This is a genomic window from Faecalibacterium sp. i25-0019-C1 (assembly GCF_042854225.1).
Taxonomy (GTDB): domain Bacteria; phylum Bacillota; class Clostridia; order Oscillospirales; family Ruminococcaceae; genus Faecalibacterium; species Faecalibacterium taiwanense.
Genome location: NZ_AP031428.1, coordinates 1,591,143 through 1,648,813, shown reverse-complemented (window position 1 = coordinate 1,648,813; position 57,671 = coordinate 1,591,143). Strand labels below are relative to the sequence as shown.

Here is a 57,671-nt window from a genome sequence, read left to right as displayed (position 1 = left end):
CTGGATGTGAGCAAGGTGCGCCGTATCTGGCCCTGTCAGGGCGGCGAGGGCCACTTTATGGCCCGGCTCGTCAAAGCTGGCACTCCGCGCGTTCTGCCCGCAGAGGGCGAGTACACTGCCGAAGAACAGCTCTGGCTGGCAGCAGCGGAAGCTGCGGGCAAAAAGGCCAAGGGGAAGGGCGGCAAGCCTGCCAAGGCTGCGGATGCCCGCAGTGCCCGCCGCGAGAATGCCCGTGCCTGCCGGGAAGCGGTGCAGGGTGAAAAGCGCAGCCGCGAAGCACAGGCAGGGGAGACAAGTCCTGCCCAGAGCCTTGCAGCATGGCACGCGTTTGCCGGGCAGTATTTCCCGGCGCTGGTTGACCGCCCGGCTGTGGTGCACGGCGGCGGTGTGCTGCTGCCGGTGCCGTTCCCGCAGACGAACCTGCATGTGCTGCGGGCGGGCGTATTTGTGGGCAGCGTGCAGAAAGGCCGCTTTGTGCCGGAGCACCATCTGTTCACGGCATTTGGCGCACAGTGCGTAAACCGCGAAGAACTCACCCTTGATGACCCGCGCTGCGTGGAGTATCTTTCCGGCCGTGAGGTGGAAGCCCGCATCGCTGCTGACGGCTGGTGCTGCGTGACGGTGGACGGCTGGCCGCTGGGTGGCGGCAAGGTGTCCGGCGGGCGGGTGAAAAACCATTATCCCAAGGCGCTGCGGCTGCTGTGAACGGGCAGAAAAAGCGCATTTTTCCGCGCAGAATGCTGAAAACCGGGCGGATAAGGCTTGAACGCTCTGCCCGGTTGTGCTACAATAATAGAGTTAGATTTTGTGTGCTGCCACAATGCGGGCGACCACAGCCCGTCTGCCCGCAGGCGGAGATTTGAGAATATACAGGAGGCTCTTTCCCATGTCTGGACATAGCAAATGGAACAATATTAAGCGCAAGAAGGAAAAGACCGATGGCGCAAAGGCAAAGGTCTTTACCAAGATCGGCCGCGAGATCAGCGTTGCCGTGCGTACCGGCGGCCCGAACCCTGCTTCCAACAGCAAGCTGGCTGACCTGATCGCCAAGGCAAAGCGCATGAGCGTGCCCAACGATAACATCCAGCGCATCATCAAGAAGGCTGAGGGCGGCGATAAGACCGAGTATGAAGCAATCACCTACGAAGGCTACGGCCCCGGCGGCGTTGCTGTCATGGTGGAGACCCTGACCGACAACCGCAACCGTACCGCTGCCGACCTGCGCCACTACTTCGACAAGAACGGCGGCAATCTGGGTGCTATGGGCTGCGTGGGCTTCCTGTTCAGCCAGAAGGGTGTCATTGACATCTCTCTGGAAGATAAGGATGCCGACGAGGCTATGATGGATGCTCTGGATGCTGGTGCTGAGGACTTCGATGCCAGCGAGGATGCAGCCGAGATCACCACCGATCCCGAGAACTATTCTGCTGTGGTCAAGGCCATGGAGGAGAAGGGCTACGAGATCCTCTCCGACGATCTGGCCATGGTGCCCATGACCACCACCCGCCTGACCGACCCCGACCAGCTGAAGCTGATGGGCAAGCTGCTGGATGCGCTGGAAGACAATGATGATGTCCAGAACGTCTGGCACAGCCTGGAGAACGAAGAGGATCTGCCGGAATAACCTTCCGCAAGGCTCTTTGCTCCTGAAATAAGACGATAAAAAGCCGCTTTTTGTGCTAATTGGCACGAAAGGCGGCTTTTTTGTGCTGTGTTACGGGACTGAAAACGTCTTGGGACCTCCACTGAACAATAAAAATCCCCCGTCGGCAAGGCATACCGGCGGGGGAAAGGGGGAGAGCGTTTTTTAATAGATTATTGCACGCTTGCAAGGAACCGCACAAAGCCTGCGCGGCCAGCCTCGTCCATTTTATAGACACCGGCATCGGCCAATACCTGAGCGAACACATGGCCCACCTCGTCCTGCAGAATGAGGTGCACGGTGTCGCCGTTCAGTTCCGGGTGGCGGGCAAGAATATCCTCGGCCCACTCGGCGTGCTTCTGCAGTTCTTCCGGGTACTGGCTCACCGGGGTGCGGGCCACCAGTGCATCGGCCAGCTCAAACAGCTCCTTTTTCAAGCGGCTGGGCAGCACGGCAAGGCCCATGACCTCAATCAGGCCGATGTTTTCCTTTTTGATGTGATGCAGCTTTGCATGGGGATGGAACACGCCCAGCGGATGCTCCGGGGTGGTGATATTGTTGCGCAGCACCAGATCCAGCTGATACTTGCCGTCCCGCATCCGGGCAATGGGGGTGATGGTGTTATGTGGCTCGCCGTCGGTCTCGGCAAAGATGAAGCATTTTTCGTCCGAGTAGCCGCGCCATGCGGTCAGAATTTTATCGGCCAGCTCCACAAGACGGGCATCATCCTCGCTGGTCAGGCGGATGCAGCTCATGGGCCAGTGCACGATACCGGCATCCACATCCTCAAAACCGGGGAAGACCCACTTCTTCTCGACGGGAGCCTTTGCCATAGCGAATTCATAGTGGCCGCCCTGGAAATGGTCGTGGCTGAGAATGCTGCCGCCCACGATGGGCAGGTCGGCGTTGCTGCCCACGAAATAGTGGGGGAACAGGCCCACGAAATCCAGCAGCTTGCGGAAGGTAGCACGCTCGATCTTCATGGGAGTGTGCTGGTTGTTGAACACGATGCAGTGCTCGTTGTAGTAGACGTAGGGGCTGTACTGCAGGTTCCAAGCGCTGTCGTTGATGGTGAGAGGGATGATGCGGTGATTCTCGCGGGCAGGGTGGTTCATGCGGCCTGCATAGCCTTCGTTCTCGGCGCAGAGCTGGCACTTGGGGTAGGCGCTCTGGGGAGCCAGTTTGGCGGCGGCAATGGCCTTGGGGTCTTTTTCGGGCTTCGAGAGGTTGATGGTGATATCCAGATCGCCGTAGGGGGTCTTGGTGACCCATTTCAGGTCGCGTTTGATGCGGTAGCGGCGGATATAATCGGTGTCCTGACTGAATTTATAGAACCAGTCGGTGGCGGCCTGCGGGCCTTCGCTTTCGTAGCGTTCCTCGAAATTGGCGCGCACGATGCTGGGCCGCGGGGTCAATACGCCCATGAGCTTTGTGTCGAACAGGTCGCGGGCGGTGGAGTTGTCCTCGCACACACCGCGGGCAACGGCATCATCTACCAGCGTTTTGAGGATGCTTTCCAGATCGGTATAGCACACCTCGCCCTCCGGCGCGGTAAAGTCGTCCAGCTGCATGGTCATAAGCAGCTGGTTGCGGATGTAAATTTCATCATCGGGCAGGATAAGGCCGGTGTCCAGCCCGTAATTCACGAGCTGCTGGATGGCGGTAGAGATCACAGGACTGCGCCTCCTTCCGGGCGGATGCTCAGCACATGGCAGCGGCCCTCACCAAGGATGGCTTCCATGTGGGCCTTGAAGTCGGCCAGCATTTCCACCGGCACAAAGGCCTGAGCCGTACCGGCAAAGCCGCCGCCGTGCACGCGCACAGCGCCCTTGCCGTTCAGATAATGCTTGGCAGCTGCAATGGTCACGCCCATCTCCTGATGCTCCTTGTAACCGGCGGGGATCACGTTCTGCAGGTATTCCCAGCTGCTGTGGCCGGACTCGTTGACCAGACGCAGGAAAGTGCCAAAATCGCCCTCGCGCAGGGCAGCTACCTGTTTTGCCACGCGGTCGTTATCGGCATAGATATGGAAAGCGCGCAGCACGGCACGGTCGCCGCACTGCTTGCGACACTCCGGAAGCTTTGCAAGGAAAGTCTCAAACGGCACATCCCGCAGCACTTCGCCGCCGCACACAGCAGCCACAGCGCGGCACTCGGCGGGCACAGCGGCATATTCATCGGTCAGGTCGGCATGATCTGCGCAGGAATCCAGAATGCACAGGGCAAGACCTGCCTTGGAGAAATCCACGGCCACCGGCTCCACATCCGGGTGGGCAGGGTCCGCAAAATCAATGGTAATAATGTTGCCAACGCTGGAAGCCATCTGATCCATCAGGCCGCAGGGCTTGCCAAAGTAGACGTTCTCTGCCCACTGGCCGATCTGCGCGATCTCGATGGGGGAGACTTTATCGGTCATGAAGCAGTCATTCAGGATCACACCGATCAGCACTTCAAAGGCGGCGGAGGAAGAAACGCCGCTGCCCTTGGGCACGTTGGAGGAAATGTACACATCCAGACCGGCCAGCTTTGCGCCGCGCTGACGGAAGGCTTCGCATTCGCCGCGCAGCAGAGAGAGGGTAGTGTTTTCCTCTTCCTTGCGGGCAGCAAGGTCATCAAGGCCGATCACACACAGGTCGTAGCCTTCGCTCTGCACGCGCAGCTGGTTCAGGGTGTTGGGCGCGGCGGCAGCGATCATATCAATATTCACGCTGCCGGCCAGCACGCGGCCATGCTGGTGGTCGGTGTGGTTGCCGCCGATCTCGGTGCGGCCGGGGGCACTGTAAAGACCAGCTTCAGCATGGGGGCCAAAGGTGGCATCCAGACCATTCAGAACAGCTTCGTAGCGGGCAGCCTGTGCAGGAGTTTCGTCGGGCGCACAGCAGTAAAGTGCTGCCAGCCGGGCAGCGTGAGCGCCGCTGGAAAGCTCCTGCTTCCATGCGGAAACAGATTTCATCATAGGATAATCCTCCTTTTGAGCGGGTTGGAACTGCAGTGCAGGGCCGCATACAGGATGCTCTGCACACTTCTGTCCTTATCATATAAAATCCGGACAGAAAAAACCATGTGTTATTGTTGCATCTGGATGAAAAGATGCAAAAAGACTGAAATTGGCGCACAGAGTGGAATTTGACGGTTGAAATAAAATTAGATATAAAACGGAAAAACCATTGGCAAAAATGCCTGCAAATCCACGGCTTTGCGCGGGACGGACAAGAGCTGCACAACATGGAGATTTGCGCTTTGAAAAAACAGGGAAAAAGCTCATGGGCCTTTTCCCTGTTTCCCAAAATATTATTTTGTAAACTCGTTTCCGGTCAGGCCGTCCATGTTCAGCATCCCTTCCAGTGCGGCCACATCTGCCGAAACGTCCAGTGCGTCGGACTGGAACAGCTTGTCCAGCTGATTTTCAAAGGCGGTCACCAGCAGGTCCATGCTGCGCTCGATGTTCTTTTTGGCATCGGCGATGTTTTCCCCCTGCACATCCTGCGCAGGAAGGCTGGCGTAGGTGTTCAGCAGCTTGAGGGCGGTGGGCAGATAGTAGTCCATGAATTTCTGCAGCTGAGCCTTTTTGCCGGGGTCCTGCTTTGCCAGCTCAAAGATGCGGGCACTGACCGCTTCCAGACGGCTGATCTTGATGGTCATCACGGGGTCCGGGATGGCATCGTTGACCTGCCGCAGCTGTTGCAGAATTGCGGTATATTGGTCCGCTGGTGCAGGTTCTGGGGCGGGCGCAGGCTTCGGCTTCCGGGGCGGCTGGGGAGCCGCGCCGCGCACTACCAGAGTATTGGTGCGGTTATCAATGTAAGCATCTGCACCGAAGTAACCGTGGGAAATAGCACTTTCCACCACGGTGCGGCCCTTTGCGGCATCGATGCCCGCGGCAGCAAACAGCTCGTCCAGCGGAATATTGTCGCGGTCGCCTGCGATCTTGTCCAACAGGCGTTCCAGCTTGCGGGTACGATCCATGCGCAGGCCGGTTAGCAGAGCAGCGCCGCCGCCCAGCATCTGGGCAATGGCGGTAAACGCCTCCATCATGCTGTCAGCGCCATCCATGAACAGGGTGCTGAAGCCCGCGAACAGAAAGACAGCACCGCCGATGGTGCACAGGGTGGTAAGGAGTTTATGACGCTCCTTAGCGTCCTTCTGCTCTTTGGTGGGAACATCGTGGCCGTAGGCTGGCTCGTTTTCCTGCCGGGGGGCCGTCTGCGCAGGTACGGGGCCGAGGTCGGAACGATAGTCTGCCTGCGCCTGCGCAGCAGCCGTTTCCTCTTTTTCGGCGTTTTTATCGATGCTTTTTAAGATGAACAGCAGCACGCCCAGCGGTGCCGACATGGCAAACACAATAAAGATGGCAATGGTGGGGATGTGGGCAAAATAATGTTTTTTGGGCTGCATGAGCAAAAACCTCTCAATTTATCCTGACTGTCCGGCAAAAGAACAGAAAAAGACCGCGTTCCACTCTATTATAGCGGAGCACGGCCTTTTTGTTAAGGGGGAAATATTGATGTGCGTGGAAGCGGCAGGGGAGTAAGTCTGCTGCCTGCCGGAAAAAGTTACTTCATCAGGCTGCAGACGGCCTCGGCGTAGGCGGCGGGATCATCCACCGGCAGGCCTTCGATCAGCTGAGCCTGTGCGTACAGCAGAGCACTGTACTTCTTGAGCTTGTCGGTGTCACCGGCCTCCTGTGCGGCCTTGAGCACGGCAAACACGGGGTGGTTGACATTCAGTTCCAGAACCTTATCGCTCTTTACGCCTTCGCTGCCGGGCTGCTTGGACAGCACTTTTTCCATCTCAATGGACAGCGGGCCGTCAGCACTCAGGCACACAGGGTGATCCTTCAGGCGGGTAGAGACCTTGACCTCTTTCACCTTGCCGTCCAGTGCGTCCTTCATGGCATCGAACAGGCTCTTGTTCTCAGCGGTAGCGTCCTCGGCGGCCTTCTTCTCTTCCTCGGTCTCAAGGCCCAGATCACCGCTGTTGACATTCTTGAACTCCACGGTGCCGTCCTTGCCTTCGGCATCCTTGCGGGGATAGGTGCGCAGGATCTGCAGGCAGAACTCATCCACGTCTTCGGTCAGCAGCAGGACGTCATAGCCCTTATCCATGACCAGCTCAGCAGCGGGCAGCTTTGCCAGACGGTCGGTAGAATCACCGGCAGCAAAGTAGATATACTTCTGCTCAGCGGGCATCTTGTCCACATACTCCTGCAGAGTGACCATCTTCTGCTCCTTGGCAGACCAGAACAGCAGCAGGTCGCGCAGCAGCTCGGCGTGCATGCCGTAGTCGGAGTAAGCACCGAACTTGATCTGACGGCCGAACTCTTTCCAGAATTCCTCGTACTTCTCGCGGTCATTGGCCAGCATGGCGTGCAGCTCGTTCTTGATCTTTTTCTCCAGAGCGTTGTGGATCAGCTTGAGCTGGTTGTCCTTCTGCAGCATCTCGCGGCTGATGTTCAGGCTCAGATCCTGACTGTCCACAATGCCCTTGACGAAGCTGAAGTAATCGGGCAGCAGGTCGGCGCACTTCTCCATAATGAGCACGCCGGATGCGTACAGGGCCAGACCCTTTTCATAATCCTTGGTGTAGAAGTCGTAGGGACGGTGGCTGGGCACGAACAGCAGGGCATTATAATTTGCAGTGCCCTCGGTGCGGCTGACGATGACGCGGGCGGGGTCGGTATAATCACCAAACTTTTCCTTATAGAAGTTCGCGTACTCCTCGTCGGTCACTTCGCTCTTCTGCTTTTTCCAGATGGGCACCATGCTGTTCAGAGTTTCCAGCTCGGTGTAAGTCTCCCATTCGGGCTTATAATCCTCCGGCTTGGGATCGGGTTCCGGCTTCTGGCGCTCGTGCTGGCGCTCCATCTGGATGGGATAGCGCACATAGTCGCTGTACTTCTTCACGATGGCCACGATGCCGTACTCATCGAGGAAGTTGTCGTAGTGGTCCGTCTCAGTATCCGGCTTGATGTGCAGGATGATCTGGGTGCCTGCGGTGTCCTTCTGAGCGGGGGTCATTTCGTAGCCGTCCACACCGGAGGACTCCCACTGCCATGCTTCATCCGAGCCATAAGCCTTGGAAATGACGGTGACTTTATCGGCTACCATGAAGGAAGAGTAGAAGCCGACACCAAACTGACCGATGATATCGATGTTCTCGTCCTTGTTGTCCTTCTTGAAATCCAGAGAACCGGAGTGAGCAATGGTGCCCAGATTCTGCTCAAGTTCCTCTTTGGTCATGCCGATGCCGTTATCCTCAATGGTCAGGATGCGGTTCTCCTTATCGCGGGTGATGAGGATGCGGAAATCGCCCTTGTTCATGCCCACAGAAGGATCGGTCAGGCTCTTATAATAGAGCTTATCGATGGCATCCGATGCGTTGGAGATCAGCTCGCGCAGGAAAATTTCCTTATTGGTGTAGATGGAGTTGATCATCATATCCATCAGCTTTTTGCTTTCAGCCTGAAATTCTTTCTTAGCCATAATGCAAAACCTCTTTTTATCTGTATTCGGCACCAAGCACTCGGAATAGGATATTACTTTTGAATACTTAGCACTCGTAACTTTCGAGTGCTAATATACACCGACAAAAAGCAAAAATCAAGGGCTTTCATAAAAAGTTTAAAAAATGGTTCGTTTTGTGCTATAATGAACCGCAAAGGATGCTGTAAAAGGAGGAAATATCATGCAGCTGAAACAGCTGGAACTGGCCGGCGGTGGGACACTGACCGTTTATCTGCGTGATTGCTGTGAGCGGATGCCGAATGTGCTTGACCGGCCATTGGTGCTGGTGGTGCCCGGCGGCGGCTATACCCATGTGAGTGCCCGTGAGGGCGACCCGGTGGCGCTGCAGTTTGCGGCGGCGGGGTACCACACCGCTGTGCTGGACTACGCCATCTGCGAAAAGGCAAAGGACTACATGCCGCTGCGCCAGCTGGCCGAGGCTATTGGTCTTGTGCGGCAGCACGCGGCCCAGTGGCATATCCTGCCGGAAAAAATTGCCGTGTGCGGCTTTTCAGCGGGCGGCCACCTGGCCCTTTCCGGTGCTGTGCTGGACATTCCCGGCGAAGCGGCCCAGCCCCGGCCCAATGCAGTCATTCTGGGCTATCCGGTGGTCACGGCAGGGCAGTATGCCCACCGCGGCAGCTTTGTGCAGCTGGCGGGCAGCGCCGACCCAGCGGCACAGCAGGTGTTCGGGCTGGAGGATAAGATCACGCCGCAGACGCCGCCGGTGTTCGTATGGACCACCATGGAGGATGCCACCGTTCCGGTGGAGAACACCCTGATGCTGGTGAACGCTCTGCACCGGGCGGGCGTGCCCTGCGAGGCGCATCTGTTTGAAAAGGGGGTGCACGGTACCAGCATCAGCACGGCAGAGGTGGACCAGCCCAGCCGCCACCGGCATCACTGGGTGGAACTGGCAGTGGAATGGCTGGGAGACACTTTTGCCTTTTCCGTCTGTTAAGTCTGGATATATTTGAACGAACCTACAAAAAATTCACAATTAAACTGTTGACTTGCATAAGCCTTTGACGTATACTGGTCAGCAGGGACAAACTAAAGGAAGAAGGAAATACCTATGGTTATGGACCCGACCCTGCCGCGCATCTCTGTGCGCGACCTGATGATGCAGGCTTTTCTCACCGGATGGGAGCTTTCGGACAAGACGGTCTCGCAGGACGAATACCTGCAAAGCTCCATTCAGGTGATCGAAATGCTGCAGGTGGAACCGGAAAACCTTTATGCCGAAGAAGGCCTTGGACTGCCGGACGGCGAAGAAGTGGATCATCTGGACGACTGGCTGCGTGCCGACGGCCAGTGGCTGTACTACGGTGTAGAGGAAGAAAATTTCTTCCTGATCCAGTGGTACCCAGACGAAGCCGCCGCAAAGGCAAAACTGGCCCAGCTGGAAGAACTGGGCGACGGCAAGCAGTATCTGGTAGATTTTTCCCTCAAGCGGGAGAACCCTTCCAGTGCAGAGAACTTCGGCAATTCCAATCCGGTCCAGCTCCGCTCCTGAAAACATCACCTTAAAGCGAAAGGAAATTTTGCAGCATGCAGCTTTCTGAGATCGAGCGCGAACAGCTTTATGCCATCGTTGAAAAATACGATCATCACCCGGATGTGCAGCGGATGCGGGAGTACATCCAGCACGGCTCTGTCACCACCTACCAGCATTGCAAGAATGTGGCGCTGGTGAGCTTCTGGCTCAACCGCCGTCTGCATCTGCACGCTGACGAGACCTCGCTGGCAGTGGGTGCCCTGCTGCATGATTTTTATCTGTACGACTGGCACACCACCGGTACCTTTCACGGCCTGCGCCGCCTGTTTGAGATGCACGGCTTCTCCCATCCGGGTTATGCCTGCGTCAATGCAAAGCGGGTGTTCAGCATTACCAGAAAGGAACAGAGCATCATTGCAAGCCACATGTGGCCGCTGACCTTCCGTCATGTGCCCACCTGCCGCGAAGCAGTCATCGTCTGTCTGGCCGATAAGTACTGCGCCGTGGTGGAAAGCATGTTCCAGCGTTCCCGCGCCGGTGCCGTGGTGGACGGCAGCGTGGACATCGACGGCGAAGAGTGGTAAGCCTGTTTTTACCTTTATCATTTTATCAATGGACAAAAAAGAACTCCGCACCTCACAGGGCGCGGAGTTCTTTTGCATCTTACAGCTTTTTATAGCCTTCCGGTTCATTGGCGGCAGCGCGGTATTCCATTAAGAATGTGTCCAGCCAGCGGCCGTGACAGTCGCGGGCAATGCGTTCCCGGCGGCCCACTAAGCGAAAGCCGCATTTTGTGTGCAGGGCGCGGCTGGCAGCGTTGTCCTGCAGCACGGTGGACTGCAGTGTCCAGTAGCCGGCCTTTTCTGCCTGATGGCACAGCTCGGTCAGCAGGTGATAGCCAAGGCCATGGCCCCGGAACTGCTCACCCACGTAAATACTCACCTCGGCAACGCCGCGGTAGCACCAGCGCGGGTCCACCCGGCGCAACGCCGTCCACCCGGCGATCACGCCGTCGGCCAGCAGTACCAGTCGGCATTCTTTTGCGTGGGAAGCATCCCACGCAGAATACGGCGGACAGGTGGTCTGAAAAGTGGCATGTTCTGTAGCAATGCCCTCCAAATAAATTCTGGAAACAGCGCTCCAGTCTTCCGGCTCCATGGGCCGGATCTCGATTTTGCTCATATTTCGATCCCGGCGGAAAGTGCATAGCTTTCCGCGCCCTCAACTCTCAAAAATATCCGGCTCCAGTATAGCAGAATTTGCGGTGCGGTACAAGCGCCGTACTGCACAGAAATTTCTTTGACAAGCGGAAGGTTTGTGATACAATAAATCATAACAAAGAAAAGCACGGCAGGATACGCCGCTGCAGAATGGAGGATGTCCCAAAATGAAGTGGATCAGAACGATGGTGTGTGCGCTGGGAATGCTGGCGTGCGTATCGCTTTCGGCATTTGCTGCAGAGTACGGCGAGCCGAACATCACAACAAAGACGACCATGAAAGAGCTGCGGGAGAACCCCAGCATCAAAGGCTCCGGCTACTATACCTACTGCAACGAATGGATCGAGGGCAGCACGCAGTACGATGATACGCCCATTGAGGGCTATGTAAGCTACGCGGCTGCCGAGGATGCCGCCGAAGGCATGAACCTTGTGATCGAAAACTACAACAGGGGCGTACAGATCACATGGCAGGTGTATACCCCGGAAGAAATTGCGGAAAATCCTTCTCTGGGCATGGTGCAGTTGTATTATTTCCCGGCTAAAACAGCCAACGCAAAGTACGCCATCGTGGTGCCCGGCAACGGCGGCAACACTACCGCAGAGCTGAACGAGGGTGCATCCATTGCCAACCAGCTGCACGAGCTGGGCTATGCGGCTTTTGTGCTGCGGTACCGCTCTTTCCTGAATGCATCCGACAATGCGCCACTGTACGATATTGCCAATGCCGTAAAGTACCTGACCGAAAATGCAGATCAGTTTGGCGTTCAGCGCGAAAACTATGCGCTGATGGGCTTTTCTTCCGGCGGACACATCGTGGGCCTGATCGGCTCAGACAACGAAAAGTTCGGCTATAAGGCATTTGGCCTCCCACAGCCTGCAGCGCTGCTGCTGGGTTACCCCATCAACGATTTCTTTGAGGTGAAGCCGCTATATCAGCTGGCCATTGACCCGCTGGTGCTTGGCTGGCGTTACTACTGGACCGATATTTCGGATGTGGTGAACGAAAACTTTACCCCTACCTATTTCTTCTACGGCAAAAATGATCTTTATATGCAGCGCATGTGCTACTCCCAGCAGGGGCCGCTGCTGGAGCGCAAGCTCCGGGAGAGCGGGGCTGTTTATGAGTGCCATGTGTACGAGAACGCACCCCACGCCATTGGCCCGGGCCGCCACACCGATGCGGACGGCTGGATCCGGCAGGCAACGGCATTCTGGGAAAAACAGTGCAAATAAAGAGATAAACGGGGGATTGCTGTGAGAAATCGATTGCGCACGGTGATGTTTGGTATTGGCCTGATGATCCTGCTGGCACAGCCGGCGTTTGCGGAGGAGCTTGGTCAGGCCAACATCACACCGCGCACCAAAATGGCAGAGATCCGCTCCAACCCCAGCGTTGTGGGTGCGGGCATCTACACCTACTCGCTGGATCAGGACCGTGTGCTGGACCGGATGTACTGGGACGCGCAGCCGCTGAGCTGCCTTTCCAATCACTGGACGGCACAGGATGCGGCGGATGGACTGAACTATCTGATCCGCACCTATAACGCTGGGCAGCGGGTGACCTTCCCGCTTTATACGGCGGAGGAGATCGCGCAGGATACCAGCCGGGACGGTGTGGAACTGTATTATCTGCCGGCAGAAGGGGCGCAGGCAAACCAGAAATATGCGCTGGTGATCGGCGGTAATGCGATCGTGGTCAGTGCGGAGATCCGCGAGGGCATTTCCACTGCATGGAACCTGCACGAAATGGGCTACCCGGTGTTCGTGCTGCGCTACCGCATCGGCATGAAGGCTTCCAACAATGCGCCGCTGCAGGATGTGGTCCGCGCGGTGCAATACATCACGGAACATGCAGGACAGTTTGGCGTGCAGGCGGAGGATTATGCCATTGTAAGTTATTCCTCAGGCGGGCAGATCGCCGGACTGTTCGGCACCGACGCGGTGGGCTACAAAAATTACGGCCTGCCAAAGCCCGGTGCCATGCTGCTGGGCTACCCGGTAAACACCTTCCTGGAGTTCAAACCGGTCTATAATATCCTGCTGGACCCCGGCGTGTGCAAGCAGCGGTATTATAAAATGACATTGTCTGATTACATCACACCGGATTACCCGCCTACCTATCACTGGTACGGCAAAAACGACATGACCCTTATGACCATGTGCTGGTCGGCGCAGGGGCCTGTGCTGGAAAAGGCACTGGCCCGCAACCATGTGACGCATATCTACCATGTGTATGATGATGCTCCCCATGCAGTGGCCGCAGGCAAGGGCACCGATGCGGAGGGCTGGCTGAATGAAGCAGTTGCCTTCTGGGAGGAACAGGTCGGCTGAAAAGGAGATGTTGAGTTGAAACACAGGATATGCACCGCAGCAGCCTGTATCTGTCTGCTGCTGATGATGGCGCTGCCCGCATTTGCAGCAGAGTATGGCGAGCCGGATATCACGCCGCAGACCACCATGGGCGAGATCCGCTCGAACCCCAGCATCCTTGGCGCAGGCGTTTGGACCTATTCCAAGGAGCAGAACCTGCCCGGCACCGAGGACTGGTGCAATGACCAGACGCTGGAAAAATATGTGAGCAGCCATGTGGCACAGGATTGTGCCGATGGTCTGAACCTGCTCATCCGCAATTACAATGCGGGCGTGCAGATCACCTATAAGCTCTACTCGGAGCAGGAGATCGCCGAGGACAGCTCCCGCAACAATGCGGAGTTCTATTACTACCCGGCCAGCACGCCGGATGCAAAGTATGCGCTGGTGCTCTCCGGCAACATCCTAAACCGCACGGCAGAGTTAAAGGAGTGCATCTCCACAGCTTACCAGCTGCACCAGAAAGGCTATGCGGTGTTCGTGATGCGCTACCGCGCCTACCCGGATAACGACAACAACGGACCCATAGAGGACATTGCACGGGCGGTGAAGTACATCATCGGCCACGCACAGCAGTTCGGCGTGCAGACGGAAAGCTACGCCCTGATCGGCTATTCTTCCGGCGGACATCTGGCGGGCCTGTTTGCATCGGACGCTCTGGGCTATAAAAACTATGGCCTGCCCAAGCCCGGCGCAGTGATCCTGGCGTATCCCATCGTGCAGTTTTCCGAGATCACACCGATCTACCGTGTGGGCATCGACCCCTTTGTGTGCGGCCGGTTCTACTATGAATACAGCCTTGCCGACCTGATCACAGAGGACTATCCGCCGGTGTACTTCTGGTATGGCAGGGATGACCTGACCTTGAACCTGCTGTGCTGGCCGCTGCAGGGGCCGGCCCTCAGCAAGGCAATGGCCGCGCATGGCGTACCTTACAAAGAAGTGGTATATGACCACGCAGCCCATGGCATCGGCCTTGGCCGCGGCACGGCTGCGGATGGCTGGCTGGACGAAGCCGCTGCCTTCTGGGAAGAACAGACAAAATAATATAAAGTACGCAGATCCGGGCTTTGCAGCTGCACAGCCCGGATTTTGCAATAGGAGACATTATGGAATTTTTAGCGTTTCTTTACACGGTGCTTCTGGTGGCCATCTGCCTGATGATGGCCCTGCTGCTGTACCGCTCGGCAAAGCCTGCCGCAAACCGGGACGATGCAGAACGGAAGGAATGGCTGCGTCAGCAGCTGGAAGCGCAGAACCGCCAGATGGACGCGAAGCTGGCAGAGATGGCGCAGCAGAACCTTGCCGCTATGGGCCACATCAGTGAAACGCTGCAGGCTTCGGTGCAGAGTATGAGCACCGCCCTTGCCGCAGGGCAGGGCACCCAGCAGCAGACCATGGAGCAGCGCCTGCAGGGGCTGGAAGCCTCCAACGCCCGCAAGCTGGAAGAGATGCGCCGCACCCTTGCCGAGGGCATGACTGCCCTGCAGGCCCAGAACGCCCAGAAGCTGGACGAGATCCGCCATACGGTGGACGAACAGCTGCAGGATGCATTGCAGAAGCGGGTGACCGAAAGCTTCAAGGCGGTGAACGACCAGCTGGAACAGGTGTACAAGGGTCTTGGCGAAATGCAGAACCTTGCCGCTGATGTGGGCGGGCTGAAACAGGTGCTTTCCGGTGTGAAGACCCGCGGCATCCTGGGTGAGATCCAGCTGGGAGCCATTCTGGAAGAGATCCTTGCCCCGGAACAGTACGACACCAACGTGGCCACCATTCCGGGCAGCACCCAGCGGGTGGAGTACGCCATCCGGATGCCCGGCGCGGACGGCGGCACGGTGTGGCTGCCCATCGACTCCAAGTTCCCCGGCGACACCTATGCCCATTTACAGGATGCGCAGGCATCCGGCGACGCACAGGCCGTGGAGAACGCCCGCCACGCACTGGAGCTGGTGCTGCGGGCCGAGGCCAAGGACATCCGGGAAAAATATGTGGAGCCGCCCTACACCACGGCGTTCGGCATCCTGTTCCTGCCCTTCGAGGGTTTGTATGCCGAGGTGGTGAACGCGGGCCTGCTGGAAGTGCTGCAGCGGGACTATCAGGTGAACATTGCAGGCCCCAGCACCATGGCAGCGCTGCTCAACAGCCTGCAGATGGGCTTCAAGACCCTTGCCATCCAGAAGCGCTCCGGTGAGGTATGGCAGCTGCTGGGTGCGGTGAAGACCGAATTTGACAAGTTCGGGCAGGGGCTTTCCAAGATGCAGCAGCGCCTGCGTCAGACCGACGAAGAGCTGGATAATCTCATTGGCGTGCGCAGCCGTGCCATCAGCCGCAAGCTGCGCGCGGTGCAGACCATGGACGAAAGCGCTGCCGCCGCGCTGCTGGAGCTGGATGCTGAGCCGGGCAAACCGGTGGCGGCACGTCTGCCGGAGAATGGGGAAGAGCTCTGATGTGCAGAATATTCCCACGTTATCCCTTGCGATTTTTCTGACGATGTGGTATGATAGGAACTGTTCTCAGAAACAACCGCCGCAGAAACGCGGCACTGCATAAAAATATAAATAAGGAGACCGAGCATTATGAGCGTAAACAAGATCAGTGAAGCCATTTTGGGCGTTGGCGTGGATGATACCACCATCGACCTCTTCGAGAGCCAGTATCCGGTGCCCACCGGCGTGAGCTATAATTCCTATGTCATTCTGGACGAAAAGACCGCCGTTCTGGACACGGTGGATGCCCGCGCTACCGAGCCGTGGCTGGAAAACCTGACCGAAGCTCTGGCAGGCCGTAAGCCGGATTATCTGGTGGTCTCCCACATGGAGCCGGACCACGGTGCCAACATTGCAAAGCTGGCGGCACTCTATCCTGAGATGCAGGTGGTGGGCAACGCCAAGACTTTCCTGTATATGGATCAGTTCTTTGGTGCTGATGCTGTGGCAAAGGAGCGCCGCGTGGTGGTGAAGGACGGCGAGAGCCTGAGCCTTGGCACCCACACCCTGACCTTTGTGTTTGCCCCCATGGTGCACTGGCCGGAGGTCATGGTCAGCTATGAATCCACCGAAAAGGTGCTGTTCTCCGCGGATGGCTTCGGTCGCTTTGGCGCTGTGGCAAAGTTTGACGAAAAGGCCGACTGGGCCAGCGAAGCCCGCCGCTACTACCTGAACATCGTGGGGAAATACGGCCCGCAGGTGCAGGCGCTGCTGAAAAAGGCCGCGGCTCTGGACATCCAGACCATTTGCCCGCTGCACGGCCCGGTGCTGACCGGAGATCTGGGCAAGTACCTGAACTACTACGACATCTGGTCCAGCTACAAGCCCGAGGAGCCGGAAAAGATCCTTGTGGCAAGTGCTTCCATCCACGGCCACACCCGTGCAGCAGCCCACCTCATGGCAGAAAAGCTGCGTGCAAAGGGCGCAAAGGTCGTGGAGATGGACCTGACCCGCACGGATGTGTCCTATGCCGTCACCGAAGCCTTCCGCTGCGGAAAGATCGTGCTGGCCTGCGCCACCTACGACGGCTTCCTCTTCCCGCCGATGGAAAATCTGCTGACCCACCTCAAGACCAAGAACTTCCAGAACCGCACGGTGGGTCTGATGGAGAATGGCACATGGGCACCCATGGCCGCAAAGCTCATGCGCGCCGAGCTGGAAAGCATGAAGAACATCGCCGTCTGCGAGAATGTGGTCACCATCCGTTCTGCCGCCAATGCCGCTGCAGAAGCCCAGATGGATGCTCTGGCTGCAGAAATCGTGGCAAAATAAAGCACTCTGGAAAAATACGCAAGATCCTCTGCCGACTGCCCGGCAGGGGATTTTTTTATTGAACCATGTGGAAGAGTTTGATATACTGAAAAGCAGAAGTTTATGGATGGAGGAATATCATGTCTGTAAAAATAAAAGCGGATATCAGACACTGGCTGCGGGAGTTGGATAAGAAATATTTCTTTGTGATGCTGGGCTTTGCGGTGATGGTCTATTTTCCGCTGATCAGCTTGAAGCTGACGAACACAGTGGATGGTCTGTGGACAACGGCTGAGTACATGGCGGGAGCATGGGAGCTTTCCAATGGGCGATGGTTCTGGCTGGTGACCAGTTTTCTGCGTTTCAGTCTGCAGCTAGAACCCATCAATGCGGTGGTATGCTTGGTGCTGGTTTCTCTTGGAGTCACCAGGCTTCATATGCTCTTCAAACCGGCATGGATGAGAACATCCTGCATTGACTGGCTCGCAGGTTTATGCTATGTTTCCAATGTTGTGGTCGGGTGCTATCTTTCGTTTCACTTCATTGCACCGGAGTACGGATTTTCGTTTTTCTTTGCAATGCTGGCTACAGAGCACGTGATCCGGGGAAAATCAGCCGTAAGCAGCATTGTGCCGGCAGCGGTGCTTTTGGCACTGAGCCTTGGCCTGTACCAGACGAACCTTGCCTGTTTCTGTCTGGTGCTGCTGGCCTATTTTCTCCTACTACTTTTCCAGAATGGAGAAAAACAAAAGATTCGGGAATATATTTGCAAAAGCCTGGCAAGTGCTGCATCCGGCGCAGTGCTGTATCTGCTGATCTTAAAGATTACACTGTGGGCGACGGGAACGGCGATGGCCGATTACCAGGGTGGTGCAGATATTTCAGTGTCTGGAATTCTGAAAAATCTTCCTTCCAGCGTTGAAAAGTGCTATGAGCTTTTTTATCGGTATTTCTTTGGTACCCTTGTAAAACACAATATGCTGCAGGAAACTGCAGTTGTATTTGCTTTGATTTTTTGTGTGGTGGGTGCCGCGCTTGCGTGCAGACTGGTTCGGCTCATACGCCGGAAAGATTGGGAAAACACTTTCTATGGCACAGCAGCGCTGCTGGTGCTGCCCATGATGTGCACGGTATTTATGGTGGCAACCTCGCAGGCGTCGTTTTATATTCCCATGTCCGGAGGTCTGGCCTTGTTCCTGCCGGTCTGTTTCTGGCTATTGGACAGCAGCCGGGAGGGAAAAACAGCCTGTGATGCGTTCCGCAAATGCTGGAATAAAGCAGAAAAAGCACTGATCCTGCTTACGGCGGCTGCTGTCGTTTACGGGAGCGTATTCATGTCGGCGGTCGATCAGCAGGCGATGTATGAGGGACGCAAGGCAACAAAACAAATCGCGGACCTTGTGGCCGATGAGCTGGTGGCAGAGGGCTATTATGATTTGCCGGAAAAACTGCCAGTGATGCTGGTAGGCCGCCCCAGTGCAAGCCCACTGTTCCGGACACACATCATCTATTGGGATGCAAACGACTACGCACAGGTGGGCCTTTTCGAAAAAGAAAATGCCGCCACAATGCGCTACTCATGGAATGCGGTGTTTCGTGACCTCACACCGATGCAGCTGGAGCTGTGCAGTGATGAGGTATATGACGAACTGATCCGGACAGAAGAAATCAAACGAATGCCGACATTCCCTGAGAAAGGCTCCATGCAGGAAATGGACGGCGTATATGTGATCAAAATTTCAGAGGATTATCTGATCGATGAATAACAAATGAGCCTGAGAACATAAAACGGGACAGATGGAGAAAATAACGATGAAAGAAAAAATCGATGTACAGAAACCGGACGACCTTGGGCTGGATATATCGGATCTAAGATATTTTCTGGTGATGCTGCTGTTTTCGGCGGTAGTGTTTTTCCTGCTGATCAGCCAGCGGCTGACCAATACATTTGACGGATTGTGGAACAATACATGGTTCTTCGGCGGCTATTGGCAGGTAGTCACGGGCCGATGGCTCTGGCCGGTGATCGATGCGCTGCGGTTTGGCATCCAGACGGAACCTTTCAATTCATTGCTGATGCTTTCCATGTCGGCGCTGGCTGTTACCCTGCTTCGGAAGTTTTTTACAGAGAAGGATTCTGTCGTGACCTATCTGGCGGGTATGGCTGTTCTGGCCAGCACGGTCACTGGAATACAGCTGTCATATCGGTTTCAGTCGCCGGTGTTTGGCTGCTCATTTTTGTTTTCCGTTCTGGCGGCAGAGCGTGTGGTTCGTGCCGCAGATTTTAGAAAAGCGGTCGTACAGGGAGCACTGCTTCTGGTCATGAGCCTTGCGTGCTATCAGACGAGCCTTGATAACTTTTGTCTGCTCCTGCTGACATATCTTCTGCTGCTTCTGTTCCGCAATGTGGACAGAGAAAAGGTCCATGCCCACATTGGAAGAAGTCTTTGCAGCGCAGCTGCAGGAATGGTTTTGTATTTCCTGCTCACAAAGCTGATCGTATGGGCATGTGGATGGCAGATGGCAAGTTATAATGGAGGAGCGGATGTTTCGGTACTTTCTATACTGAAAAATCTGCCCAATGCCATTGCAGAGACCTACCAACTGTTTGGAGCTTACTTTTTTCAGAATTACTATCGGCATAACATTCTGCAGCCGGTGGGCTTTTTCGTTTTGGTATTTCTGGCGCTGAGCATCGGACTGCTGAACCGCTTCAGAAAAATGCTTCACCGGAAAAATTGGGAATATATCCTTCTGGGAGTGGCAGCGCTGATCGTTTTGCCCATCATGTGCAATGCCATCATGCTGATCACAAGCGAGGCGGTCTGGCTTTTGCAGATGGGCGAAGGATTGAATCTGTTCGTGCCGGTATGTCTGCTGCTGCTTGAAGGGACGCGCACAAATCAGCCTATGGTAAAAAAGTATGTACGTGCTGCCCGGACAGGGGCTGTAGTACTTGCGGTTTTGGTCGTCTATGGCAATGTCTGCTCTGCCGTGATCGATCAGGAAGCTATGTATGAGGGAAGAAAAACACTCAAGAGCATGTCGGATCACATCGCGGACGACCTGATGAGCAGCGGATATTTTGACGATAACGAGCAGCTGCCGGTGCTGTTTGTGGGCAGACCCAGCTCGAACTCCAGTTTTATGAAGAGGGAGTATTACCTCTATGCAAATCCGTATGCGCAGATGGGCCGCTTCTGGCTGAACGATTACTCGGCCAGAGCGTCTTGGAAAGCGGTTTTCAGGGATATTACTCCGGCAAAACTCAAGCATTGCTCGGTGGAACAGTATGGGGAACTGTACAGCAGAACAGAGCTGGAACAGATGCCAGTCTATCCGCAGGAAGGATATATCCAGCAGATCGACGGTGTGGTCGTGGTAAAAATTTCAGATGATTACAAAGTTGATAAAGAGTTTGCGCCACTAATCGACCTGAGAGAATTGTTTCAGCTCATAATGGATGACATAAACGATTCATAATGGCTGCGGCTTTGTGAAAAAACCTCCAACGAACGCGACTTTTGCGGAAAGTGACTGCACAGCCCTTGCAAACTGTCCCGAAATGTGGTAACATAGCTCTTGGTTATAAAACCTGAATACTCCCAAACGCAGCGACGGAGAGAGTAGGCATGGCGTACACGGCAAAGAGAGAAGCTTCACCGGCTGAGAGGGCTTCCGGGTGTATCTGTGCTGAAGTTCGCTCCTGAGCGGTCTGTGCGAAACAGCAGTAGTACAGAACGGCCACGCCCCGTTACGGCGTTCTGAGAGCCGCCCGGCATCTGTGCACGGGTGGAAACCGGGTGGTACCGCGGAGCTAAGAATCAACAGCTTCGTCCCTTTTGCCTGAGAAATCGGGCAGGGGACGGAGCTTTTTTGTTGCACTCCGCTCATCAACACGAAGAATAAAGGAGAGAACATCCATGCAAGCAATGATCGACGAGCTGGCAAAACAGGCCGCTGAAAGCCTTGGTCAGGTGTCCGGCAAGGAAACGCTGGCCTCCTTCTGGCAGGAGTACCTCAGCAAAAACGGCAAGATCCCTGCCCTGATGAAGAACCTGCGCACCGTTGCGCCGGAAGAGCGCCCCGCTATGGGCAAGATCATCAATGAACTCAAGGCAAAGGTTCAGGCAGATTACGACGCTGCTGCAGAACAGGTGAAGCAGGCAGAGCTTGCTGCCCGCAATGCTGCGGAGACGGTGGATATCACCCTGCCCGCCAAGACCCGCTCTGTGGGCGGTCTGCACCCGCTGACCCTGATCACCAACCAGATCATCGACGTGTTCTCCGGCATGGGCTTTTCGGTGGGTACCTTCCCGGAGATCGAGGACGATGACCACAACTTTACCCGCCTGAACGTGCCCAAAGATCACCCGGCACGCGACATGCAGGACACCTTCTACCTGTCGGAGGAGTTCCTGCTGCGTACCCAGACTTCCGGCGGCCAGATCCGCACCATGGACGTTCAGAAGCCGCCCATCAAGATCCTGATGCCCGGCCGTGTGTTCCGCTCCGACTCGGACGCTACCCACAGCCCCATGTTCCACCAGATGGAAGGTCTGGTCGTGGACAAGGGCATCACCCTGGGCGACCTGCAGGGCGCACTGAATACCTTCGTGCAGAAGCTGTTCGGCGCTGACACCCGCACCCGCCTGCGTCCCTCCTACTTCCCGTTCACCGAGCCCAGCGTGGAGGTGGACGTGAGCTGCTTCGAGTGCCACGGCAAGGGCTGCCCGCTGTGCAAGCACACCGGCTGGATCGAGGTGCTGGGCGGCGGCGTTGTCAACCGCAAGGTGCTGGAGAACTGCAATATCGACCCGGACGAGTATTCCGGTTTCGCCTTCGGCATTGGCATCGAGCGTATCGCTATGCTGAAGTATGGCATCAACAACATCGGCCTGATGTTCGAGAACAACCTGCAGTTCCTCAAGCAGTTCCACGAATAAGAGGGGAGAGAAGAGACAATGAAAGTACCTTTCAGCTGGTTAAAAGAATTTGTAGATATCGACGTTACTGCGCAGGAACTGGAGGAAAAGCTCTTCTCCTGCGGCTTTGAGGTCGAAGAGCTGATCCCGCTGGATGCCGGCATCAGCAAGGTGGTTGTCGGCAAGATCGTGGAGATGGAAAAGCAGGAGGGCACCCACCTGACCAAGTGTGTGGTGGACTGCGGCGACTACGGCCACGACATCCGCATCAGCACCGGTGCCGCCAACATGAAGCTGGGCGACTGCGTGCCCGCTGCTCTGGATGGCTCCACCCTGCCCGGCGGCATCAAGATCAAGGCCCGCAAGATGCAGGGCGTGGAGTCCAACGGTATGCTGTGCTCCGGCGAAGAGCTGGGCCTGAACGACGACCTGTTCCCGGGCTCTGAGGTCTACGGCCTGCTCATTCTGCCCGAGGATTCTGTCCCCGGCACCGACATTGCTCCCGTGGTGGGTCTGGATGACTATATCTTTGATATCTCCATCACCGCCAACCGCCCGGACTGCCAGTCCGTTCTGGGCATCGCCCGCGAGGTGGCTGCCGTTCTGGGCAAGCCCCTGCACATGCCCGCCATGGACTACAAGACTGTCTGCGAACCGGATGCGCCCATCACCGTCAAGGTGGAGGCTCCGGATCTGTGCCCCCGCTATATGGCACACTATGTGCGCAACATCCGCATGGGCGAGTCTCCCCGCTGGATGAAGCGCCATCTGGCTCTGTGCGGCCTGCGCTCCATCAGCAATGTGGTGGATATCACCAACCACACCCTGCTGGAAATGGGTCAGCCCATGCACGCCTTTGACCTGAACAAGGTCGCCGGCCGCACCATCGATGTGCGCCGCGCCCATGCGGGCGAAAAGATCGTCACGCTGGATGAGAAGGAGTTCACTCTGAACCCCAACAATCTGGTCATCTGCGATGCCGAAAAGCCGGTGGCACTTGCCGGCATCATGGGCGGCGCAAACTCCGGCATGGATGAGAACACCACCAGCCTGCTGTTTGAGTGTGCCACCTTCGCCCGCGACTGCGTGCGTAAGACCAGCCGCGCATTGGGCCAGAACAGCGACTCTTCTGCCCGCTACGAGAAGGGCGTGGACCGTCACTCTCCTGAACTGGGCCTTGCCCGTGCCCTGCACCTGATCCAGGAGCTGGACTGCGGCGACATCACCACACTGGAATATGACCTGACCGATGGCCGCCCGATGGAGCGCAAGCACATCGTTACCACTCCGGCTAAGATCTGCGGCGTGCTGGGTATCACCGTGCCGGATCAGACCATGATCGACATTCTGCAGCGTCTGGAGTTCACGGTGGATGTACAGGCCGATGGCAGCTGGGACGTGTCCGCACCCCTGTACCGCGAGGACGTGGAGAGCTTCCCGGATCTGGCCGAGGAGGTCATCCGTGAGTACGGCTACGACCACATTGTGCCCACCTTCCTGAACACTGCCTCCGTTACAAACGGCGGTCTGAACTATGACCAGAAGCAGCAGCTCAAGACCAAGCGCCTGCTGGCCGCACAGGGCTTCTATGAGGCCTCCACGCTGGCCTTCTACTCCAACGCAGAACTGGATATGCTGCACATCCCGGCGGATGATGAAGCCCGCAAGGCCATCCGCATCCTGAACCCCATCAGCGAGAATCTGTCCATCATGCGCACCCTGCTGGCTCCCTCCATGCTGAACGTCATCGTGGACAACCTCAAGAAGGGCAACACGGAGGGCCGTCTATTTGAGATGGCACCGGTGTATCTTGCCAAGGAACTGCCCATCAACGAGCATCCGCACGAGCGCCAGACCCTCTGCATTGGTGCATTCGGCCCCGAAGAAGATTTCTTCACGGTCAAGGGTGCACTGGAAGCACTGGCAGCCGGCTTTGGCCTGCGCTTTGATTATAAGCGCGAGACAACCCCGTGGCTGCACCCCGGCATCAGCGCCGCTGTTTACTGTGGTGACAAGCGTCTGGGCGTGTTCGGCAAGCTGTCCAACGAGATCAACGGCGAGCTGGAAATTGCAAAGGATCAGAAGGACAACCAGAATATCTATCTGGGTGAGCTGGACTACGAGGCTCTGATGTCCTGCGTGGACGGTGAGCTGCGCTATCAGCCGCTCAGTCCCTACGCTGCTGTCAAGCGTGATCTGGCATTGGTCTGCGACGAAAAGACCACCTGCGGCGAGATCGAGGAGACCATCAAGAAGGCCAGCCCTCTGGTGGGTGAGATCAAGCTGTTCGATATCTACCGCGGCGCAAATCTGGGCGAGGGTAAGAAGAGCATGGCGTTCACCCTGTCTCTGTCCGACCCGAAGAAGGAAGTCTCTGCGGAAGAAGTGGAGCGCGTGGTCAAGAAGATCCTCGGCAACCTGAAGTTCAAGCTGGGCATCGAGATCCGCTAACTCTATTATAGAAGTAATATAAGGCCGTCTGTGCAGGAATGTGCAGGCGGTTTTTTGCGTAAAAAGAGAACGTTGAATACAAGAAAATGAACGTTTTTCAGCAGCGCAAGAAAAAAGATGAAAAAAGTTGTCAAAAAGTGTTGACAAGGAGGCAGGGGTGTGGTATTATACTTGAGCGCCAAGCGCTGAGGCAAAAGAATGACTTCCGAAGTCTCAGCAGGAAGCCCTTGAAAAGAACCAATAGACGTCAAGAAAGACCGGTTTGTTCCGAGAAACTTCAAGACATCCAAGTTCAGAAAGTTCAAAAGCTTCTAAAAAATAAGACTTGACAAAAAACCACTTCGGTGGTAAAATGAACAGGTCGTCAGCCGCAAGGCTGAGGCGCTACAGGACCTTGAAAATTGAACAATATCGAAAAACTTGTAAGGAACCTTTTAAGTGTTTGGAAAAACACTAAAAACAATTCCAAAAGTAATTCACACAGGACGCAAGCGATTGCGTGCTGAGCGAATAAGATTTAACACTTTAAAAGTGATAAATATCATTTATAAAGAGTTTGATCCTGGCTCAGGACGAACGCTGGCGGCGCGCCTAACACATGCAAGTCGAACGAGCGAGAGAGAGCTTGCTTTCTCGAGCGAGTGGCGAACGGGTGAGTAACGCGTGAGGAATCTGCCTCAAAGAGGGGGACAACAGTTGGAAACGACTGCTAATACCGCATAAGCCCACGGTGCCGCATGGCACAGAGGGAAAAGGAGTAATCCGCTTTGAGATGGCCTCGCGTCCGATTAGCTAGTTGGTGAGGTAACGGCCCACCAAGGCGACGATCGGTAGCCGGACTGAGAGGTTGAACGGCCACATTGGGACTGAGACACGGCCCAGACTCCTACGGGAGGCAGCAGTGGGGAATATTGCACAATGGGGGAAACCCTGATGCAGCGACGCCGCGTGGAGGAAGAAGGTCTTCGGATTGTAAACTCCTGTTGTTGGGGAAGATAATGACGGTACCCAACAAGGAAGTGACGGCTAACTACGTGCCAGCAGCCGCGGTAAAACGTAGGTCACAAGCGTTGTCCGGAATTACTGGGTGTAAAGGGAGCGCAGGCGGGAAGACAAGTTGGAAGTGAAATCTATGGGCTCAACCCATAAACTGCTTTCAAAACTGTTTTTCTTGAGTAGTGCAGAGGTAGGCGGAATTCCCGGTGTAGCGGTGGAATGCGTAGATATCGGGAGGAACACCAGTGGCGAAGGCGGCCTACTGGGCACCAACTGACGCTGAGGCTCGAAAGTGTGGGTAGCAAACAGGATTAGATACCCTGGTAGTCCACACCGTAAACGATGATTACTAGGTGTTGGAGGATTGACCCCTTCAGTGCCGCAGTTAACACAATAAGTAATCCACCTGGGGAGTACGACCGCAAGGTTGAAACTCAAAGGAATTGACGGGGGCCCGCACAAGCAGTGGAGTATGTGGTTTAATTCGACGCAACGCGAAGAACCTTACCAAGTCTTGACATCCCTTGACAGACATAGAAATATGTAATCTCTTCGGAGCAAGGAGACAGGTGGTGCATGGTTGTCGTCAGCTCGTGTCGTGAGATGTTGGGTTAAGTCCCGCAACGAGCGCAACCCTTATGGTCAGTTACTACGCAAGAGGACTCTGGCCAGACTGCCGTTGACAAAACGGAGGAAGGTGGGGATGACGTCAAATCATCATGCCCTTTATGACTTGGGCTACACACGTACTACAATGGCGTTAAACAAAGAGAAGCAAGACCGCGAGGTGGAGCAAAACTCAGAAACAACGTCCCAGTTCGGACTGCAGGCTGCAACTCGCCTGCACGAAGTCGGAATTGCTAGTAATCGTGGATCAGCATGCCACGGTGAATACGTTCCCGGGCCTTGTACACACCGCCCGTCACACCATGAGAGCCGGGGGGACCCGAAGTCGGTAGTCTAACCGCAAGGAGGACGCCGCCGAAGGTAAAACTGGTGATTGGGGTGAAGTCGTAACAAGGTAGCCGTAGGAGAACCTGCGGCTGGATCACCTCCTTTCTAAGGAGTCAGGCGAAAGAGCGACATCGAAGATGGAGATCTTTCGGACAGGTAACAAACAAGCAGAGTAGATATTGTTCGATTTTGAGGGCCCTGAAAAGGGAACTCAAAGACGTACCTTGAAAACTGAATAATAACTGCGAAACAAAGATTATAGTAAGTTCTTTTTTAAGAAATATTACAATTTCAAAAGGAAGGGTAACAATAATCTTCGTTGGCAAGAGAGAATCAAGAGGATACCAAATGTTCCAAGAGAACGTTTGAAAGGTCAAGCGAACAAGGGCGCAGGGCGAATGCCTTGGCACTGGGAGCCGATGAAAGACGTGATAAGCTGCGATAAGCTTCGGGGAGCTGCAAATAAGCATTGATCCGGAGATTTCTGAATGAGGAAACTCACCTGGGTTCATACTCAGGTACGTTATACTGAACTTTAAAATAGGTATATCGAGGGAACCGCCTGAACTGAAACATCTAAGTAGGGCGAGGAAGAGACATCAAACGAGATTCCGTAAGTAGTGGCGAGCGAACGCGGAAGAGGGCAAACCGAGAGTAGAAATACTTTCGGGGTACGGAGCGCATTTAGGACTTAAGTTGTTAACCGAACGGCATGGGAAGGCCGGTCAGAGAGTGTGAGAACCACGTAGGTGAAAACGACAAGAGCCGAGCGAATTCCAGAGTACGGCCAGACACGTGAAACCTGGTCGGAATACGGGGGGACCACCCTCCAACCCTAAATACTACCCAGTGACCGATAGCGTATAGTACTGTGAAGGAAAGGTGAAAAGCACCCCGGGAGGGGAGTGAAAAAGAACCTGAAACCCTGTGCCTACAAGCACCTAGAGCGCGTCAAAGCGTGATAGGGTACTTTTTGTAGAACGGTCCGGCGAGCGATTGTATGCAGCAAGGTTAAGGACTTAAGGTCTGGAGCCGAAGCGAAAGCGAGTTTGAAAAGGGCGTTAAGTTGCATATAATGGGCCCGAAACCGGGTGACCTACCCATGGTCAGGTTGAAGTGGAAGTAAAATTCCATGGAGGACCGAACCGACCTCCGTTGAAAAGGCGGCGGATGAACTGTGGGTAGCGGAGAAATTCCAATCGAACCCGGAGATAGCTGGTTCTCCCCGAAATAGTTTTAGGACTAGCCTCAAGTTAGATACCTGGAGGTAAAGCACTGAATAGCCTAGCGGCCGAGAGGTTAGCGAAGCTTATCAAACTCAGAATGCCAGAGTATTGATGCTTGGGAGTCAGACAGTGTCAGATAAATGTCATTGTCAAAAGGGAAACAGCCCAGATCTACAGCTAAGGTCCCAAAGTCAGGTTAAGTGGAAAACGATGTGAAGATACGTAGACAACCAGGATGTTGGCTCAGAAGCAGCCACTCATTCAAAGAGTGCGTAATAGCTCACTGGTCGAGCGTCTTTGCGCGGAGAATTTAACGGGGCTAAACCTGACACCGAAGCTTAGGCAGCATGTTTACATGCTGGGTAGGGGAGCGTTGTATACGCGGTGAAACAGTAGCGCAAGCGGCTGTGGAGTGTATAGAAGTGAGAATGCCGGAATGAGTAGCGCGAATGCAGTGAGAATCTGCATGGCCGAAAGCCTCAGGTTTCTGGAGGAAGGTTCGTCCGCTCCAGGTTAGTCGGGAGCTAAGGTGAGGCCTAACGGCGTAGCCGATGCACAGACGGTAGAGATTCCGTCACCACCAAAAGAGTTAAACACAGGGACACATATGAAGTCTCGGAGCCGGGTGTTGGTTCCGGTAGCGATCGAGGGAAGTTAGTACCGAAGTCTGAGATGGAAGATGGCGAGAAAAGCTGTGTGAATTTCTGCGGTGCCCGTACCGCAAACCGACACAGGTAGGTAGGAAGAAGATTCTAAGGCCAACGGGAGAAGGGTTGTTAAGGAACTCGGCAAATTGACCCCGTAACTTCGGGAGAAGGGGTGCTGCAGCAATGCAGCCGCAGAGAATCGGCCCAAGCAACTGTTTACCAAAAACACAGGTTTGTGCTAAATCGAAAGATGACGTATACGAGCTGACGCCTGCCCGGTGCTGGAAGGTTAAGAGGAGATGTGCAAGCATTGAATCGAAGCCCCAGTGAACGGCGGCCGTAACTATAACGGTCCTAAGGTAGCGAAATTCCTTGTCAGGTAAGTTCTGACCCGCATGAAAGGCGTAATGATTTGGGCACTGTCTCAACAGCCCGCCCGGCGAAATTGTAGTACCGGTGAAGATGCCGGTTACCCGCGACAAGACGGAAAGACCCCATGGAGCTTTACTGTAGCCTAATATTGGGTTTCGATGTTGCATGCACAGGATAGATGGGACACTGGGAAGCAGGTGCTTTGGCGCTTGTGGAGTGGCCGTTGGGATACCATCCTTGCGATATTGGAATTCTAACCTGCGCCTTTGAATCAAGGCGGGGGACATTGTTAGGTGGGCAGTTTGACTGGGGCGGTCGCCTCCTAAAGAGTAACGGAGGCGTTCAAAGGTTCGCTCAGCTTGAACGGAAATCAAGCAAAAGAGTGCAAACGCAGAAGCGAGCCTAACTGCGAGACTGACGGGTCGAGCAGTAACGAAAGTTGGAGTTAGTGATCCGGTGGTATGTGAGTGGAAATGCCATCGCTCAACGGATAAAAGTTACCCTGGGGATAACAGGCTGATCTCCCCCAAGAGTCCACATCGACGGGGAGGTTTGGCACCTCGATGTCGGCTCATCGCATCCTGGGGCTGTATTCGGTCCCAAGGGTTTGGCTGTTCGCCAATTAAAGCGGTACGCGAGCTGGGTTCAGAACGTCGTGAGACAGTTCGGTCCCTATCTGTCGTGGGCGCAGGATATTTGATGGGAGCTGTTCCTAGTACGAGAGGACCGGAGCGGACGTACCTCTGGCGCACCAGTTGTTCTGCCAAGAGCATAGCTGGGCAACTATGTACGGATCGGATAAACGCTGAAAGCATCTAAGCGTGAAGCCGACCCAAAGATAAGATATCCCATTGTTTCAAACAAGTAAGACCCCTTGAAGACTACAAGGTTGATAGGCACGATGTGTAAGTGGAGCGATCCATTCAGCAAGCGTGTACTAATAGGTCGAGGGCTTGACCACAATTCGCTTGAGACTCTGAGAGTCAACGAAAAAATGTAAGCAGTGATTATTCAGTTTTGAAGGCACGTCCTTCTAAGAAATACTGGACAAAGTACAACAAACATGTTATACTGGTTCAGTCAGATCGGTCGGTGTCGATGACGGTGAGGTTCCACCTGTTCCCATTCCGAACACAGAAGTTAAGCTCACTTGTGCCGAAGATAGTTCGCTGGAAACGGCGTGTGAAAATAGGTAGTCGCCGACTTAAAAAAACGCTTCAGAAGAAATTCTGAGGCGTTTTTGTTTTGTCTTGAAACCGTTTTAGGAGAAAACAGAAAGGCAGGTATGCTTTGAAAATGATGTGAGCATTGAAGATGAAACAGACTGGAAGAGAAGGGCACAATTTCATGTAGAGTGAAGCGAAAAATTTTATGATGTGTTTGTGCCTTATCTATTGAACAAACAAAAACCTTAAATAAATCATGGTGGCTCGGCTGTGCTGACCTTTTGGCACGACCTGGCCGCTTTATTGTAATAAAACCTTGACTCTTCAGTCGTTGTAGGGTTTACTATCTATAACGGAAAGGAGCTGCCCGGTCTGGCAGTGTAAGCTCTGTACATTCGGCAGAGAAGAGGGAAGCCGGGCAGAAAACATTATGGAAAAAAATTTGACCAGCGGCAGTGTGCTGAAAAGCATTTTGTTTTTTTCACTGCCCTATCTGCTTTCGTACTTTTTGCAGACGCTGTACGGCATGGCGGATCTGTTCATCATCGGGCAGTTTGAAGGTGTGGCCAGCACAACGGCGGTGTCCATTGGCAGTCAGGTGATGCATATGATCACTGTGATGATCGTGGGCCTTGCCATGGGAGCAACGGTCACTATTGGCCGGGCCGTGGGCGCAGAGAACAAACCTCGTGCGGCGCGGCTCATTGGTAACACAGTCACGCTGTTTATGGCAGGATCTGTGGTACTGGCAGCTGTGCTGGTAGGGCTTGTGGATCCGATCGTACGCATTGTCTCCACACCGGAGCAGGCCGTGGCGGGCACTCGTACCTACCTGATCATCTGCTTTATCGGCGTTCCATGCATCACGGCGTATAATATCATGGCATCAATCTTCCGCGGGCTGGGCGATTCCAGAAGCCCGATGTACTTTATTGCGGCCGGTCTGTGCCTTGCCAGCCTTGCCGTGGTGAACGAAAAGGAGTACATTCTGGTCACGCTGGGGGCACCCGGAAACCACGCGACGGAGCAGACCAACATCATGGATGCTGTGCAGGTGTACCGCAGACTGGAAAAGAAAAAATGACTGTTTTGCGCCAATTCTACCGCCAGTCGGTTGCGCGGGAATGTCCGGTCCGGTACAATGGAGCCACAAACAGAACTGCTGGCTCACAAGGAGGACAAAACGATGTACGAACTGAACAAGATCGCTTTTGGGAGTTTTCTGGCACAGCTGCGCAGGGAAAAGGGCATGACCCAGAAGGAGCTTGCCGCCTGCCTGTATGTTTCGGATAAAGCCGTCAGCAAATGGGAGCGCGGAGTTTCCCATAGTTAAAGATACCACACCAAATATGATGAACCCACGCTTATACACTACCAGCTATAATAAACCGCAAGGACAGCAATTTGATGATACTGCTGTCCTTTCTTTTATAAAATTGCAGTACACATAAAAAAGCTGTAAAATGATAAATATATTTGTCCTTGTAACAATTCTCGGACATTTGCCTGTTATACTATCTGCAAAAAGCAAAGGAAGTGAGAATATGGAGCAGATTTTAATTGTCGAGGACGACAGTTTTTTGAATAAGATGTTAGACTATAACCTGACCGCAGACGGCTACGGCGTGACTTCTGCCCTAAATGCCAGAACCGCAGCCGACGCCATCCGCCAGCGGGAATTTGATTTAGTGCTGTTGGACATCAACCTGCCGGACGGCAACGGTTTTGAGCTGTGCAAACTGATAAAGCCCCAGCACCCGGACACCATCGTGATTTTCCTGACCGCCAACGATCAGGAGAGCGACCAGATACGGGGTTATGAGGTGGGCGCGGTGGACTACATCACAAAGCCCTTTGTGATCGGGGCCTTGCAGCGAAAAATCAAAGCTATGTTCGCCATGCTGGAACACCACAAACCGGCCAAGGACATTTACGACGACGGGCGGCTGTTTCTGGACTTCTCGGAGCAGACGGCTTCCTTAAACGGCAAGCCCCTGACCCTATCCCCGATGGAGTATAAAATGCTGAACCTGTTCCGCAAAAATCCCCGGCAAGTGCTGACCCGTGGGCAGCTTTTGGAAAAGCTGTGGGATATAGACGAAAGGTTTGTGGACGAACACACCCTGACAACCTCCATCAGCCGGATTCGCAGCAAGATTGAAGCCGACGGCGGCGCGCCCTACATCAAGACCGTTTACGGCATGGGCTATCAATGGACGGGGGGCGAGGCAAAATGAAGTTTCAAAACCTATCGGTAAAGCGGCTGTTTGGCCGGGTGGCAATAGGACTTGTCCTTTCCATGTCCGGGATCACCATAGCCCTGTTTCTTGTGACAAAACAGACGGCGGTGCTGCTGACAGGCGGGGCGCTGCTGCTGTGCGCTCTTGTGGGGATTTTTGTACTGACGCAGGCGTTTGGAAAGCGGCTGTCGCAGTTTACCGCTGACCTGTGCCAGACCTTAGACCACATGATAGCCGGAAATGAAGCGCCCCAGCGCCCGGAGGACAGCGAAACCCAGCTTGCCAGAATCGGACACCGGCTGGCAAGGCTTTACCAGATCATGCAGGAGAACCGCCGCCGGGTGGACGAGGAACGGCAGGAGTTACAGACCCTTGTATCAGATATTTCCCATCAGGTGAAAACGCCGGTAAGCAATCTGAAAATGGCGACGGACACCCTGCTGGAAAAGCCTATGACCGAGGCGGAGCGCACCGACTTTATCCGGGGAATCCGCAGCCAGACGGATAAGCTGGACTTTCTCTTTCAGGCCCTTGTGAAAACCTCCCGTCTGGAAACGGGCGTGATCCAGTTGGATAAGAAGCCGGGCCGCCTCTTTGATACCGTGGCGCAGGCCATGAGTGGGATCGTGTATGCAGCGGAGAAAAAGGAAACTGCCGTGTCCGTGGACTGCCCGGAGGATTTGACCGTTTCCCATGACAGCAAGTGGACATCCGAAGCCCTCTTTAACCTGCTGGACAATGCGGTAAAGTACACCCCGGCAGGCGGGAAAATCGCTGTGTTGGTGGTGCTGTGGGAAATGTATGTAGAGATCAAAGTGACCGACACCGGCAAGGGCATTTCCGAAAGCAATCAGGCCGCCATCTTCCGGCGATTTTATCGTGAGGAAGAAGTACACGAACAGCAGGGCGTGGGCATTGGCCTGTATCTGGCCCGCGAGATCGTAACGCGGCAGGGCGGCTATATCAAGGTGATTTCGGAGCCGGGCAAGGGTTCGGAATTTTCCATTATGCTGCCTACAAAATAGAACGCGGCGGACGGCCATTTCCGGCTGCCCGCCGTAAATTTTTTTGAAATGTCCGAGCATTGTAACATTTCCCCCCGATTTTCAATGAAATTTTTTGGCCGCTGTAACATTTCGCGGACATTTGGGTTTTACAATACCCTTATCAAATATGGAGGTGATACAACTATGACATGGCCTTTTGAGAACGATACCAGCGTCATTGTAAAGAAATTAGCAAAACGCAATGTATCTTCAAATCGTATTTTTTGCTTTTTTAATGTTTTGACCATTGCGCTGGCAATTAGTTTGATTGTGGGAATCTCCTTATTCCAACAAGGCAGCAAAATTAGTGAACAAAAGATTTTGAATCAAATGCAGCAAGCTACCATCGGGGGGCTTACAGCAGAACAGATAGAAGTTCTGAAAAAAGAACCTGATCTTGAAGATATTGTACCCTATAAGCATAGTGATAGTTTTCTGATGGATGGGATCAAATTTGAAGCGGTTTATATGCCGACTGGTTTTGGAATTATAAAATCCTATGAATTAGTCAGTGGAACCTGTCCAGAACAGTACAATGAAATTGTAATTGATAAAAATGTTCAATTAGAGCTGGGGTATCAGCTAAATATAGGAGATACCATCACTTTACCAACGGCGGGGAGTAAAACAGAGGATTTCATCATTACTGGTTTTACTGATAATGTGGAAACAGGAACATTTTACTTTTATGTCTCCCCAGCGTATGCAGAACAGGGTGTGTTATTATCTGATATTCCATATAGTGCCTTGATTCGTGTAAATGGTGCCACGGAAATGGGACTTATTGATTTTGAGAATACAGTATATCGTCTGGCTTTATCCCAAGACATAAGCAGGAACCAACTTTATTTTAATAGCAAATTCTGTTCCTCACTTATTAGTGGATCAGGAATGGGAGGTGTTCTTTTAGCTACTCTTTTTATTGCATTTTCAAGCGGAATTGTCATATACAGTGTGTTCTACCTTTCGGTATCAAATCAAGTGTCGCAGATTGGACAGCTCAAAACTATTGGCATGACAGAAAAACAGATTAAGCGGATGATTCGTAAAGAGGGGTATCGTTTCTGCCTGTTCGGAATACCTGCCGGTATTACAGTAGGTATCATATTTGCATATTTGTTAGAGCCGAATGGAATAACGATTATCAATGCCATAGCCACAAGTATTTTTGCAATAATATTAGGTATTATCATCGTACAAATTTCCGTATACAAGCCCGCACAAATAGCTTCAAATATTTCCCCTATTGAAGCAACAAAATATGTTGGAAACGATCCAGAACTAAAAGAAAGTAGAGTGTGCAACAGGAAAAATCATATTCGTCTCTCACCGTATTCTTTAGCCGTATTGAGCGAAAAGCAGAATCGAAAAAAACACAATCTGACGATTGCCTCGCTTGCAATCGGCGGGATTTTATTTATGGTTGGAGCCACTTTTATATCATCATGGAATCCAGATTCCTTTGCGAGAATGGGGAATTTGGAAGATGGAGAATATTATATTACGATTAACCACAATACATTAGTCAATCCGAAACCGTATGGTATTTCGGAGTATCAAGTTGATACGCCTTTTTCACAGGAACTCATGGAAGAATTGCAACAAATCCCGGAAGTTAAAGAGATTTATGCTACGGAGAGAACCGCAGCTATTATTGAGTATCACAATGAACAATTAGAAATTCCCATTATTCCGATTACGCCTGATAATCAGGAAGAAATTTTGAAAACGTTTCCTGTTGATTGGACATACGAAACATTGGTGGAACAAGACGCTATGGTTATATTGGGAACAAGCGTACAGAAAGAAGTCTATCATACTTGCCCGTCAATAGGAGAAAAAGTGACATTACGATGGTTTGATGGAACTGAACACAGCATAGATGTTTTGATTGCCGGTACTTCCGAAAAAAGTATGAATGAGGGCTTTTATCTTCCAAAAGAAACCATAGAAAAGTTGTGGGGCGATATGGATTTAACAGCTTCCTTAACTTTGTCCGTACCTGAATATGAAAAAGTGGGTAAATCAGTAGAAAGCAAATTAAATAAAATACTGTCCCGACACCCTGATTTGGTAATGGAAACCTTACAAGAGGTAAAAGCATCTTCGGCAAATACGATTCATAATACCAGCGTACAAGTTTATGGAGTATCTGCCTTTGTCATTATGTTTAGCATTTTTAATCTGACAAACACCTTGATTAGTCGTATCAGTACAAGGAGAAAAGAATTTGGAATATTAGAGTCTATCGGTATGACAAAAAAACAGATAAAGAAAATGCTGCTGCATGAAAGTGTCTTACTGATTATTCCATGCTTGATTATTACGGTTGTGGCAGGAACCTTGATGGGTTATTTGTTAGTACGGATATTGTCTGCGAATGGATTAACTTATTTTCAATATGCTTTTCCTTTTATTCCATTACTGATTTACGGTGTCTGCTTAATAATAACACCTATTATAATTTCTGCTATCTGTCTAAAAATTCAATGCAGAAATTCGTTGGTGGAACGGATCAAAATGGCAAACTGATTTTGAAATGTCCGAGCTTTGTAACATTTCACCCCGATTTTCAATGAAAATTTTTGGCCGCTGTAACATTTCGCGGACATTTGGGTTTTACAATACCCTTATCAACAAAAGTGAGGAGGCGACGCAATGGAACTGACCCCGACCTTGATTTTGAATCTGGCGCTGCTGATCGTCCCGCCCGTTGCCCTTGTGCTGGTGTTCCGGCAATGGCTGGCCCGGCACATCCGCTGGACGGTTGCCTTGACTGCTCTCTGTGATGTTCTCCTATTTTGGGATGAATTGTTCTACTATGAGAGCTTCGGTCTGTTCGCTGTGCTGATTCTGGTGCAGTTGGCGGCCACCGGCGCAGCAGCGTTCCACATTTACAACAAACAAAGAAAGGATTGAATTTTATGAGCATTTTACAGACTATCGACCTGAAAAAGTATTACGGCACAGAGCCGAACATCACCCGCGCCCTTGACGGCGTGAACTTCTCCGTAAATGACGGCGAGTTTGTGGCCGTTGTGGGAACCTCCGGCAGCGGCAAGTCTACCCTGCTTCACATGATGGGCGGGCTGGACACCCCTACTTCCGGCAATGTGATTGTCCGGGACAAAGAGCTGTCGAAAATGAACGACGAACAGCTTACCATCTTCCGCCGCCGCAACATCGGTTTTATCTTCCAGAACTATAACCTTGTTCCCATTCTGAATGTGTATGAGAACATTGTCCTGCCGGTGGAGCTGGACGGGGACACGGTGGATCAGAAGTTTTTGGACGAGATCGTTCACCTGCTGGGACTGGAAGATAAACTGAAAAATATGCCGAACAATCTTTCCGGCGGACAGCAGCAGCGTGTGGCGATTGCCCGCGCCCTGATTACCAAACCGGCTATTGTGCTGGCCGACGAGCCGACTGGCAACCTTGACAGCAAGACCAGCGCCGAGGTGCTGGGGCTTATCAAGCGTACCAGTGCGGAGTTCCGGCAAACTGTTGTGATGATTACCCACAACAACGACATTGCCCGCCTTGCAGATCGGATTGTCCGCATTGAGGATGGCAAGATTGTGGAATAAGGAGGTGGCAGGCTATGACATGGCCTTTTGAAAATGATACCAGCGCCATTACAAAGAAGCTGGCAAAGAAAAGTTTGCAAAGCGAGAAGCGCCGGAATCTGATGGTAGTGATCGCCGTTGCGCTGGCGGCATTTCTGATCTGCTTTACGGGAATTGTAGCTACTTCCCTGACACAAATGCAGCGCAATCAGGTTGTCGATACTTATGAGGCGGTCTGGCTGGGCGTAGAGGAAAACGACATTGAAACCCTGAAAGGACTGCCGGAGTTTGAGCGCGTAGGCGGCTACTATATGCTCGGTGAGGAACTTTCGGAACAGGGCTATCATGCCTCTTATGTATATAATGACGCAGAAATGATGGAGATTGGGCGCGACCAAATGAAGCTATTGGAGGGGAATCTGCCCCAAAAAGCAAATGAAGTTGTCGTAAGCGAATACTTTCTCTCCACCTATGGAAACAATGCCAAGATCGGGGACAGTGTGACCTTAGATACCGAGAGTTTTCATGGTGATTATGTCGTTACCGGCATTATGGACAGCGTAAATGAAAAAGAAGCGAATACCTGCGCTATCATTCTTTCCAAAGCTGCCCTGACAGAATGGAAAGGGTTTGATCCGGCTGGGTATCGCGCCTATGTCCATTTCAAAAACAGCGACCAGTTGGGCGAGGAACTGATAACCTCTTATTGCAGGGAGATTGCAGAGGAATATCAGCTTCCTAATCCCAGCATGAACAACAAGTATTTTGCTTATGCTTCTAAATCCTTTGATTTTTTACCGATTGTTGGTGTGATTGTTATTGTTCTGATCGGCGGCTATATTGTGATTCAGAGTATCTTCCGTATCTCCATCAATGACAAAATCAGGAGCTACGGACAGCTTCGGACGATTGGTGCAACGCCAAAGCAAATCAAGCGGATTGTAAAGCGGGAGGGACGCAAACTCGGCAGTATCGGAATTTTGGTTGGTACAGTGCTGGGCGTATGCTGCGGTTTTCTTCTGTTTTCCAAGGGATTTAACGCTGTTTCCTATGTCGTTATGGTTTCCCTGACACTCATAAGCAGTTGGATCATGGTGTCTATTTCCATCCGTAAGCCGGTGAAAATCGCGGCAGGGATTTCCCCCATTGAAGCCGTCCGTTTTACCCCGGTGCAAAAGGACATCCGCAGCCGGAAAAAGAATATCAAGCTCAATCCTGTTTCAATGGGAATTGCGAATTTTAAGCGTGACCGCAAAAAGACAATCTCTATTATAGCGTCTTTGAGTTTGGGCGGAATTATCCTGCTTGTGGTATCCTCCATGGTTTTGCTGCGCTCCCCAGAGGCACTTGCAAGGCAGATTTATCCGTATGGTGACTATAAAATTTATTTACATTCCGAGTTGGCAGTAGAAGAAGCTATGGCAGCGGGAAATCCATTGAATGAGAAATTGAAGCAGGAAATTTTGGCCATTGATGGTGTAACCGATGTGATTACAAAAAGGCAAAGCCTTCATATAAATTATCGTGCCAACGGAATTGATGAGGCTGGTTGGTGTGATATACTAACTGAACAAAATTATTCTGCGGTTGAAGCTGCATTGATAGAGGGAACTATGCCAGCGGATGCACACAGCATCATAATTGATTCGCATACAAGTAATCGTGATAATATAAGAGTGGGAGAAACGGTTGAAGTTACCTCTGGGAAATCAACTATTCCTGTTACTATATCAGGGGTGTTTGACAACGATAGCATACCAACTGATGGACATGGAACAGTCCCAGTTGACTCTCCACTTGAATTTGCAACGGAAGCATTATTCCATGAATTACATCCAGAAATAGCTTCGTTTGACTATTCATGGAACATTGCAAGTGATCCGAAAAAAGCGGACAATGTAGAGTCTGAATTGAAAAATATTGTAGCCACTCATACTGATATTGCGTTAGAAAATATTGACACTATAATTGAGTATGAAAAAAATATAAATTCTTTTGTATTTGGCAGTATGGAGGTACTTTCATGGCTGGTATTCCTCTTTGGCGTTATCAACCTGATTAACACGACCCTCTCTAATCAAATGTCCAGAAAACAGGAAAACAGTGTTTTGCGTTCCATCGGTCTGACCCAAAAGCAGCTATGTAAAATGAATATCTGCGAGGGGCTGTGCTATGCGTTCTTTGCAACATTGGCGACGCTGATCGTTGGGCTTCCGGCTTCCATCTTTGCTTGTAGCAAATTTAGTGTAGGCGCTTTTGCCGGAAAAGTAGTGCCTTACAAATTCCCGGTTTTGGAAATGGGTCTGTTCATTCTGGTATTGTTCGGAATGGAGCTGATCTTATCTGTATGGACAATCCGCAGACAGAAAAAACAATCCCTGATTGAGCAAATGCGGGCGATGGAATAACCCTTTGAGATCGGCGGGGCGGCGTGTGCTGCCCCGCTTTTTTCGCCATTTCTCAAAAAAATTTTTGAAATGTCCGAGCGTTGTAACAATTCAGCCTGTTTTTTTGTCGAAATCAAAGGCACCTCGGACATTTATAGTTCTTCCAAAAGTTTGATGATAATATTACCATTCATGGAAGAAGCAATCTGTTATTGCAATAATGCGAAATTGACGATAGAAAGTTTTTCATATCTCGGTCAGCTCAACAATTACATTACTCTGCTGATACAGCCAGTCCGTAAATTCTTTCGGGCTGGCCGTTCCTGTTTTTACAGCCTTTTTTCTCTGTAAGGCTTCTTTCTTAAAGTCGGAAAAGGAAGCCTGTATTTTTTCCAGACGGTCAGCCGGAAAGCCTGCGGTATTTTTTACCCGGTTTATTTTGTTGCGCCAGTTCTGGCATTCATTTTTATAAAGCAGGTCATAGTTATTTTCTCTTGACCTCTCGTCAAATTCCCGCTTGTTTTGAAGCGCCTGTGCTTTTCGGCACTTGTCGCTGCACAGCTCATACCGCTGGCTCTTTGCCAGAAAATATTTTCCACAGACCTTGCACCGCCGGAAGCAAAGCCCCCAGTCATTCAGCCTGTTCAGATAATAGGTAATCAACGGGTAGAGGGACGCATAGGCAGACACACATTCTTCTGTGCGCCGGTTGTCCGGGAACCAGAGGTCAAGCCGGGTATCTTCTGACGGTGCGCCTTTGAAATAAAGGCTGCCAGCTTGAAATTGTTTCGGTTTTCCTGTCTCCCTGTCAAAGCTCATGGTTTCGTTTTGGAATACCCCGGTCAGTCTGCTCATTTTATCCATGAAGCGGTCACAGGCAGCGTTACGGTCACGGGGTTCTCTGGCAAGCAGATAGCTGTTCCAGATACGGAACGCCACATACATTTTCAGAGGGTCGTTGCTAAGATATTTCTCCCAAAGAAATTCGCTTGCCGCCTGCTCCAGCTCCGGCTGTTTCCATCGGTTGGAGTGGAGAGCTTGCCGCAGCGGAGAAAGCCCGTATAAGTTCCAGTCTCTGTCCGTGTCACGCTCAAAGTTTATCAAAAAAGTTCCCAGTGGGCGTGTCATATCACAAAGCACCTCTGCGTTTTGGCTCCCGTTCAGACGGAAGCGGATCTGCTGTTCTTCCCCAATCAAAATCCGCTCTTTCATTTTCTTCCTGTCCAGCGTCAGGACAAACAAAATCCTCTCAAAACATGGCTCATGCCGTATAAACTGATTCTCCATCCCTATCCCCTGCCTTTGTTTATGGTAATTATATAATTCAGTTATATCCGTTACACTCATGGTATCGCAGAATCATTGTTTTGTCAAGGATAGTACGCTATGATGATTGCGGTTGGTAATTTCGTACCGCACAGTACCTTGACAAGTGAATGACCGTCCAAAAGGGATATGACCGGCAGGAGAAGTGACGCATTCGGCGCACCAATGCAGGGAAACACCGCAGGAATGGGGCAGGAAAACGGCTTTTGGGGAGAACGGCAACAGGAAGCATTTTAACCTATTTGATTTATGGGAGGAACAGAATGAACGATAAAAAGAGATTGAACAGCTACGAGGATTTACCGCTGGTTCTGGATGTGGCGGACATTCAGCGGATTATGGGAATTTCAAGAGCGAGCGCCTATGAGCTGGTACACACACCCGGCTTTCCAGCGTTCCGCAGGGGCAGACTTATCAAGGTCAGCAAAATTGCTTTCTTTGAATGGATGGCAAAAGGCTCCGAAACCGTACCGGGAAGCGACAAATAAGCGTGAGGTATCATTCCCTGACTTGCAATACTGCCGCACTTTCCAAAGGGGCATACAGAGGGAAAAAAACTTAAAAATGATACCGAGACGCTACATCAAAACAGCCTATCTGCGTACATCAGATAGAAACGGAGAAAGGAGCCGGTTATGGCAAGAATGAGTAACAAGCGGCGGTTGGAATGGTCTTTCTTCTTAAATGACCGCAGCCGTATCACTTACAACGAACTGTGCCGGAAATGCCAGCACGAATGTAAACAGAGCTTCCGGGCGGTTGTGGTTGACTGCCCGAAGTATCTTTCCAAGCGTTCCAAGAAAAAGGACAAGACTGCCGGAAACGGCAAAATCCCTTAGGAACTAAGGGCGCACTTCTATACATAGTCTAAAGACCATGTATCGTGCGTCCTGCGGAGCTTACCTCTGCCGCTGATAAAATCAGCAATCCGAGGTCTGCGTTCGCTTCGCTCCGACAAGGTGGCTACACCCCCTTGCGCCGCTAAAGCGGCTATCCCCTGTGTACCCGCCGCAAAGAGAAATCCGCTCTGCGGTTTTCCCTTTTCATCGGGTTTTATAGAAGCACTGACACACGGACTGTCTGCGGATGGTCTTTCTTTATCTTATCAGCAAAGGATGTGAGAACATGGAAAAATCTTTGGAACAGTTGAAGCAGGAATATGAAAAAACCACTGTCCTGCTGGAACAGGAAAAACGGAAAATGCAGCGTTTGAAAAACCGGCAGGCGTATCTGGAAAGCGGTTCCCGGAAACAGAGGACGCACCGGCTGATTACCCGTGGGGCAGCTATTGAGAGCATTGCACCACAGACAAAGGAGCTATCCGAAGCGGAATTTTATTCCCTCATGGAAAGCATTTTGAATCTGCCGCAGGCGGAGCATTTCATCCGGTCTGCCACAGAGAACCACGCCCGTATTTCCGGGCAGGAGAAAGGCGGTGACTAAGGATAGCACTTTATCATTTTTCAATCGCACAGATCAAGCGCAGCGCCGGTCAGAGCGCCATTGCCAGCACAGCCTACCGAGCCGGGGAGCGTCTTTACAGCAGCTACTATGGAGAAGTCAGCGACTACACCAAAAAGGGCGGCGTGATCGCTTCGGAAATCATGCTGCCGCCCCATGCGCCGGAAATATATCTTGACCGGGCGACCCTCTGGAATGCTGTGGAGAACTGCGAGAAACATCCAAAAGCACAGCTTGCCTATTCCTTTGATATTGCCATGCAGAATGAATTGACGCTGGAAGAAAACATGGAGCTGGCGAGGAAGTTCGTACAGGAGCAGTTTGTGACAAAAGGCATGATTGCCGACCTTGCTTTTCACAGCCCGGAGAAAGAGGACGGCGGCATCCCTAACCCGCATTTTCATGTGATGACAACCATGCGCCCTTTGAACCCGGATGGCACATGGGGACAAAAACAGCGTCGGGAATATCTTCTTGATGAAGATGGAAACCGAATCCGGGATAAAAACGGCGATTATATGTTTAACGCTGTCCATACAACAGACTGGCATGAGCCGGAAACGCTGGAACACTGGCGGGAGCAGTGGGCGGCTGCCGTTAATACAAAATTTGAGGAAAAAGGGCTGGATGTGCGTATCGACCACCGTTCCTATGTGCGGCAGGGGCTTGACCTGATACCTACTGTCCACGAGGGAGCTAATGTCCGGCAGATGGAAGCAAAGGGCATCCGCACCGAGAAAGGGGAACTGAACCGCTGGATTAAAGCCACCAACCGGCTCATGCAGGATGTGAGGAAGAAGATCAAAGCCCTGTTTGTCTGGATGGCAGAGGTAAAAGAAGAACTTTCCAAACCGCAGACACCGAGCCTTGCCGACCTGTTGATCGCTTATTACAACCAGCGCAACGCAGGGGCATGGAGCAATAAAGCCAGAACCGGAAACTTAAAGCAGTTTGCCGAAGCCGTCAATTATCTGACGGAAAACAAGCTGCTCACATTAGAGGATTTGCAGGAGCGTCTTTCCTCTGTCAACGAAGAATTTGAAGCGTTAAGCGACTCCATGAAAAAGAAATCTGCCCGGATAAAGGAATTGCAGGAATTGATACGGGAGGGCGAGAATTACCAGCGGCTAAAACCTGTTCATACGGAATTGAACAATATCAAGTTTAAGAAACAGAGGGAGAAATTTGAAACATCCCACGATGCGGAGTTACGGCTGTTTTATGCCGCCCGCCGTATTTTGAAAGAAAAACTGGACGGAAAACCCATTGCCCTGAAAGCATGGAAACAGGAATACGCACAGTTAAAAACAGAGTATGCCGAACTGTCTCCGCAGCACAAGCCACTCCGGGAGGAAGTCATACGGCTACGGCAGGTGCAGAACGCCGTAGATACCGCACTGCGCCGGAGGGAGCAGCCACAGGCAGTACAGAGAAAGAAACATGAGATGGAGCTATGATATAACCGGCAGCTTTACCGCTACCAGTATTTTTATGGAGGGAGCATTTGAATGTATTTGAAGCGGTGAAACAGTCTGTTACCACCCGGCAGGCTGCTTCATTCTATGGAATCCGGGTGGGGAGAAACGGCATGGTCTGCTGTCCATTCCACAATGACCGCACGCCCAGCATGAAAGTGGACAGCCGCTTTTACTGCTTCGGCTGCGGGGCTTCCGGGGATGTGATCGACTTTGCCGCTTTGCTGCATGGATTGGGGAAACGGGAAGCTGCGGTCAGGCTTGCGGAGGACTTCGGCGTTTCCTATGAGAAATCCGGCAATGCGCCGCCAGATAGGAAGCGTCACAACAGGTCACAGCCCCGACAAAAATCAGCGGAGCAGAGATTTCAGGAAACGGAACGGTATTGTTTCCGGGTGCTATGCGATTATCTGCGCCTGCTGGAGCATTGGAAAACAGCACACGCCCCACAGCCGCAGGATGCCATCTGGCATCCTCTTTTTGTGGAAGCGTTGCAGAGGATAAGCTACACAGAATACCTTTTGGATATTTTGTTATACGGAGAAATAGAAGAAAAAGCGGCATTGATCGCCGCACGGGGAAAGGAGGTGTTGCGGCTTGAACAGCGAATTTCAGAGCTTGCCGCCGGAAACGCAGGAAGCGGTCAAAAGGACGATGGACACAATGGAACCGGCGCAGACACCGGCAGAAATCCGGGAAACATTAGAGGGGACGCAGAAAGGCGGCGTGAAGAACAGCATCCGAAACTGCCTGACGGTGTTCCAGCGTGACCCTCTGTTTCGCGGGGCGCTGCGCCTGAACCTTTTGACGGAGCAGATTGACATTGTGAAGCCGCTGGGCTGGGAGCGCACCAGTACCACGCTGACCGACATGGACATGAACTACCTGCTTTTGTATCTGGAAGAAAATTACGGGCTTACCAGCGAGAAAAAGGTGCAGAGCGCCATCAAGATTGTTGCCAATGAAAACCGCTACCATCCAGTCAGGGATTACCTGAACAGCCTGCAATGGGACGGCACAGAGCGCATCCGTTACGCCCTGCATCACTTTCTGGGAGCCGATACGGACGAATACACCTATGAAGCCTTGAAACTGTTCCTGATGGGAGCCATCCGGCGGGTATTCAGACCGGGGAGCAAGTTTGAGGTCATGCTCTGTCTGGTTGGTGGTCAGGGAGCCGGGAAATCTACCTTTTTCCGGCTGCTGGCAGGCAGGGACGAATGGTTTTCAGACGATTTGAAAAAGCTGGACGATGAAAATGTGTACCGCAAGCTGCAAGGGCATTGGATTATCGAGATGTCGGAGATGATTGCCACAGCCAACGCCAAGAGTATTGAGGAAATCAAGTCATTCTTAAGCCGCCAGAAAGAAGCCTACAAAGTGCCGTATGAGACACATCCGGCAGACCGGCTGCGGCAATGTGTATTTGGAGGGACGACCAACCGGCAGGACTTTTTGCCCCGTGACCGCACCGGCAACCGGCGCTTTCTCCCCGTGACGGTGTACCCGGAACGGGCGGAGGTTCACATACTGGACGATGAAGCGGCGGCGAGGGCGTATATCGAACAGATGTGGGCGGAAGCCATGACGGTTTATCGCAGTGGGAAGTATAAGCTGTCATTCAGCATGGAAATGAACCGATACCTGAACGCCCACCAGCAGGACTTTATGCAGGAAGACACACAGGCCGGCATGATCTACGCCTATTTGGAGGACTACACCGGCGACAGGGTATGTTCCAAGCAGCTTTATGAGGAAGCGCTGGGGAACTTAAATTCCCCGGCAGACTGGGAGACACGGGCAATCTGCGAGATTATGAATACCGGCATTGCGGGCGGCATCATACAGGGCTGGGTAGCCTACAAAAGCCCGAAGCGGTATAAGAAATACGGTTCTCAAAAAGGCTGGGAGCGTGTCAACCAAGCTCCGCCGGAGGGGGACGGTTTTCAGGAAATCACGGAAGAAGAAGCCCGGCAAATGGAACTTCCATTCTGAAAAGCCACCGGTTGACAGTTTGGTTGACGCTTTGGTTGACAGCCGGTTGACGGGGAAAAGCCTGATATTTGGGGCATTTCTCTCCTTTGTCAACCATGTCAACCAAGAAATCAAAGAAAAAGTAAAAAGTAATAATAGAGCGCCTATGGATTGTTTTCAAAGTCTTTTCTGCCGGTTGACACGGTTTGGTTGACACGGAGACAGTCTGCGGCTGTACACCTGTCTGACATTCCCTTGTCGGGCATATTTCATTTATGGAGGTAACTGCCTATGGCAAAAAGCAAAAACGAGAGCAATAACAAAAACAGCGGCACCCTGCTTACCGAAAAAGACGGCACCCAGTATTTTGTCATGGGGAAAGTCCGTATCAAGGTATCGGAGCATTTCGCACAGGATGGGAAGCCGCTTGACAGCCTGCTGGAAGATGTGATCCAGCACGCTGCCGCCGCTTCCTGAAAAAATACGGAATAACGACTGTCAATCAGCCCACGCTTATGATATACTTGTACCAGCGAGTATTGTATAAGCGTGGGTTGTTTCTTTTAGAAGGAGGATTTTTAACCGTGAAACAACCATACAATACAACGATTTATAACACTGCACTATATTTGAGATTGAGCCGTGACGATGAATTACAGGGGGAAAGCGGCAGTATCCAGACCCAGCGCATGATGCTTAGACAGTATGCCGCAGAGCATGGGCTGACCGTTGTAGACGAGTACATTGACGACGGATGGAGTGGGACAAATTTCGAGCGTCCAAGTTTCCAAAGGATGATTGATGACATCGAAGACGGGAAAATCAACTGCGTTGTCACAAAGGACTTATCCCGTCTGGGAAGAAACTATATCCTGACCGGTCAGTACACGGAAATCTATTTCCCCAGCAAGGGAGTACGCTACATTGCCATCAATGACAATGTGGACACCATCAACGGAGAAAGCGAGCTTGCACCGTTCTTAAACATCCTGAATGAAATGCACGCCCGACAGACCAGCAAAAAGGTCAAGGCTGCCATGCACACAAGATTTGCCAATGGCGCACACTATGGAGCCTATGCACCGCTGGGCTATGTAAAAGACCCGGACAAAAAAGGTCATCTTCTGATCGACCCGGAAACACGCTGGATTGTAGAGAAGATTTTTGACCTTGCTGTACACGGGCGTGGAGCCGCCAGCATTACACGGATTCTGGTGGAGGAAAAAGTACCTACCCCCGGCTGGCTGAACTATGAAAGATACGGGACTTTCGCCAATATCTACGCCGGTGCGCCCGCAGAAAAAGCCTATGCGTGGACGATAGCACAGGTCAAGAGCATTTTGAAAGAGGAAACCTACATCGGTCACAGCATTCACAACAAGCAGAGCAACATTTCATTCAAGAACAAGAAAAAGGTGCGGAAGCCGCAGGAAGAATGGTATCGTGTGGAAAATACCCACGAAGCCATCATTTCTGAAGAAGTGTTCCAAAAAGTTCAGGAGCTGATTGCAAGCAGACGCAGGAAACGCAGAAACGGTACGACACAGATTTTCGCAGGATTGATAAAATGTGCAGACTGCGGATGGTCTTTAGCCTATGGGGAAAACAAGCAGAATAAGAACCCATACGGGTACTACCATTGCAGCAAGAACGGGCAGGGATTACGCCAGTGTTCCATGCACTATATCCGCTATGATGTACTGTATGCCTATGTGCTTGCAAGACTGCAATACTGGTCTATGCTGGCACAGAAAGACGAGGACAAGCTGCTGAAACGCCTGCTCAATGCCAACGACAGGGAAAGAAACTCTGCGAAGAAAAAGCAGGCTGCGGAGCTGAAAAAGGCAGAGAAGCGTAAAGCCGAGGTTGACGGGCTGTTTGCTAAAATGTATGAGGACTGGTCTGCCGGACGCATAACCGAGTATAACTTCAATATGCTGTCCGAGAAGTACCAGAACGAGCAAAAGGAGCTTGAAACAAAAATAAGACAGCTTCACGAAACGATGGAAGCCGCCGTACAGACCGCAGCGGATGCTGAAAAGTGGATTGCCCTGATGAAACAGTATGTCAACCCTGTGGAGCTGACCGCCGAACTTCTGAACACTCTAATTGAAAAAATAACCGTCCACGAAGCTGTCAAGGGCGAGGACGGAAGCCGTGAGCAGGAAGTAGAAATCTACTACCGCTTCATCGGCAAAATCGACTGACCTTTCTTTTTTACCCAACAATATCTTTAATTAAGGGAGACGGGCTTGAGCGTGCCGGATATCTCCCTGCTGGTGCCGCTGGCCGAACAGCTGAATGTGACCGTAGCCGAGCTGTTACAGGGCTGCCGCGTGGAGGAGGAGCAGCGCTTTACCCGCGAGGAAACAGAGGAACTGATCCGCAAGGCACTGATTTTTTCGGCAGAACCGACGGAACGCCGCCAGGCCCGCACGCAGAAGTTTCTGCCGCTGTATGGGGTCAGCGTGGTGCTTGGCCTTGTAGAGACCGCAGCTGTCTGGGCCGTGGGGCTGGCCGGGACCGAGGGCGCAATGATGCTGCTGATTATAAACGTGATCTTCGGTATCGTATATGGGGCCTACACCTTGTTCTGGATGCCGGAAACATTGCCGCGCTATTATGACGAAAACCATGTCTGCAATTTTGCACAGGGCGCGTTCCACATGCATATTCCGGGTGTGTACTACAACAACCGCAACTGGCTCCATGTGCTCAAAGCAATGCGGGTGTGGTGCGTGGTAAGTATGCTCCTGATACCGCTCTGCACGGCAGCGGCGGTCGTGTTTGAACAGGCCACCGGATGGCAGGTGTGGTGTGCAGTGCTTATCGGATACATTGCATCGCTGTTTGGCACAATCGTCATCCCGGCAAAGAAGTATCAATGACAGGATAGCGCAAGGGGAGCGGAAACGCTCCCTTTTGCTTTTGATGGCAATGTGATACAATAAAAATCAATATCATTCAGGAAGAAGGAAGATCATCCATGCGTGACGACCACATCGACCTGTGCGGCCAGATCGATTTTACCCGTACCGAGGCAATGCCCCTGCTGGCGCGGGATGCACATTTCAGCTTTGCGTGCAATGGCTGCGGCGACTGCTGCCGTGGCAGAGAGGACATTGTACTTTCAGGCTTTGACCTGTGGCGCATTGCAGCCCGGTTGCGCCTGCCGCCGCAGATCGTGGCGCGGGGATATTGCCGTGCCAGCATTGGCACGGTGAGCCATTTGCCGGTGCTGCGGCTGGCCCCGGTGAAGGAGAACCGGAACAACTGTCCCTTCCTTACGGGAGACCACTGCGCCATCCACGATGCCGAACCGCTGGTGTGTGCTCTGTACCCGCTGGCGCAGGAGATCAGCAGGAAAGGACAGGTGAGCTATTTTCTGCAGCCAACCGGCTGCGGCGGGCAGGTGATCGAGGCAAGGGTGGAGGACTATCTTGCTTGTTACGATGTCCCGGCCCGGGAACAGACCGATGTGCGCTGGGCGCAGACCTGCATGACACTGGAAGACACGGTGGAACAGCTGGGTGCGCAGCTCAGCCCGGTGCTGGTGCGCCGGATGCAGGACAAGCTCTGGCAGGCGCTGTATTTTGGCTACGACTATGCCGCACCGTTCTTGCCGCAGCTGGAGAAAAACCTGCACTGGCTGGATGCTGAATTTGCAAAACTGACAGAATATCAGCAAAAGCGGAATAACGCATCAAAATAATCGATCAATATATTTGATGCAATCGATAATAAAGGCCGTTTTAGGGCAAAAGTGAGTTGTTTTACCGTGAAATGTGTGATATACTTCACGAGTGTAAAGCGAGACTGTACGAGCCTTGCATACAAAACATAGCTTTTCGGTGCGGTACCTGTAGGCCGCACACGCAAAGAGATAGAGGAGAGAAACATTATGCGTAAAATCACTCGTCGTTCGTTTCTGGCTGCTGCCGCTGCCTGCGGCGCAGCTGCTGCCCTGACTGCCTGCGGCGGTTCTTCTGCATCTTCTGCAGCTGCTTCTTCCGCTGCGCCTGCATCCTCGGCTGCTGCTTCTGCTGCAGCCGATGGCCAGAAGTTCACGATCGGCATCTGCCAGTTGGTGCAGCATGCCGCTCTGGATGCCGCTACGCAGGGCTTTGAGGATGCTCTGACTGCTTCCTTCGGCGAGAACGTCACCTTCGATTTCCAGAATGCACAGGGCGATTCCGCTACCTGCGCTACCATCACCAACGGCTTCGTTTCCTCTGGTGTGGATCTGATCATGGCCAATGCTACGCCCGCTCTGCAGGCTGCACAGTCTGCTACCGACAGCATTCCGGTGCTGGGCACCTCTGTTACTGAGTACGGTGTGGCTCTGGGCCTGACCGATTTCGACGGCACCGTGGGCGGCAACATTTCCGGCACCTCTGATTTGGCCCCGCTGGATCAGCAGGCTGAGATGATCGTGGAGTGGATGCCGGAGGCCAAGAAGGTTGGCCTGCTGTACTGCTCTGCTGAGGCAAACAGCCAGTATCAGGTGGATGAGGTCCAGAAGTATCTGGAGGAAAAGGGTGTCACCGCTACCCAGTACGCTTTCTCTGATTCCAACGACCTGTCCTCTGTCTGCCAGAAGGCTGCCGACGAGAACGACGCACTGTATGTGCCCACCGATAACACTGTTGCTGCAAACACCGGCATTGTGGACGGCATCTGCCGCCCGGCCAAGAAGCCCGTGTTCGCTGGCGAAGAGGGCATCTGCGCCGGCTGCGGCGTGGCTACCCTTTCCATCAGCTACTACGATCTGGGCTACACCACTGGTGAGATGGCAGTGAAGATCCTGAACGGTGAGGCTGATATCTCCACCATGCCCATCGAGTACACCGATGTGACCAAGAAGTACAACAAGACTATCTGCGACGATCTGGGCCTGACCGTTCCCGACGGCTACGAGGAGATCGAGGGCTAAAATACTCCGGGAAACCAAACAGAAAATCAGCGGAGAAGGGTAAAAAGTGCTCTTCTCCGCTTTCCCGTATCAAACGGGAAGTAAAAAAGTGTAACGTTTAGGAGGAATTGTTTTGGAAATCATTGCAAGACTGGCAAACCTGCCGGGCGCTTTGCCGGGTGCCTGTGCACAGGGCCTTATCTGGGGTATCATGGCCATTGGCGTGTACCTGACCTACCGTATTCTGGATGTGGCCGATCTGACCGTGGACGGCTCCTTTGGCACCGGCGGTGCAGTGTGCGTCATGTGCCTGCTGTCCGGCCAGAACGTCTGGGTCTCCCTGCTCATGGCGCTGCTGGCAGGCCTGCTGTCCGGCTTCGTCACCGGTGTCCTGCACACATTTATGGGCATTCCGGCCATCCTTGCCGGCATCCTGACCCAGCTTTCGCTGTATTCCATTAACCTCAAAATCATGGGCAAGGCCAATCAGGCCATCAACGTGGACAAGTACAACCTGCTGATCTCCCTGCGCTGGGTCAAGGAGTTCGCTCTCCACAACCCTATCGTTATGATCATCATTGTCACAGCGGTGCTGATCGGCATTCTGTACTGGTTCTTCGGCACCGAGCTGGGCTGTGCCATCCGTGCCACCGGCTCTAACCCCGCCATGTCCCGTGCGCAGGGCATCAACACCAACTTCAATATCGTGCTGGGCCTGGCTGTGTCCAACGGTCTGGTGGCGCTGTCTGGCGCTCTGCTGAGCCAGTATCAGGGCTTTGCAGATGTCGGCATGGGCCGTGGCGCGATCGTCATTGGTCTGGCTGCTGTCATCATTGGCGAGGCTCTGTTCAGCCGCATCTTCCACAACTTTGCACTCAAGATGGTTTCTGTCTCTCTGGGTGCCATCATCTACTACATTGTCATTCAGCTGGTGCTGACTCTGGGTTTCGATGCCAACCTGCTCAAGCTGCTGAGCGCTTCTGTGGTGGCTGTTTTCCTTGCCGTGCCGTACTGGAAGGGCAAGTACTTCTCGAAGCCGGTGAAGAAGGCAAAGGAGGATGCAAAAAATGCTTGAGATCCAGAATGTTTCCAAGACCTTTAACGCTGGCACGGTCAACCAGAAAACTGCCCTGAACGGCCTGAACCTGAAGCTGAACGAGGGCGATTTCGTTACCGTGATCGGCGGCAACGGTGCAGGCAAATCCACCATGCTGAACGCAGTTGCTGGTGTGTGGCCGGTGGACGAAGGCAAGATCATTATTGACGGTGTGGATGTGACCCGCCTGAGCGAGCATCAGCGTGCCGCTTACATCGGCCGCGTGTTTCAGGACCCCATGACCGGCACTGCTGCCACCATGCAGATCGAAGAGAACCTTGCCCTGGCTGCACGCCGCGGCAAGCCCCGCACCCTGCGCATTGGCATTACCAAGGCAGAGCGCGAGCAGTACCGTGAACTGCTCAAGACGCTGGATCTGGGTCTGGAAGACCGCCTGACGGCCCGTGTGGGCCTGCTTTCCGGCGGCCAGCGTCAGGCACTGACCCTGCTGATGGCTACCATGAACAAGCCCAAGCTCCTGCTGCTGGACGAGCACACCGCTGCGCTGGACCCCAAGACCGCGCTCAAGGTGCTGACCCTCTCGGCCAAAATCGTGGAGGAAAACCATCTCACCACCATGATGATCACCCACAACATGAAGGATGCCATTAAGTATGGCAACCGCCTGATCATGATGTACGAAGGCCATATCATCTATGATGTTTCCGGTGAGGAAAAGAAGAACCTGCACGTCTCCGACCTGCTGGCAAAGTTCCAGATCGCCAGCGGCGGCGAGTTTGCAAATGACCGCATGATTCTGTCCTGATAAATTACAAGGTTAAAATGCAAAGCGCCTGTCCCGGAAAAAACCGGGACGGGCGCTTTTTATGTATGTTTACCAATTCAAGAGCAAGGCGGTTAACTGGAGTTTTTGAGAGATGATTTTCTTTACATCTTTTGAAGAATGCGGGGCACCGTCCTGAATCGCAAAGAGGAACAGCGAGTAAAGTTCATTATATTTTGGAATAGCCATTTTTTCAAACCTCACACCTTGGAAAGGCTCAGCACACATTCGCAATGCCGTGTTCTTGGAAACAGATCCACCGGCTGCACCTTCTCTGCGTGATATCCATTTTGTTCCAGCCATGCAGCATCTCTTGCGGCGGTGGCGGGGTTGCAACTGACGTAGACCACCCGGCGGGGAGACATGCGCACGACAGCGGAAAGGGTGGCTTCGTCGCAGCCCTTGCGGGGTGGGTCCAGCATTACGATGTCCGGGTGAAGGCCCTCAGCGGCAAGGCGGGTGGCGGCCTGACCGGCATCTGCGCAGAAAAATCGGCTCTTTGCGGCCACATCTGCACCCATGCGGGCAGCGTTAGCCTTGGCACTTTCAATGGCTTCCGGTACGATCTCCACACCGATCAGCTCACGGCAGTGCGCTGCCATGGAAAGACCAATGGTGCCCATGCCGCAGTAGAGGTCCAGCAGCAGGTCGTCCGGGGTAAGCTGAGCATACTGGGCGGCAATGCCGTAAAGCTGCTCGGCAGCAAGGGTATTGACCTGATAGAAGGAAAGCGGGCCAAGCTGCACCGGAACACCGCACAGGGTGTCTTCAATATACCCCGGGCCGTACAGAGTGTGGGTCTCGGTGCCAAGAATCACGTTGGTGTTTTTAGCATTTACATTCAGCAGGATCGTGGTGATCTCTGCAAATTGAGCTTTCAGCCGGGTGCAAAGCTCTTCAGCGGAGGGCAGCTTGGCACGGGTGCAGACAAGGCAGACCATGATCTGGCCACTGTGAGCGCCGCGCCGCAGAAAGATATGACGCACAAGGCCCCTGCCGGTCTCCTCGCTGTACGGCTGGATGCCCTTTTCTGCAAAAAAAGCGCACAATGCGTTGCCGATCTCATTCAGCACACCGGGCTGCAGGCGGCAGTCCGGGCAGGGGACGATACGATGGGTGCGCCCGGCGTAGAAGCCGATACAGGGCTTACCGCTTTTGTCCACGCCCACCGGGAACTGCACCTTATTGCGGTAGCGGTTCACTTCCGGCGAACCCACAATGGGCAGCACAGGCACATCCAATCCTCCGATGCGGGCAAAGGCATCTGCAACATTCTCCTGCTTGGCGCGCAGCTCGGCAGCATAGTCCAGATGCCGCAGGCTGCAGCCGCCGCAGGGGCCTGCCACGGCACAATCCACCGGGATACGGTCCGGCGAAGGAGTGAGCACCTCGTCCAGAATACCGAAGGCGTAGCGCTTGCAGTCCTTAACGATGCGCACCCGGGCTTCGTCGCCGGGGGCGGCACCGGGAATAAACACGGTCTCACCGTCGGGACTGTGTGCTACGCCGCTGCCATCGCTGGAAAGACGCTCTACGCGCAGGGTGAGAACCTGATTTTTCTGTAAGGGCATGAAGGGTCTCCTTTACTGGTGGTCGGGGCCGTCGGCGGGAGCATCAGCCTGCGCCGCAAAATACTTGCTGGGCGGCACGCCCTTGGCGCGCTTGAATACCCGCGAGAAATAGAACTGGTCAAAGAAGCCTACCGACACCGCGACCTCGGCAATGGAAAGGTTGCCTGCGCGCAGCAGCTTGCAGGCTTCGTTGATGCGGTATTCGGTAAGATAATCGATGGGGCTTTTGCCTACGTTCAGCATGAACACGCGGTACAGGTGACTGCGGGAGACACCTACGCTTTTTGCCACATCATCAATGGAAATATCGTGTGAATAATTGAACTGGATGTACTTGATGGCGTTGAGCACATACTGGCTGGAAGAGGAAGCCGTGTGCGGTTTGCCAGCGCTGGTCTCCTTCATCAGAGAAGCGATGAAGAGATAAAGGTAGCCCACCATGGCGGCTTCATCCTGCGGCTGCAGCCCGCGGGAGGAATAAATGTTGGCCAGAGCAGCACGCATCCCATCGGGGTCGTGGGTGTGATGCACCGGCGAGTCGTCGGTGAAGGGGAGCTGCGCGGCCAGTTTGTGGGCACACGCACCGTTGAAGCCTACCCAGCTGTACTCCCAAGGCTGCTGCTCATCGGCAGTATACCGGATCAGCTGGCTTGGCCGGGCAAAAAACAGCTGGCCCTGGCTCACTTCCCAGGTGCGTCCGCCCACCTCGAATACGCCCTTGCCGGAAAGTACCAGATGGATCAGGTAATGGTCGCGGATACCCGGCCCCCATGTTTGGCCCGGAGCACAGCGTTCGATGCCGCAATTGAAGATGGAAAGCTCAATATTATTGGTATAATTTTGTTTGAAGGATTGCTTATATACATCTGCCATAGCCGCGTTTCCTCCGCTCTGTCACGTTGCGGGCAGCTTTGTGCCCGATCTTTGGTATAGTATACCACACATCTGCCCGCAAATTCAACAAAAGTACATCTTATTCTTTGAACTGGGTGCCAAAATTCGCGTTTTTTCAGCGTTGGAAATTGAAAAAAGCGGTTGGATGCATTACAATAGACGTAACAAACCCATCTATCCCAAAGCAGCATATTGAGGGAGGAATCGTTATGGCAAACAGTGCGCAGCTCCGAAATGAGATCGCGGCGGGCAAATGGGACGATAAGCTCCGGGCACTGTATGGCGATGCGGCGCAGGAGATCTGTCGGCAGCGGGCACGCTACTGTGCTGCGCTGGAACAGTTTGAGCTGTACTTTGGGCCGGGCAGGCAGGTGCAGGTTTATTCGGCACCGGGCCGCGCAGAGCTGGGCGGCAACCACACCGATCACCAGCACGGTTATGGCCTTGCGGCGGCTGTCACGCTGGATCTTGTGGCCGTGGCTGCGCACAATACAGACGGCTACGTGCGGGTCAAATCCCGCGGGTTCAACAAGCTGGATGTGATCGACCTGACCGTGGAGGGGCCGCAGGAAGGGGAGAGCACCCACTCGGCCAGCCTGATCCGCGGCATTGCCGAGGGCTTCCGCGCGGCAGGCAAAGCGGTGGGCGGCTTTGATGCATACACGGCCAGTGATGTGCTGCGCGGCAGCGGCCTTTCCAGTTCTGCTGCCTTTGAAATGGGCATGGCTGCCATCTGGAACGGAGAATATGGCTGCGGTCTGGCCCCGGCGGAGCTGGCAAAGATCTGTCAGTATGCGGAGAATGCCTATTTTGGCAAGCCCAGCGGCCTGCTGGATCAGCTGACCAGCGCAGTGGGCGGCATTATCTTTGCGGATTTTGCAGACCCCCAGCAGCCGGTTCTGGAAAAGATCCACGCCGACGGCCTGCTGCCGCCGGGCATGAGCCTGTGCGTTACCGATACGCGCGGCAGCCACAGCGAATTGACCGGTGAGTTTGCAGCCATCCGGCAGGAGATGGAGCAGATCGCAGCGTTTCTTGGCAAAAAGGTGCTGGGACAGGTGACGGAGAGCGCATTCTGGGCAGCACTGCCTGCGCTGCGCAAAGCCTGCGGCGACCGCGCGGTGCTGCGCGCCATCCACTATTTTGAAGAGAACGCTCGCACCCTTGCCCAGAGGGACGCGCTGCAGGCCGGGCAGTTTGCTGTCTTTGCAGCGCTGGTGCTGGAAAGCGGACGCGCATCCTTTGCGCTATGCCAGAATGTCTACTGCAGCACCGATGTGCGGCATCAGGGGCTTTCGGTGGCACTGGCGCTGAGCCAGAGTATCCTGCAGGGCAGCACGGGAGCCTGGCGGATGCAGGGCGGCGGCTTTGCAGGCACCATTCAGGCGTATGTTCCCCAGAGCCTGCTGGAACGCTATCACAGCGAGATCGAGCGGATATTCGGCAAGGGCAGCTGCTACATTCTGCGTCTGCGGGAGCAGGGGGCAGTGAAAGTGATCTGAAAACAAAAACGCATCTGCAAGATTTTGCAGATGCGTTTTTTGCTATGCTTTATACTGCTGGGAAAGTTCAGAAAACCGGTTTCGGGCCGGGAGCGGACTGAGCCTGCTCTTTCTCTTCTTCCCGGCGCTGCTGATCCGAGATATACTGCACCATGTCCCGCTCCTCGTGGGAAAAATGGAACAGGTCTGCGATGGTATCGTAGGCGCTCACCACGAAGTTGAAGCCTGTCTTTACCACATTGAACAGCAGCATGGGCACAAAGGTGAAAGAAAGTGAGATCAATCCGCCGCTAAAGAAAAGATCGTCCAGACGCAGATTGCTGAAGAAAAGATCCAACGCATCGCCCAGCGGCCCGCCGCCGGAAATGCTGCGCAGCTCTTCTTCGGAAACAGAAATGTATGAATGCGGCATCTGAAGGTTTTTCATGGAGAAAGCTCCTTTCTGACAAGATCGTTCCGGGAATGGAATCAAACTCAGGCGGCAGCGGTTTCCTCGGCCTGAGCGGCATCAAAGCTCGGCATGGGGTTCACGATCTGATCGTAGATGCTTGTAACGGTACGAATGACGTTCATGACCTGCGAATAGACATAGACACCGGCCAGACCGGCAACGCCCACAGAAGCGATACGGCTCCAGGTGTTCATCTTATCCCAAGTGTGATAGAAGGTGCCGGACAGGCTCAGACCATTCGACAGACCGGACTGCACACGGCCTGCGATGTACCGGAAGGAATAGTTGGTCATCAGCACGAACAGGGTGATCGCTGCATTCTGGCAGAATGTAGCAAACTGATCGGTGTTGAAATAAATATCGTGATTAAAGGCTGAGCCAAGGTAGATGGACTGACCGCCATCCAGATAGGTCATTTCCTCTTCGGAAATAACGGCATAGGAAGCCGGTAAAAGCATGGTATTCTGATTGGGATGATCCATGGTGGAAGAACTCCTTTCCGTAGTGGAATCTGCACAAAGGCAGACAATAATACTATCTGAATTGTAACATAACTGTGTCCAAATAACAAGAGCAGAGATGTGCAAAATCATGATACATTTGTGAATAAACTGTTACGGAAAGACGGTAAAATCACGGATGTCAGCCCAAAAATGTGCAATATGTCCATAATCTGGTCCTGAAAAAATGTTCTGTAGAAAAAGCAAAAGCGCCTGCACATTCCGGGTGCAGACGCTTTTATGGGGAGAAAATGATCGGGGAATTACTGTGCCCGTTCGTAGAGCACGGTCAGCTGCGCAATGTGTCCGGCCAGTGCTTCCGGCAAGGGACAGGTGAGCCGCCACTGCCAGTTGGAGCCTTGGGTGCTGGGAGTGTTGATGCGGGCCTCACTGCCCAGATGCAGCCAGTCCGCCAGAGGGATCACAGCGGTATCCGATACACTGGCAAGGCAGGCACAGATCATGGCCTCGGTCAGCTCTTCCGGCTGGCAGCGCAGGTAGCGGCAGGCATAGGCCACATCCTCGGCACTGGCGTTGGTACGCCAGCCTTCGGTGGTCACATTGTCGTGGGTGCCGGTGTACACCACGCTGTTGCGGTGGTAGGTGTGGGGCAGATAATTGCCGGATTCCCGGCTGTCAAAGGCAAACTGCATGATCTTCATGCCCGGGTAGCCGCTGGCAGAAAGCATGGCCTTGACCTCCGGGGTCAGGTAGCCAAGATCCTCGGCAATGATGCCGCCCTCGCCAAGGTTTTCGTGCATGGCGTTGATAAAA

General features: G+C 53.2%; 47 protein-coding genes, 3 rRNA genes, 1 pseudogene and 1 other annotated feature (2 of these 52 cut by a window edge). Of the genes and pseudogenes, 39 read left to right on the top strand and 12 right to left on the bottom strand.

Annotated elements, in window-relative coordinates:
• On the top strand, window positions 1-705 hold the 3' end of the coding sequence (locus ACGHUK_RS08115; protein WP_390573988.1) for an RsmB/NOP family class I SAM-dependent RNA methyltransferase. 843 nt of this gene lie to the left of the window's left edge; the window shows 705 of its 1,548 coding nt (coding positions 844-1,548); its start codon lies beyond the left edge, outside the window; its stop codon occupies window positions 703-705.
• A 181-nt stretch (window positions 706-886) separates the two neighbouring features.
• Entirely contained in the window at window positions 887-1,624 is a 738-nt protein-coding gene (locus tag ACGHUK_RS08110; protein WP_044954219.1) for a YebC/PmpR family DNA-binding transcriptional regulator, read from the top strand.
• A 191-nt stretch (window positions 1,625-1,815) separates the two neighbouring features.
• On the opposite strand, the gene galT is transcribed toward ACGHUK_RS08110, so the two are convergent.
• The 4 genes from galT to htpG form a co-directional block, all read right to left on the bottom strand.
• On the bottom strand, window positions 1,816-3,315 hold the full coding sequence (galT, locus tag ACGHUK_RS08105) for a UDP-glucose--hexose-1-phosphate uridylyltransferase (protein ID WP_097775378.1): 1,500 nt from the start codon (window positions 3,313-3,315) through the stop codon (window positions 1,816-1,818).
• A complete protein-coding gene (locus tag ACGHUK_RS08100) occupies window positions 3,312-4,598 on the bottom strand; it encodes a galactokinase family protein (protein ID WP_349935220.1) in 1,287 nt (428 codons plus the stop codon). Before ACGHUK_RS08100 ends, galT begins: the two co-directional genes overlap by 4 nt.
• 335 nt (window positions 4,599-4,933) lie before the next feature.
• On the bottom strand, window positions 4,934-6,037 hold the full coding sequence (locus ACGHUK_RS08095; RefSeq protein WP_390573987.1) for a 5-bromo-4-chloroindolyl phosphate hydrolysis family protein: 1,104 nt from the start codon (window positions 6,035-6,037) through the stop codon (window positions 4,934-4,936).
• Window positions 6,038-6,195: 158 nt separating this feature from the next.
• Complete coding sequence (htpG, locus tag ACGHUK_RS08090; protein ID WP_005945930.1) at window positions 6,196-8,124, bottom strand: molecular chaperone HtpG; 1,929 nt, start codon at window positions 8,122-8,124, stop codon at window positions 6,196-6,198.
• Between the two features lie 202 nt (window positions 8,125-8,326).
• Between htpG and ACGHUK_RS08085 the strand changes: the two genes are divergently transcribed.
• The 3 genes from ACGHUK_RS08085 to ACGHUK_RS08075 all read left to right on the top strand — a co-directional run bounded on the left by ACGHUK_RS08085 (window position 8,327) and on the right by ACGHUK_RS08075 (window position 10,227).
• Window positions 8,327-9,106 carry an alpha/beta hydrolase gene (locus ACGHUK_RS08085; protein ID WP_291015669.1) on the top strand — a complete coding sequence of 260 codons (780 nt, stop codon included), beginning with the start codon at window positions 8,327-8,329 and terminating at the stop codon, window positions 9,104-9,106.
• A gap of 114 nt (window positions 9,107-9,220) precedes the next feature.
• Window positions 9,221-9,661, top strand: coding sequence for a hypothetical protein (locus ACGHUK_RS08080; protein WP_005945935.1), 441 nt, complete (start codon window positions 9,221-9,223; stop codon window positions 9,659-9,661).
• Window positions 9,662-9,696: 35 nt separating this feature from the next.
• Complete coding sequence (locus tag ACGHUK_RS08075) at window positions 9,697-10,227, top strand: HD domain-containing protein (protein WP_044954220.1); 531 nt, start codon at window positions 9,697-9,699, stop codon at window positions 10,225-10,227.
• A gap of 79 nt (window positions 10,228-10,306) precedes the next feature.
• Here the strand turns inward: ACGHUK_RS08075 and ACGHUK_RS08070 are convergent, their stop codons facing one another.
• A complete protein-coding gene (locus ACGHUK_RS08070; protein WP_005945939.1) occupies window positions 10,307-10,825 on the bottom strand; it encodes a GNAT family N-acetyltransferase in 519 nt (172 codons plus the stop codon).
• Window positions 10,826-11,030: 205 nt separating this feature from the next.
• Between ACGHUK_RS08070 and ACGHUK_RS08065 the strand changes: the two genes are divergently transcribed.
• The 20 genes and pseudogenes from ACGHUK_RS08065 to ACGHUK_RS07970 all read left to right on the top strand — a co-directional run bounded on the left by ACGHUK_RS08065 (window position 11,031) and on the right by ACGHUK_RS07970 (window position 38,972).
• Window positions 11,031-12,098 (top strand): alpha/beta hydrolase, encoded by a 1,068-nt coding sequence (locus tag ACGHUK_RS08065; RefSeq protein ID WP_242960002.1) that lies wholly within the window; start codon window positions 11,031-11,033, stop codon window positions 12,096-12,098.
• Between the two features lie 21 nt (window positions 12,099-12,119).
• Window positions 12,120-13,196 (top strand): alpha/beta hydrolase, encoded by a 1,077-nt coding sequence (locus ACGHUK_RS08060; RefSeq protein ID WP_223389754.1) that lies wholly within the window; start codon window positions 12,120-12,122, stop codon window positions 13,194-13,196.
• A gap of 15 nt (window positions 13,197-13,211) precedes the next feature.
• The gene (locus ACGHUK_RS08055) at window positions 13,212-14,282 is read left to right on the top strand and encodes an alpha/beta hydrolase (RefSeq protein ID WP_298638384.1); all 1,071 of its coding nucleotides are present in this window, start codon (window positions 13,212-13,214) and stop codon (window positions 14,280-14,282) included.
• A 62-nt stretch (window positions 14,283-14,344) separates the two neighbouring features.
• Window positions 14,345-15,682, top strand: a complete 1,338-nt coding sequence (locus tag ACGHUK_RS08050) for a DNA recombination protein RmuC (RefSeq protein ID WP_097775384.1) — start codon at window positions 14,345-14,347, stop codon at window positions 15,680-15,682.
• 129 nt (window positions 15,683-15,811) lie between these two features.
• Window positions 15,812-16,993: an FprA family A-type flavoprotein gene (locus ACGHUK_RS08045; RefSeq protein ID WP_390573986.1), complete on the top strand. Its 1,182-nt coding sequence runs from the start codon at window positions 15,812-15,814 to the stop codon at window positions 16,991-16,993.
• Between the two features lie 119 nt (window positions 16,994-17,112).
• On the top strand, window positions 17,113-18,738 hold the full coding sequence (locus tag ACGHUK_RS08040; protein WP_390573985.1) for a glucosyltransferase domain-containing protein: 1,626 nt from the start codon (window positions 17,113-17,115) through the stop codon (window positions 18,736-18,738).
• Window positions 18,739-18,784: 46 nt separating this feature from the next.
• Entirely contained in the window at window positions 18,785-20,455 is a 1,671-nt protein-coding gene (locus ACGHUK_RS08035) for a glucosyltransferase domain-containing protein (protein WP_390573984.1), read from the top strand.
• A gap of 122 nt (window positions 20,456-20,577) precedes the next feature.
• Window positions 20,578-20,816 (top strand) — a binding site (T-box leader).
• 79 nt (window positions 20,817-20,895) lie between these two features.
• The gene (pheS, locus tag ACGHUK_RS08030) at window positions 20,896-21,918 is read left to right on the top strand and encodes a phenylalanine--tRNA ligase subunit alpha (protein WP_005945958.1); all 1,023 of its coding nucleotides are present in this window, start codon (window positions 20,896-20,898) and stop codon (window positions 21,916-21,918) included.
• Between the two features lie 18 nt (window positions 21,919-21,936).
• The gene (gene pheT / locus ACGHUK_RS08025) at window positions 21,937-24,348 is read left to right on the top strand and encodes a phenylalanine--tRNA ligase subunit beta (RefSeq protein WP_207698968.1); all 2,412 of its coding nucleotides are present in this window, start codon (window positions 21,937-21,939) and stop codon (window positions 24,346-24,348) included.
• A 544-nt stretch (window positions 24,349-24,892) separates the two neighbouring features.
• Window positions 24,893-26,403, top strand: a 16S ribosomal RNA gene (locus ACGHUK_RS08020).
• 266 nt (window positions 26,404-26,669) lie between these two features.
• Window positions 26,670-29,504, top strand: a 23S ribosomal RNA gene (locus tag ACGHUK_RS08015).
• A gap of 127 nt (window positions 29,505-29,631) precedes the next feature.
• Window positions 29,632-29,748: ribosomal RNA gene (gene rrf / locus ACGHUK_RS08010) — 5S ribosomal RNA — on the top strand.
• Together the 16S, 23S and 5S rRNA genes form the textbook arrangement of a ribosomal RNA operon.
• Window positions 29,749-30,139: 391 nt before the next feature.
• Complete coding sequence (locus tag ACGHUK_RS08005) at window positions 30,140-30,793, top strand: MATE family efflux transporter (protein ID WP_097775409.1); 654 nt, start codon at window positions 30,140-30,142, stop codon at window positions 30,791-30,793.
• A gap of 102 nt (window positions 30,794-30,895) precedes the next feature.
• A pseudogene (locus ACGHUK_RS08000) lies at window positions 30,896-31,033 on the top strand (helix-turn-helix domain-containing protein); the annotation flags it as partial.
• Between the two features lie 220 nt (window positions 31,034-31,253).
• Complete coding sequence (locus ACGHUK_RS07995) at window positions 31,254-31,946, top strand: response regulator transcription factor (protein WP_390573983.1); 693 nt, start codon at window positions 31,254-31,256, stop codon at window positions 31,944-31,946.
• Window positions 31,943-32,974: a sensor histidine kinase KdpD gene (locus ACGHUK_RS07990; RefSeq protein ID WP_117142395.1), complete on the top strand. Its 1,032-nt coding sequence runs from the start codon at window positions 31,943-31,945 to the stop codon at window positions 32,972-32,974. Before ACGHUK_RS07995 ends, ACGHUK_RS07990 begins: the two co-directional genes overlap by 4 nt.
• A gap of 165 nt (window positions 32,975-33,139) precedes the next feature.
• The gene (locus tag ACGHUK_RS07985; protein WP_117142396.1) at window positions 33,140-35,527 is read left to right on the top strand and encodes an ABC transporter permease; all 2,388 of its coding nucleotides are present in this window, start codon (window positions 33,140-33,142) and stop codon (window positions 35,525-35,527) included.
• A 126-nt stretch (window positions 35,528-35,653) separates the two neighbouring features.
• Window positions 35,654-35,914: a hypothetical protein gene (locus ACGHUK_RS07980; RefSeq protein ID WP_009244706.1), complete on the top strand. Its 261-nt coding sequence runs from the start codon at window positions 35,654-35,656 to the stop codon at window positions 35,912-35,914.
• Window positions 35,915-35,919: 5 nt separating this feature from the next.
• On the top strand, window positions 35,920-36,585 hold the full coding sequence (locus tag ACGHUK_RS07975) for an ABC transporter ATP-binding protein (protein WP_071422048.1): 666 nt from the start codon (window positions 35,920-35,922) through the stop codon (window positions 36,583-36,585).
• Between the two features lie 14 nt (window positions 36,586-36,599).
• Complete coding sequence (locus ACGHUK_RS07970; protein WP_117142397.1) at window positions 36,600-38,972, top strand: ABC transporter permease; 2,373 nt, start codon at window positions 36,600-36,602, stop codon at window positions 38,970-38,972.
• Between the two features lie 225 nt (window positions 38,973-39,197).
• On the opposite strand, the gene ACGHUK_RS07965 is transcribed toward ACGHUK_RS07970, so the two are convergent.
• The gene (locus ACGHUK_RS07965) at window positions 39,198-40,238 is read right to left on the bottom strand and encodes a DUF6076 domain-containing protein (RefSeq protein WP_008816376.1); all 1,041 of its coding nucleotides are present in this window, start codon (window positions 40,236-40,238) and stop codon (window positions 39,198-39,200) included.
• 302 nt (window positions 40,239-40,540) lie between these two features.
• Between ACGHUK_RS07965 and ACGHUK_RS07960 the strand changes: the two genes are divergently transcribed.
• The 13 genes from ACGHUK_RS07960 (at window position 40,541) to ACGHUK_RS07900 (ending at window position 51,961) form a co-directional block, all read left to right on the top strand.
• Complete coding sequence (locus ACGHUK_RS07960) at window positions 40,541-40,765, top strand: helix-turn-helix domain-containing protein (protein WP_005362423.1); 225 nt, start codon at window positions 40,541-40,543, stop codon at window positions 40,763-40,765.
• 147 nt (window positions 40,766-40,912) lie between these two features.
• Window positions 40,913-41,116 carry a hypothetical protein gene (locus ACGHUK_RS07955; RefSeq protein WP_004614949.1) on the top strand — a complete coding sequence of 68 codons (204 nt, stop codon included), beginning with the start codon at window positions 40,913-40,915 and terminating at the stop codon, window positions 41,114-41,116.
• Between the two features lie 286 nt (window positions 41,117-41,402).
• Window positions 41,403-41,720, top strand: a complete 318-nt coding sequence (locus tag ACGHUK_RS07950; RefSeq protein WP_008816380.1) for a DUF3847 domain-containing protein — start codon at window positions 41,403-41,405, stop codon at window positions 41,718-41,720.
• 2 nt (window positions 41,721-41,722) lie between these two features.
• Entirely contained in the window at window positions 41,723-43,195 is a 1,473-nt protein-coding gene (gene mobQ / locus ACGHUK_RS07945) for a MobQ family relaxase (RefSeq protein ID WP_390575790.1), read from the top strand.
• Between the two features lie 47 nt (window positions 43,196-43,242).
• Window positions 43,243-43,983, top strand: coding sequence for a CHC2 zinc finger domain-containing protein (locus ACGHUK_RS07940; RefSeq protein ID WP_390573982.1), 741 nt, complete (start codon window positions 43,243-43,245; stop codon window positions 43,981-43,983).
• Window positions 43,868-45,208, top strand: a complete 1,341-nt coding sequence (locus ACGHUK_RS07935) for a VapE domain-containing protein (protein WP_390573981.1) — start codon at window positions 43,868-43,870, stop codon at window positions 45,206-45,208. Before ACGHUK_RS07940 ends, ACGHUK_RS07935 begins: the two co-directional genes overlap by 116 nt.
• A gap of 270 nt (window positions 45,209-45,478) precedes the next feature.
• Window positions 45,479-45,664 (top strand): hypothetical protein, encoded by a 186-nt coding sequence (locus ACGHUK_RS07930; protein ID WP_004849804.1) that lies wholly within the window; start codon window positions 45,479-45,481, stop codon window positions 45,662-45,664.
• Between the two features lie 107 nt (window positions 45,665-45,771).
• Window positions 45,772-47,394, top strand: a complete 1,623-nt coding sequence (locus ACGHUK_RS07925) for a recombinase family protein (protein WP_055229859.1) — start codon at window positions 45,772-45,774, stop codon at window positions 47,392-47,394.
• Window positions 47,395-47,439: 45 nt separating this feature from the next.
• On the top strand, window positions 47,440-48,075 hold the full coding sequence (locus ACGHUK_RS07920) for an XRE family transcriptional regulator (RefSeq protein ID WP_390573979.1): 636 nt from the start codon (window positions 47,440-47,442) through the stop codon (window positions 48,073-48,075).
• Window positions 48,076-48,173: 98 nt separating this feature from the next.
• Entirely contained in the window at window positions 48,174-48,899 is a 726-nt protein-coding gene (locus ACGHUK_RS07915) for a YkgJ family cysteine cluster protein (protein WP_005939022.1), read from the top strand.
• Between the two features lie 189 nt (window positions 48,900-49,088).
• Window positions 49,089-50,120, top strand: coding sequence for an ABC transporter substrate-binding protein (locus tag ACGHUK_RS07910; protein WP_044953360.1), 1,032 nt, complete (start codon window positions 49,089-49,091; stop codon window positions 50,118-50,120).
• Between the two features lie 112 nt (window positions 50,121-50,232).
• The gene (locus ACGHUK_RS07905) at window positions 50,233-51,174 is read left to right on the top strand and encodes an ABC transporter permease (RefSeq protein ID WP_097775413.1); all 942 of its coding nucleotides are present in this window, start codon (window positions 50,233-50,235) and stop codon (window positions 51,172-51,174) included.
• Window positions 51,167-51,961 carry an ABC transporter ATP-binding protein gene (locus ACGHUK_RS07900; protein ID WP_005939014.1) on the top strand — a complete coding sequence of 265 codons (795 nt, stop codon included), beginning with the start codon at window positions 51,167-51,169 and terminating at the stop codon, window positions 51,959-51,961. The genes ACGHUK_RS07905 and ACGHUK_RS07900 overlap by 8 nt, the downstream gene beginning before the upstream one ends.
• Window positions 51,962-52,030: 69 nt before the next feature.
• Here ACGHUK_RS07900 and ACGHUK_RS07895 read toward each other — a convergent pair whose 3' ends face one another.
• From ACGHUK_RS07895 to ACGHUK_RS07885, 3 genes are read right to left on the bottom strand one after another with little or no spacing between them, the layout of a single operon-like run.
• Entirely contained in the window at window positions 52,031-52,168 is a 138-nt protein-coding gene (locus ACGHUK_RS07895) for a hypothetical protein (RefSeq protein ID WP_154261047.1), read from the bottom strand.
• 11 nt (window positions 52,169-52,179) lie between these two features.
• On the bottom strand, window positions 52,180-53,550 hold the full coding sequence (gene rlmD / locus ACGHUK_RS07890; RefSeq protein WP_097782234.1) for a 23S rRNA (uracil(1939)-C(5))-methyltransferase RlmD: 1,371 nt from the start codon (window positions 53,548-53,550) through the stop codon (window positions 52,180-52,182).
• Between the two features lie 12 nt (window positions 53,551-53,562).
• Window positions 53,563-54,423, bottom strand: coding sequence for an AraC family transcriptional regulator (locus ACGHUK_RS07885; RefSeq protein WP_005939008.1), 861 nt, complete (start codon window positions 54,421-54,423; stop codon window positions 53,563-53,565).
• A gap of 230 nt (window positions 54,424-54,653) precedes the next feature.
• Between ACGHUK_RS07885 and ACGHUK_RS07880 the strand changes: the two genes are divergently transcribed.
• On the top strand, window positions 54,654-55,946 hold the full coding sequence (locus ACGHUK_RS07880) for a galactokinase (protein ID WP_390573977.1): 1,293 nt from the start codon (window positions 54,654-54,656) through the stop codon (window positions 55,944-55,946).
• A 67-nt stretch (window positions 55,947-56,013) separates the two neighbouring features.
• Here ACGHUK_RS07880 and ACGHUK_RS07875 read toward each other — a convergent pair whose 3' ends face one another.
• The 3 genes from ACGHUK_RS07875 to malQ form a co-directional block, all read right to left on the bottom strand.
• Window positions 56,014-56,373, bottom strand: a complete 360-nt coding sequence (locus ACGHUK_RS07875) for a hypothetical protein (RefSeq protein WP_005939003.1) — start codon at window positions 56,371-56,373, stop codon at window positions 56,014-56,016.
• A gap of 47 nt (window positions 56,374-56,420) precedes the next feature.
• Entirely contained in the window at window positions 56,421-56,879 is a 459-nt protein-coding gene (locus ACGHUK_RS07870) for a hypothetical protein (protein ID WP_390573975.1), read from the bottom strand.
• Between the two features lie 281 nt (window positions 56,880-57,160).
• Window positions 57,161-57,671: the final stretch of a 4-alpha-glucanotransferase gene (gene malQ, locus ACGHUK_RS07865; RefSeq protein WP_223389778.1), read on the bottom strand. Its footprint extends 953 nt past the window's final position; the window shows 511 of its 1,464 coding nt (coding positions 954-1,464); the start codon falls outside the window, past its right edge; its stop codon occupies window positions 57,161-57,163.

What these genes read in the sequence shown, in the direction of transcription:
- ACGHUK_RS08110 (WP_044954219.1), top strand. Translation starts at nt 887, where the DNA reads ATGTCTGGACATAGCAAATGGAACAATATTAAGCGCAAGAAGGAAAAG.
- ACGHUK_RS08100 (WP_349935220.1), bottom strand. Translation starts at nt 4,598, where the DNA reads ATGATGAAATCTGTTTCCGCATGGAAGCAGGAGCTTTCCAGCGGCGCT.
- ACGHUK_RS08095 (WP_390573987.1), bottom strand. Translation starts at nt 6,037, where the DNA reads ATGCAGCCCAAAAAACATTATTTTGCCCACATCCCCACCATTGCCATC.
- htpG (WP_005945930.1), bottom strand. Translation starts at nt 8,124, where the DNA reads ATGGCTAAGAAAGAATTTCAGGCTGAAAGCAAAAAGCTGATGGATATG.
- ACGHUK_RS08085 (WP_291015669.1), top strand. Translation starts at nt 8,327, where the DNA reads ATGCAGCTGAAACAGCTGGAACTGGCCGGCGGTGGGACACTGACCGTT.
- ACGHUK_RS08080 (WP_005945935.1), top strand. Translation starts at nt 9,221, where the DNA reads ATGGTTATGGACCCGACCCTGCCGCGCATCTCTGTGCGCGACCTGATG.
- ACGHUK_RS08075 (WP_044954220.1), top strand. Translation starts at nt 9,697, where the DNA reads ATGCAGCTTTCTGAGATCGAGCGCGAACAGCTTTATGCCATCGTTGAA.
- ACGHUK_RS08070 (WP_005945939.1), bottom strand. Translation starts at nt 10,825, where the DNA reads ATGAGCAAAATCGAGATCCGGCCCATGGAGCCGGAAGACTGGAGCGCT.
- ACGHUK_RS08065 (WP_242960002.1), top strand. Translation starts at nt 11,031, where the DNA reads ATGAAGTGGATCAGAACGATGGTGTGTGCGCTGGGAATGCTGGCGTGC.
- ACGHUK_RS08050 (WP_097775384.1), top strand. Translation starts at nt 14,345, where the DNA reads ATGGAATTTTTAGCGTTTCTTTACACGGTGCTTCTGGTGGCCATCTGC.
- ACGHUK_RS08045 (WP_390573986.1), top strand. Translation starts at nt 15,812, where the DNA reads ATGAGCGTAAACAAGATCAGTGAAGCCATTTTGGGCGTTGGCGTGGAT.
- ACGHUK_RS08040 (WP_390573985.1), top strand. Translation starts at nt 17,113, where the DNA reads ATGTCTGTAAAAATAAAAGCGGATATCAGACACTGGCTGCGGGAGTTG.
- ACGHUK_RS08035 (WP_390573984.1), top strand. Translation starts at nt 18,785, where the DNA reads ATGAAAGAAAAAATCGATGTACAGAAACCGGACGACCTTGGGCTGGAT.
- pheS (WP_005945958.1), top strand. Translation starts at nt 20,896, where the DNA reads ATGCAAGCAATGATCGACGAGCTGGCAAAACAGGCCGCTGAAAGCCTT.
- pheT (WP_207698968.1), top strand. Translation starts at nt 21,937, where the DNA reads ATGAAAGTACCTTTCAGCTGGTTAAAAGAATTTGTAGATATCGACGTT.
- ACGHUK_RS08005 (WP_097775409.1), top strand. Translation starts at nt 30,140, where the DNA reads ATGGAAAAAAATTTGACCAGCGGCAGTGTGCTGAAAAGCATTTTGTTT.
- ACGHUK_RS07995 (WP_390573983.1), top strand. Translation starts at nt 31,254, where the DNA reads ATGGAGCAGATTTTAATTGTCGAGGACGACAGTTTTTTGAATAAGATG.
- ACGHUK_RS07990 (WP_117142395.1), top strand. Translation starts at nt 31,943, where the DNA reads ATGAAGTTTCAAAACCTATCGGTAAAGCGGCTGTTTGGCCGGGTGGCA.
- ACGHUK_RS07985 (WP_117142396.1), top strand. Translation starts at nt 33,140, where the DNA reads ATGACATGGCCTTTTGAGAACGATACCAGCGTCATTGTAAAGAAATTA.
- ACGHUK_RS07980 (WP_009244706.1), top strand. Translation starts at nt 35,654, where the DNA reads ATGGAACTGACCCCGACCTTGATTTTGAATCTGGCGCTGCTGATCGTC.
- ACGHUK_RS07975 (WP_071422048.1), top strand. Translation starts at nt 35,920, where the DNA reads ATGAGCATTTTACAGACTATCGACCTGAAAAAGTATTACGGCACAGAG.
- ACGHUK_RS07970 (WP_117142397.1), top strand. Translation starts at nt 36,600, where the DNA reads ATGACATGGCCTTTTGAAAATGATACCAGCGCCATTACAAAGAAGCTG.
- ACGHUK_RS07965 (WP_008816376.1), bottom strand. Translation starts at nt 40,238, where the DNA reads ATGGAGAATCAGTTTATACGGCATGAGCCATGTTTTGAGAGGATTTTG.
- ACGHUK_RS07960 (WP_005362423.1), top strand. Translation starts at nt 40,541, where the DNA reads ATGAACGATAAAAAGAGATTGAACAGCTACGAGGATTTACCGCTGGTT.
- ACGHUK_RS07955 (WP_004614949.1), top strand. Translation starts at nt 40,913, where the DNA reads ATGGCAAGAATGAGTAACAAGCGGCGGTTGGAATGGTCTTTCTTCTTA.
- ACGHUK_RS07950 (WP_008816380.1), top strand. Translation starts at nt 41,403, where the DNA reads ATGGAAAAATCTTTGGAACAGTTGAAGCAGGAATATGAAAAAACCACT.
- ACGHUK_RS07935 (WP_390573981.1), top strand. Translation starts at nt 43,868, where the DNA reads ATGGACACAATGGAACCGGCGCAGACACCGGCAGAAATCCGGGAAACA.
- ACGHUK_RS07930 (WP_004849804.1), top strand. Translation starts at nt 45,479, where the DNA reads ATGGCAAAAAGCAAAAACGAGAGCAATAACAAAAACAGCGGCACCCTG.
- ACGHUK_RS07915 (WP_005939022.1), top strand. Translation starts at nt 48,174, where the DNA reads ATGCGTGACGACCACATCGACCTGTGCGGCCAGATCGATTTTACCCGT.
- ACGHUK_RS07910 (WP_044953360.1), top strand. Translation starts at nt 49,089, where the DNA reads ATGCGTAAAATCACTCGTCGTTCGTTTCTGGCTGCTGCCGCTGCCTGC.
- ACGHUK_RS07900 (WP_005939014.1), top strand. Translation starts at nt 51,167, where the DNA reads ATGCTTGAGATCCAGAATGTTTCCAAGACCTTTAACGCTGGCACGGTC.
- ACGHUK_RS07895 (WP_154261047.1), bottom strand. Translation starts at nt 52,168, where the DNA reads ATGGCTATTCCAAAATATAATGAACTTTACTCGCTGTTCCTCTTTGCG.
- rlmD (WP_097782234.1), bottom strand. Translation starts at nt 53,550, where the DNA reads ATGCCCTTACAGAAAAATCAGGTTCTCACCCTGCGCGTAGAGCGTCTT.
- ACGHUK_RS07885 (WP_005939008.1), bottom strand. Translation starts at nt 54,423, where the DNA reads ATGGCAGATGTATATAAGCAATCCTTCAAACAAAATTATACCAATAAT.
- ACGHUK_RS07880 (WP_390573977.1), top strand. Translation starts at nt 54,654, where the DNA reads ATGGCAAACAGTGCGCAGCTCCGAAATGAGATCGCGGCGGGCAAATGG.
- ACGHUK_RS07875 (WP_005939003.1), bottom strand. Translation starts at nt 56,373, where the DNA reads ATGAAAAACCTTCAGATGCCGCATTCATACATTTCTGTTTCCGAAGAA.
- ACGHUK_RS07870 (WP_390573975.1), bottom strand. Translation starts at nt 56,879, where the DNA reads ATGGATCATCCCAATCAGAATACCATGCTTTTACCGGCTTCCTATGCC.